This window comes from Mucilaginibacter arboris, from assembly GCF_009754915.1.
GTDB lineage: Bacteria > Bacteroidota > Bacteroidia > Sphingobacteriales > Sphingobacteriaceae > Mucilaginibacter_A > Mucilaginibacter_A arboris.
This window is the reverse complement of record NZ_WPIK01000005.1, coordinates 173,014-230,684: the sequence shown is the minus strand read 5'-3', so window position 1 is coordinate 230,684 and position 57,671 is coordinate 173,014. Positions and strand designations below refer to the sequence as shown.

The window sequence follows — 57,671 nt, the reverse complement described above, 5'->3', positions numbered from 1 at the left end:
AAACCCGAATTAATTAAATGTTCTGTAGCTTTAAAAGCACCTTCAAAGTTATTAGAAGCCACTTTATGCGTATTGATTTCTTTTGGGATACGGTCAAAAAAAACGATAGGCAAACCTTTATCATGCAGCTTTTTAAAATGGTCTAAATTAATGGTACCCGATGATAAAGAAACCAGCAAACCATCAACCGAACGCGAAGCCAGGTGGTTTACGTTTACAATTTCCCGTTCAAAAGATTCATGGGTTTGCGATAAAATAACATGATAACCACGGCTATAAGCAATAGATTCGATCCCGCTAATTGCCTGGCTGAAAAAGTTGTTGGCTACTTCGCAAACTACTACACCAATAGAATGGCTTTTTCTTTCTTTTAAACTTAAAGCAATGGGGTTAGGCTGATAATTAATTTTTTCGGCATATTCCAACACGATCCTTTTTGTTTCTGCACTAATTTCATGGCTGTCCCTTAAAGCACGCGATACTGTAGAGGTAGAAAAGCCGAGTGCCTTTGCAATATCTTTTATGGTGATTGATTCGTGCATTTAATAGTATAACAAATAATGTTAAACGTTAAATTTAAGGAAAACGATTCATATTAACATGTTATTATGTTTTTGAATTGTTGCTATCAATTTCTTTAAACCTTTTCAAAACAGAACGTCGGGAACGATTGCATAAATTTATACAAGGTTTTTGTATGATATTAGCTAAATACTATGTAATCTTGACCAATAAACCTAATAATATTTTTCCTGATCTAAGTAAGCTTATTGATGAGCCAAAGCTAATTATTTCAGACAGATATTTTATTTATTCTTATTCAAACCTATTACGCAGTATGAGAAAAATTTTACTTTTATGGGGAATCTTGCTTGTTACCGGGCTTTCTGCATGGAGCCAAAGCCGACAAATTACAGGTACAATAACAGAGAAGAGCACTAAAGAACCGCTTATTGGAGTAAGTGTGGTTGTTAAAGGGACTACAGTTGGTACTCAAACGGATGTTAATGGTAGGTTTAAGTTATCTGTTCCTGCAAATGCTGTTTTAACCATACGTTATGTTGGTTATAAACCTCAGGAAATTTCTGTTGGGTCCCGAAATGAAATTAATGCTGCATTAGAAAACGATGCCGTACAGCTTAATGAAGTAGTTGCAGTGGGGTTTGCAACGGTAAGAAGGAGGGACCTTACCGGCTCTGTTTCTTCCGTTACGGCAAAAGATTTAAAAGATATTCCATTGAATTCTGCCGGTGCAGCTTTAGCGGGACGCTTAGCAGGCGTGCAGGTCAACCAGTCAGAAGGTTCACCGGACGCCCAAATACAAATTAGGGTGCGTGGTGGCGGATCAATAACACAGGATAACTCTCCGCTTTATATTATTGATGGTATACAGGTAGAAAATGGCTTGTCCAACATTTCCCCGCAGGATATTGAATCAATTGATGTTTTAAAAGATGCAGCTTCAACAGCAATTTATGGTGCACGTGGCGCAAATGGTGTAGTTATCATTACTACAAAAGGCGGACATGAAATGAAAACTACGGTAAGTTACAATGCTTTTGTAGGCATCAATAAATTAGCAAAAGAGCTTGCTGTGATGAGTCCTTATGATTTTGTTGTTTATCAGTATGAAAGAAATCGTTTCACAGCAGACAGTACAAATTTTATAAATGATTATGGTTCAACTTTTGCCGGGCTTTCAACTTACAAAAATACTCCTGCTATTGATTGGCAAAAGCTGGCTTTAGGTCGAACAGGTTTTCAGCAAACACATAACTTAAGTATCACAGGAGGAACAAAAGTTACACAATTCAATTTCAGTTTTACAGATAACCAGCAGAATGGTACAGTGTTAAATTCTGATTATAATCGTAAACTAATCAGTTTCCGGTTTGACCATACTGCTTCCGATCATTTAAAAGTAGGGTTTAACGTTCGTTATAATACACAAGTTGTTGATGGTGCGGGAACGTCAAATTCTACAATAAGCTCTTCTGGTACATCAAACTCTGCCTCCAGTTCATCTTACAGTAACTTGCGTAACAGTGTTAAATATCGCCCGTTTAGTATCCCTGGTGTTGATGATTCTGCAGTTGACCCAGCTTATCTGGCAGAAACCAATGCTGCAGGAAACAATTATGGTATTATAAACCCTGTTGTTAATGCCAGCGCACAATACCGGAAAACCTTAACCAATGTTACTAATTTTAACGGTTATGGTAACTACACTTTTAATAAGTATTTATCTTTCCGTTCTACCTTAGGTGTTGATTATAATAATCAAAAGCAAAATTCTTTTGATGATGCTATAACGGCTAATGCAAGGGTTAATGGTGCCGGTCAGCCGCTTGCCGGTGTCATTTCGGTTAATACTAATACGCTTGACCTTTCCAATGTGCTTACTTTTTCAAATGCGGCTGCTAATCCTAAGCATGGCGACCTTAATTTAATTTTAGGAAATGAATTTTATAATACTCATGCTGAAAGTTTAAATAATCAGTTTAAATTATTTCCTACCGGTGTAGCTGCAACAGATGCATTAAACCAGTTAAACTTAGGAACTATTGTAACAACCTATCCGCAGGTTACTAATATAACCAGTCATTTATTATCATTTTTTACCCGTGCAAATTATAATTACGATAAAAAATATCTGCTTCAGGCTACTCTTCGTGCAGACGGTTCTTCGAAATTTGATCCGGGCCATCAATGGGGTTATTTTCCTTCCGGTTCAGCTGCATGGAGAATATCGGATGAAAATTTCATGAAAAACATAAAAGCTTTATCCAATCTTAAGCTTCGTTTAAGCTACGGTACTTCAGGTAATAACCGTATAAGTGATTACCTAACACAAACTACATTTAATGCCAATGCTTTGTATTCATTAAATGAAAGCACTACCAGTATTGGTTTTAGTACCCCTTACCTGGCTAACCCTAATTTAAAATGGGAGACAACTGTATCAAAAAATATTGGTTTAGACTTTGGTTTTTTGAATGACAGGATACAGGTATCATTTGATGCTTACCGAAACGTAACAAAAGACTTATTGCTTCTTGTTAATATCCCTGCAAGCTCTGGATATACTACACAGTATCAAAACGTAGGTAAAACACAAAACCAAGGTATCGAAGCACAGGTAAACGCCACAATCATCCAGAAAAAGAATTTTAGCTGGTCGGCTAATTTCAATGCCTCGTACAATGAAAATAAGGTATTAGCACTTGCATCAGGCCAAAATTATTATCTGCAATCGTCTGGGTACGGGCCTTCAGGAACCCCCGAAGATTTTATTGTACAAGTAGGTAAGCCCGTTGGAAGTGCTTATGGTTATGTAAACGATGGCTTTTATCAGGTATCTGATTTCAATTATAATACTACAACTAAACAATACACTTTAAAAGCAGGCGTGGTTGATCCTTCTAAAGTAATTGGAGTAGCAGAACCAGGATTAGTAAAATATAAAGATATAAATGGTGATGGTGTAATCACTACTGCTGACAGAACAGTTCTGGGCAATACAATTCCTAAAGTTACCGGCGGCTTAAACCAGCAGTTCACTTTTAAACATTTTGATTTTAGTGCATTTGTTAATTTTCAGGCCGGAAGCAAAGTGTTGAATGCAAATAAAATTGAATTCTCTAACGGCTATACTTCTAACACGAATTTATTAGCTGCTGAAGCCAATAGGTGGAGAACAATTGATGGTAACGGTAATCAGGTAGAATATATATCAGGTGGTTATGCAGTAGGTATTGCACCGGATGCTTTAGCTGCATTAAACGCAAATGCCAAAACATCCATACCAGTAACAGGCAGTTCGGCTTTTTATTCAACATCTAACAATTTGGAAGATGCTTCTTTTATCAGGATAAATAACCTGACTTTAGGATATACCATTAATCCAGCCTTTTTAAGAAGGATTAAAGTAAGTAAACTAAGGGTTTATGCTACCGCAAATAACGTTGCTATTATAACCAGCTATTCTGGTTATGATCCGGATGTAAGTACACGCCGGGCCACAGGTGTAACGCCTGGTGTAGATTATTCTGCCTATCCACGCAGTCGTACTTACCTGTTAGGCGTAAACTTATCATTGTAAATTTAAAAGTAAAAAGAGATGAAAAAGCGATTTTTATATAGTTCTTTTAGCATGATTATACTAACTGTAGTTAGTATGTCTGTCAGCTCCTGTAAAAAATACCTGACTGAAAAGCCTGTGGCTTCATTTTCTACAGACGCAGCATTTCAGAATGTTACAACAGCTACCGATGTAGTTTTAGGTGTGTATCAAAAACTGGCAGGTGATGCTGGTTACGGAATCAGGTTGAGTTTCTATTTTTCTGTAGATAATGACGAATTTTTAGGGCCAACAAACAACACATCTGCAGATGGGGACCGGAGGGATATTGCCAGATATGGTGCTAATGCATCGAATGCACAAATAGAAGCGCCATTAAACAATTTATACGCAGGTATAGAAAGGGCAAATATCTGTATCAAATATATTCCGCTAATGCCGCAATATACCTCCGGAAGCACGTCAGATCAGGCTGCATTAAAAAGGTTGTATGGGGAAGCACTTACTTTACGTGCACAATTCTATTTTGATTTGATTAAAAATTGGGGCGATGTACCTGCCCAGTTTGTACCATCCGCAGATATGCCCTCACTGGTTATTCCTAAAACCGATCGTGATGTAATTTATGATCATATTTTAAATGACTTAAAAACAGCGGAAGATATAGTGCCATGGCGCACCGATGTTGCTACACGTGATGAGCGCATAACAAAAGGGGCAGTTAAGGGCCTGCGTGCACGCATTGCTTTGTTTAGAGGAGGATATTCTTTGCGTACTACTTCTGGCATGATGGAACGCAAATCAGATTATTTAACTTATTACCAAATTGCAAAAGATGAGTGCAGCGATTTAATGAATCATAGAGAACAGCATACTTTAAATACAAGTTTTCAAAATTTGTTTAAAAATTATGTAGATGCACACACGTTGGACCCTACCTATGAAATCATGTTTGAAGTAGCTATGGGCGGCGGAAGCAGTGCCAGCGATAGTAAAATTGGTTATTATGATGGGCCGCGGTTGGTTGTAGGCTCTACCTCTTATGGTTCATCAAGTATATTACTTGTGCCAACTTATTTTTATGCTTTTGATCCAAATGATACACGCAGGGATGTAACCATTGCACCTTACTATGCTAACTTGGATGGTACAAAAGCAATACAAAAGCTAGTAAGTGCCTGCTTGGGCAAATTCAGAAGAGACTGGATTGCCAACCCTTCTTATATGTCAGCTTCAACTACCGGTACCCAGTATTTCGGTGTAAACTGGCCATTACTTCGTTTCTCAGATGTTTTATTGATGTACGCCGAAGCTGATAACGAAATAAACGGCAAACCATCCACCACAGCAATTGCTGCATTTAATGAAGTAAGAACAAGAGGTTTTGGTGGTAGTACTGCACTTATCGGAACAACCCCAACTACACATGACGACTTTTTTAATGCTATTGTAAATGAACGCTCTTTTGAACTCGGGGGCGAAGCAATCCGCAAATACGATCTGATCCGTTGGAATTTGCTTAATACAAAAATTACTTCTACGCGTGCAGGTTTAACAGCAATGCTCAACAAAACTGCTCCTTATGCTAATTTGCCACAGTCTATGTATGCTTTAAATAATTCGCAAACAGTATCTTATAGCAATTCATTATATGCAGCTACACCATCTGCAACACCAACAGGCTATTCTAAAATTGCCTGGATAAGTTCGCTTTCTGCTACTTACATTGCAAATGTGGCACAATTGTTCACACCAAATCATGGAGAACTGTTACCGTTTCCACAGGCAACATTATCAGCAAATCCTTTGTTAACACAAAACCCTGGATATTAACCTATGATTGTTCAATTAAAAAGGCTGCCATTAATGGCAGCCTTTTTAATTTATGGTTCATCTTAAAAACGTCGTTTGCCCTTATTTCAATAAGTAAAAAATAATTTTATCATGCTTCTTTTACCAGCAAAAAAAATTGCTAATGCCATTTTATTAATAGCAGTATTTGCGTTTTCTTTCACCCAGCAAAATAACATCAAAGTTTACCTCATCGGCGATTCTACCATGGCTAACAAGCAAGTAAAAGCTTACCCGGAAACCGGTTGGGGAATGCCTTTTGCTTACTTTTTTGATCAGACAGTTACTGTTGATAACCGTGCCCAAAACGGGAGAAGTACAAAATCTTTCATTGCTGAAAACCGTTGGCAGCCAGTAGTTAATGATTTAAAAGAAGGCGATTATGTGCTGATCCAATTTGGCCATAATGATGAAGTGCCAACAAAGGCAACTTATACAACAGAAGCCAATTTTCGAACTAACTTGATTCGGTTTGTTAATGAAACCAGAAGTAAAAAAGCAAATCCTGTTTTAATTACACCGGTTGCCCGCCGCAAATTTGATGCTGCCGGAAAAGTGGAAGAGACACATGCGGTTTATGCAGCAATTGTGCGAAAAGTGGCACAGGAAAATAAAGTTCCTTTAATTGATCTCGACAAAGAAAGTCAGGACTTGTTGCAGAAATTCGGGCCAGAAACTTCAAAATATTTGTATAATCATTTGCAGGCAGGAGAAAACCCAAATTATCCTGAAGGAAAAGAAGACGATACACATTTCAGCGAATTAGGCGCGCGAAAAATGGCCGAAATTGTTTTGGCAGATATTAGAACATTAAAACTGGATCTGGCTAACCGCATTGTTCAGCCGAAAAGTAAATAATGATTTATGCAAAGTAAGATTTATAGGGGTAAAAGAAGTATCCTCGTTTTAGGCGTTTTCCTGCTCTTGTCATTTGCCTGGTATCAGCCTAAAAAAATAAAGGTTTATTTAATTGGTGATTCTACGATGTGTTTGTACGATGCCAACAGGTTTCCGATAACCGGCTGGGGAATGCCCTTTGCCAATTATTTCAACTCAAACGTAACGATAGATAACCGGGCAAAAGGCGGCAGGAGCACACGTACTTTTTTAAGTGAAAACCGCTGGCAGCCAATTGCAGACAGCTTGCAGGAAGGCGATTATGTGCTGATGCAGTTTGGGCATAATGATGAGGCTAAAGAACCGAAATATGCCGATCGTTACACGCCTGTTCCGGATTATAAAAAAAACCTGATCAGGTTTATTACCGAAACCAGAAATAAAAAAGGCATTCCCGTTTTAATTACGCCGGTTTCCAGGCGCAGTTTTGATCAGGCCGGAAACATCAAGGAAACACATGTAGAATATTCTAAAGCAGTTTATGAAATTGGAGAGCAGTTAAAAGTACCGGTTATTGATCTGGATAAAAAAAGCCGGGAATTACTGCAAACTTACGGGCCGGAAAATTCAAAGCTGCTGTTTATGGAACTGCAGCCAGGCGAAGAACCAAACTATCCCGATGGGCAACATGACAATACACACTTTACCAATTATGGCGCAAGAAAATTAGCAGAAATTGTTTTAGCGGAGATCAAACGGCTGCATTTAGGTTTGGCCGATGATATCGTATCTCCTCCTGTTGCAACTAAAAAATAACCGGTAAAAGAAGCATTCCAGATGAAGAAAATAATTTGTTTTATCCTGATTTTAATGGGTACACATGCTGTTTTTAGTCAGCAAAAAATAGTGGTAGCAAAAGATGGCAGCGGCAATTACAAAACAGTTCAGGAAGCTTTAAATTCTGTTCCGCATAACAACAAAAAAGAAATTACCATTTTTATTAAAAACGGATTGTATCAGGAAAAACTCCGCCTCGATTCTACCAAAAACCATGTTACTTTAATTGGTGAAGACCGCTTTCAAACCATTCTTACTTTTGATGATCATCCCGGAAAAACCACTTCCACAGGTAAAAATATTGATACCCGTTCGTCTTACAGTTTTTTGGTTTTGGCAGATGATTTTAAAGCTGAAAATATCACTTTCCGAAACGATGCCGGTTTTACAGCCGGGCAAGCTGTAGCTTTAGAAGCAGATGGCGACCGGGCAATTTTTAAGAATTGCCGCATTATTGGCAACCAGGATATACTGTTTTTAAACAGTGAAAAAAGCCGTCAGTATTATCAAAACTGTTATATTGAAGGAACAACAGATTTTATCTTCGGCTCAGCAACTGCCTGGTTTGAGCAATGCCATATCCACAGCAAAAAAAACTCGCATATAACAGCAGCATCTACGCCTCAAAACCATCCTTTTGGGTTTGTTTTTAATGATTGTATTTTAACTGGCGACAGTACCATTCACAGCGCTTCTTTAGGCAGGCCTTGGCGGCCTTATGCTGATGTAATTTATTTGCACTGTTACATCGGGCAGCAAATCCGTCCGGAAGGCTGGTCTCAATGGAACAAGTTGGAAAATTTTCAACTGGCCCGTTTTTCCGAATATCAAAATTACGGGCCGGGCGCAAACCCTGCTACAAGGGTTTCCTGGTCAAAACAGTTAACAGATGAAGAAGCTAAAAAAGTTATGATAAAAACAGTATTGGGCAATTGGAACCCAAAGTCAGATTAACAGCAAAATGAAAATTTATAAGATCATTCTGTTCTATGCATTTTTTTTACTGGTAAAAACAGTATCAGCGCAGCCGGTGCCGTATCCATATCCAAAATCGCTTACGGTTGCGCAGGATGGCAGCGGTAATTACAAAACCATTCAGGAAGCGGTAAATGCAGTTCGGGATTTGTCGCAGGAAGAGGTCACCATCCACATAAAAAAAGGCATTTATCACGAAAAGCTAATTATCCCATCCTGGAAAACCAATATTACTTTGGTTGGCGAAGACAAAGAAAATACCATCATCAGCAATAATAATTACTCCGGACAAAGCTTTCCGGCTGGTAAAGATGCTTTTGGCAGAAATCAATATAGCACTTATACTTCGTACACGGTTTTGGTTCAGGGAAGGGATTTCTCCGCAGAAAACCTGACAATAGAAAATACGGCCGGAAGGGTAGGGCAGGCTGTTGCTTTGCATGTAGAAGGCGACCGTTGCATCATTAAAAATTGTAGGTTGCTGGGCAATCAGGATACATTATATACGGCCACAGAAACCAGCAGGCAGTATTACCAGGATTGTTATATTGAAGGTACAACTGATTTTATTTTTGGCGAAGCTACCTGTGTTTTTCAAAGTTGTACCATTAAAAACCTCACAAATTCTTACATCACGGCTGCATCAACTACGCCCCGGCAAAAGTTTGGTTATGTTTTTTTTGATTGTAAATTGATTGCTGATACATCTGTAAAAAAAGTTTTTTTAGGAAGGCCTTGGCGACCAAATGCAAAAACAGTTTTTATCCGGACAGAAATGGGAAGCCAAATAACGCCGCAAGGTTGGGACCCCTGGAAAAACCCTGCTAATGTTGACAATACCAAAACTGCTTTTTATGCAGAATATAAAAGCACAGGGCCAGGAGGGAAAGTAAGTGAAAGAGTAAAATGGTCGCATCAGTTAACAGCTTCGGAGGCTAAAACTTATACGCTTGCCAATATTTTTGCTTCAAAAGAAGCATGGAATCCACTTAAGAAATAAAATAATCTGTTTTTGCCTGAGCCTTTTAATCTAATGAAATATCCTTTCCTGCTTGCATTGCTACTTATTTCAAATGCTTCTTTTGCACAACAAAAATCAGCAAGAAAAGAAAAATCAATACCGGCTTATATTTCAAAAGTTTGGGTTTCTGATCAAGGAAATGGAACCTATAAAAACCCGGTTTTAAATGCTGATTATTCTGATCCGGATGCCATTCGTGTCGGCGATGATTTTTACCTGGTTTCTTCGAGTTTTGAAAATGTTCCGGGCCTGCCAATTCTTCATTCAAAAGATTTAGTGAATTGGGAATTGATCGGACATGCCTTAAAACGGCAGCCACCATTTGAACATTTTGCCAAGCCACAACATGGCAATGGTGTTTGGGCGCCTGCCATCCGCTACCATAACAACGAATTTTATATCTATTACCCTGATCCTGATTTTGGTATTTATCTTATTAAAGCAAAAAATATAACCGGCGAATGGAGCGGACCGGAACTGATTTTGCCCGGAAAAGGATTAATCGACCCTTGTCCGTTTTGGGACGAAAATGGAAAAGCTTACCTAATTCATGGTTGGGCAGGAAGCCGCGCAGGCATTAAAAGCATTTTAACGGTTAATGAAATGAATGCAGCCGGAAACAAGGTTTTGGATGAAGGTGTAATTGTTTATGATGGGCACGAAGCTGATCCGACTGTAGAAGGTCCGAAGTTTTACAAACGAAACGGGTATTATTATATTTTCGCTCCGGCAGGAGGAGTATCAACAGGCTGGCAATTAGTTTTACGATCAAAAAATGTGTATGGCCCTTACGAACGAAAGGTAGTGATGGATCAGGGAAAATCAACAGTAAATGGTCCGCATCAAGGCGCTTGGGTAACTACACAAACTGGTGAAGACTGGTTTCTGCATTTTCAGGATAAAGAAGCTTACGGCCGAGTTGTACATCTTCAACCAATGAAATGGGTAAACAACTGGCCGGTAATTGGTTTGGATAATGATGGCGATGGAAAAGGCGAGCCTGTTTTATCCTACAAAAAACCTAATGTTGGAGGCAAAAATTACCCAATACAAACGCCTGTAGAAAGTGATGAATTTGACGGAAACACTTTAGGCCTGCAATGGCAATGGATGGCTAACCCAAAAGGAACATGGGCATTTTTACAGCCAGCTAAAGGAATTTTGAGTATATATTCAGATATCATTCCGGATAGTGCTAATTTATGGAATACACCGAATGTATTGTTGCAAAAGTTGCCTGCCGATGAATTTATGGCAACCACTAAACTTACTTTTCATCCTAATGCAAAGCTGGAAAATGAGAAAACAGGTTTAACTATTATGGGACTAAGTTATGCAGATCTGGCTGTCAAAAGTAAAAAAGATGGCTTGTACTTAGTTTATTCCGTTTGTAAAAATGCCGGAAAAGGAAACGCAGAACAGGAAAAAACAATAGAAAAACTGAGCGCCAATACTGTTTTTATCAGGGTAAAATTAGTAAAGGGGGGCAAGTGTACTTTTAGCTATAGTTTAGACGGGCAAAAATTTACAGAGATAAACGAAGTATTTCAGGCGGAAGCCGGGCAATGGACCGGTGCTAAAATAGGAATCTTTTGTACGCGGGATTCGCAAACAAATGATTCCGGTTATGCTGATTTTGACTGGTTTCGGATAGAAGCCGTTAAGTAAAATTAAGGCATAAAAACAGTATGGTTATTCTGTTTTTCTAACTATCGTATTAATCGCTTCATCTAACTGGTCTGCGCTATCTGTCAGCATTTCACAAATATTACTCATGTTCTGGTCCAAGTCCATTTTATTCAAAATATTTACCAATCCGATAATATTAGCTACTGGCCGACGAATTACATGGGATTGCTCCCAACCAATCTGTTCTAAAATAGTCTTTTTTTCTTCGATTTCAGATTTTGCAACTTGTAAATTCTCATTTGCCCTTACGTATTCAGTAATATCGTAACCCATGCAAAATACACCGTCTGGTTCGTTTTGATCGTTAAAAATAGCGCGGTACTCCCATTGCGTAATGATATAACCGCCCTTGCCATCGTGCTTACGAATAGTAGCCGGAAAAGATTTATCTGGGTTTTGAAAGCACTTTATGGATGTTTCCTCGCATACTTTCCTATCATCCGGGTGCATAGTAATGTAATAAGGCTTGCCAACCATATTCTCAGAAATATAACCAAAAGCAGAAGCATAGTGAGAATTTACGTAACTGTAATTGCTATCCATTCCTGCAATAATTACATAGTAAAAGTTAGAGTTTTCTAACAGGTTTTTGGTTTCATTAAAATTAGTCATGCTGTTTTTATGATGATAATTAATACTTTTTACAATACTTTTTACGAATACAATTGTACTATTGATTCAATTTTTTTCTTTTAATACGAGAAAAATCAAAAACAATGAAATTTAATTATGCCGTTAAAAAAAGTTCCGTTCTAACTTCTGGTATCTGGCCTAATGCCAACGCTTTAGCAAACAGTATTTTAACCGCTTTCCGGCCTTCTTCACCTAACTCAACAGAATACTTGTTTACGTAAAGGCCGATGTGCCTGTACATCACATCTTCGCTCATTTCCTGAGAATGGGAACGGATAAACCCCAGTCCGGATTTTGGGTTTTCAAAAGCAAATTCAACAGATCTTTTTAAAACACGGTTAAGTTTATGCTGAATTTCTATCGGTAAATTCCTGTTTGCTACAATTCCGCCCAGCGGGATGGCACACTCGGTTTGCTGTTCCCAAAAATCGCCCAGATCAATAATTTTGTGTAAACCTTTGTCTTGATAAGTAAACCGGTTTTCGTGGATAATCAGACCCAAATCTGTTTCTCCGTTAAGCAACTGGTTTTCAATCTCCGAAAAAAGTACTTCATTTTTATTTTTCCCCTCGGGAAAAGCCAGGCTAAGTAAAAAATTTGCAGTAGTATATTTTCCCGGAATGGCAATTTTAAGGTTTTGGATATGAGATTTTAGATATTGCCGGTCCAAAAACTTTTCATCCTTGCAAATCAGCAGCGGGCCAACGCCGAAACCCAACGCACTGCCGGCATCCAGCAAAACATATTGTTCTGTTACATAAGCAAAAGCGTGATAGCTCAGTTTGGTAACATCCAGTTCTCCGCGGAAAGCTTTCTGGTTCAACGTTTCCACATCATCAAAAAACACTTCAAAATCTAAACCTTCGGTATCAATTTTATGGTGAATTAAAGCATCAAAAATAAAAGTATCGTTTGGGCAAGGCGAAAAGCCGAGGGTAAGTTTCATGTTGTTCGGTTGTGTGTTTTGGGTTATCTGTTTTTATGCTTTGTTCGGCGTTTTTGTCACCTCCGCAGGGAGATATCTTCTTTGAATAATACAAGCTAAACTGCTTTGATGAAGATCTCTCCCTGCGGATGCTTATTTGTTCTGCTAATCTAAAGGAGATGACAAGCCGCACTCACAACTTCTTAATTAATTCAATTGCAAAATCATTTAGGTTCTTAACGGCCAATCCAATTTTCCAGTTTTCGCGGTTTCGTTTTTCAACGTAATTTGACACCGACCTGATTTGTATGGATGGGACCATGCTTCTTTTACAGGCATAAAAAAAGGCCGCGCCTTCCATACTTTCTAATTGTGGGTTTAACCGTTCTGTTATTTTTTGGATGGAAGTTTCTTCGCCGTGAACTGTATTTACAGTAATGCCACGCACTTTTTTTATCGATAAAAGAAGCATTGAGTTGATGGGATAAAATTTACTTTCTCCAAAACCCATTGCATCAATTGATAAAAAACGATCATCATCTTCTGCTCCTAATTCGGCTAAAGTATCATCTTCAACTTCAACCACTTCCCCTAAATTTAGATCACGATCAAAACTTCCGGCAATGCCTAAGTGAATAGCCAAATTGTATTTTTTTTGAGCGAAGCGTTCACCTAAAGCAAAAGCGGTAGCAACCATTCCAACGCCGGTAATTAACACATCAAAAGGTTTTTCTTTTTTAAAATGGTCTAATAAAGGTTGTATTTCGGGCTGTGTGGCAGCTACCAGCAGAATATTCATTTGTAATATTTACGGCAAAGTTAAAAACAGCAGGCTACTTTTGTTTTAATATATTTGCAGCAGTTTATTTTATGATGATTTATATTACACGGAAAGAACATTTTAACGCGGCGCACAGGATGTACCGCGAAGAATGGAGCGCCGAGCAAAACCAGGAAATGTTTGGTAAATGTGCCAACCCTAACTGGCACGGCCATAATTACAATTTATTTGTAACGATTAAAGGTGAAGTTACGCAGGAAACGGGTTATTTAATGGATTTAAAAGACCTGAAAGTAATTATCAATAATTATGTAATTGAAAAGCTGGACCATAAAAACATCAACCTGGATGTAGATTTTATGAAAGGGAAAATGGCATCGACAGAATTGTTGACAATTGAAATTTTCAATCAGCTTAAAAAGCCGATTGAATTGCATGCCGGCGTTTTCCTGCATTCGGTAAAGCTGTACGAAACAGAAAATAATTCGGCCGAATATTTTGGTGATTAAAAGAAGTATTAAAAATAAATGAACAACAAAAACTACATTCCTGATACTGAAGAAGAACAGGATGGTTATGTAAAAATAGATCGGTACAATCCGGATACGATTAGTAAAATTGCGGAACATTATCAGGATATTTTAAACCTGTTAGGCGAAAACCCGCAGCGCGAAGGCGTGTTAAAAACGCCGGAACGTGTTGCTAAAGCTTTAACTTTTTTAACACATGGTTACGATTTAAGCCCGGCAGATATTTTAAAATCGGCTATGTTTAAAGAAGAATACAGCCAGATGGTGGTGGTAAAAGATATTGAAGTTTATTCCATGTGCGAGCACCACATGCTGCCGTTTTTTGGTAAGGCACACATTGCTTACATTCCAAACGGGCATATTGTAGGTTTAAGTAAAATACCGCGTGTGGTTGATGCTTTTGCACGCCGCTTACAGGTACAAGAACGTTTAACAAACGAAATTAGGGACTGCATACAGGAAACTTTAAAACCAATTGGTGTTGGCGTAGTAATCGAATGCCGGCATTTATGTATGAGCATGCGCGGCATCCAGAAGCAAAACTCGGTTACTACCACTTCTGCTTTTACGGGCGCATTTCTCCACGAAAAAACACGAAGCGAATTTTTACAGTTAATATCATCCAAATTAATCTAATTATTACAGAAGTTTATTCATTATGAAAGCATATATATTTCCCGGACAAGGTGCACAGTTTTCTGGTATGGGAACTGGTTTATATGAAAAGCACGAAGATGCCCGGGAACTATTTGAAAATGCTAACCAGATTTTAGGGTTCCGTATTACCGATATTATGTTTAACGGTACAGAGGAAGACCTGAAACAAACACGTGTAACACAACCAGCCATTTTTTTACACTCTGTTATCCTGGCTAAAACTTTAGGCGATGCTTTTAAGCCCGAAATGGTTGCCGGCCATTCTTTAGGAGAGTTTTCTGCCCTGGTTGCAGCAGGTTCAATTACTTTTGAAGACGGGCTGCGTTTGGTAACTGCACGTGCAAATGCCATGCAGCATGCCTGCGAAATTCAGCCTTCTACCATGGCTGCTGTTTTAGGCCTGGATGATTTTACGGTAGAAGATATTTGCCATCAGGTAACCCGTGTTGTTGTGCCTGCTAATTATAATTGCCCGGGGCAGTTGGTTATTTCAGGAACGATAGAAGGTGTACAGGAGGCCAGCGAAAAATTAAAAGCGGCCGGCGCCAAGCGGGTTTTACCGTTAAATGTTGGCGGCGCTTTCCACTCCCCTTTAATGGAGTTGGCACGGGTTGAGCTGGAAACAGCTATTTTAAATACAACTATAAAAGTACCTGTTTGTCCGGTTTACCAAAATGTAAACGCGCAGCCCACTATCGATCCGGATACCATAAAAATTAACCTGAACAAGCAGTTAACCGGAGCAGTGCGATGGACACAAACCATGCAGCGCATGTTGCAGGACGGCGCTACCTCTTTTATAGAAACCGGCCCGGGCAATGTTTTACAGGGACTGGTTAAAAAGGTTGACCGTAATGTGCTAACAGAACATGCCTGGATAGCATAATATTTTAACTTCTGGATAGAAATTTGTACTGCTTTTATGCAGATTGAATCATTGCTTTGAATACATCTGTTAAAGTCCGGTTACTATTGGTTGTGCTGTGTGTAAGCCTTTTTTTAACGGCTTTAACAGTAAAAATGTCTTATAATCCGGGCAATATTCTGGCAGGCTCTGCACTTACTTTGCAAAAAAACCTGAACGACCGGGAAGCTTTTGTTGAAGGTTTTTTAAAAGACCCCGTTAAGTTTAACAGCCTGAAAAATATAGGGCAGGATGAAAAGGAAGCTCTACAACTGATCGACCAGATTTCAAAAAGTAAAAAAATATATTTCTGCACTTATAAAAACGATCAGCTCAATTTCTGGAGCAGTATCCGTATCGTTCCAAATAGTTCTTCAGCGTATAAAACAGGTACTTCTTTTATACACGAAAAAAATGGTTATTACCAGGTGGTTAAAAAAACAGAAGGTAACTTTTCCGTTCTGTTTTTTATACCGGTAAAAGCAGCATACCGTTTTCAGAACCAATACCTCAGCAATGGTTTTTCGCAACAGCTTTTAGAAAATAACTATATTACTTTTGCACAGCCACAGGAAAAGCAATCGTTTGTAATAAAAAGCCTGCACCAGTTGCCTTTATTCTCAGTTAAACTTCAGCCAGGCCGCCCTTCCAGCTATCTTGCAGCTACCGAAGTTGTTTTATGGGTTTTAAGTATTTCGATCCTGTTTGTTCTGGTATATAACCTATGCACTTATATTGCTGATAAAGGCTATAGTAAGCTTGCTGTACTGCTGGCCGCCTTGTTTGTGCTGATTTGCATCGGCATAAATTTCTTTTTTGTTTGGTTAAAAAACCCAATTGGCAAAAAGCTTTTTCACCCGCTGCAGCTTACTCATATTAATGCCTCGCTTTTTTCTATGTGGGATCTTGCCCTGATCATTTTTTTTATAACCTGGCTTGCTGTTTTCATTTTTAGTAACCGCAACCGGCTTGTAAAACCTGTAATAAGTACCGTTAAAAGTTATAGTTTATTGCTGTTGATGGTTTTGTTGCTGCTTGCCTTATCTGTTGGTTTTTCCAATTTGTTTTATGAATTAATTATCGATTCAAAAGTTCAGTTTGATATTGATAACCTGTTAAGCCTTACCACTTACAATCTTTTAGGGGCAATTATGTTATGCCTGGCCTATCTTATTTTTTATTTAATTGCCGAGACTTGTATCAGTATATCTGCGCAGCTTAATATTAGGGATAAGGCTAAATTAATTTGTTTTTTAAGCGTAATAGTGCTGATAACTGCCTGGCACATTTTTCATTATCATTATTTTACCTGGTTTTACCTTTTATTAGCAGCAATTATCATTTGGCGTGCCTACAATGTTTTTTATGAACATGCTGATATCCCTGCAACTGCTTTTATTGTCCTCCTGGGCTTATCTTCGCTAATCGCAACTATCAAGCTTTCGCATATTCAGCATACTCTTGAACATAATAACAGGTTGCAACTGGTACAAAAATTAGTAACAACCACTGATTCTAATGCTGAATATATTTTTCAACAGGTTGAAAATAACATCAGGCAGGACCCGGCCTTGGTCCGTTATTTTTCTAAATCGGATAAAAATGAGGTTTATTTAAAAAACCATTTGCGTAAATTATATTTTGCCGATTACTTATCTAAGTACGATTTCAAAATGTATGCTTATGATATGCATCAGCATAACATTTCCGGGCAGCAGGATTACGACCTGGATGTTTTTCAGAACCTGGTTTTACTCGGCTCGCTTAAAGTACAGGGCACGCAATTTTTTTACCGTAAAACAGATGCTTTTGGTACCAGGCAATATTTTGCACTTATTCCATTGGTATCAAATCATGAATTACAGGGAACGCTGGTGGTTGACCTGAAGTCAAAATCCCTCGAAAATGATAATTCTTTCCCGCCGTTATTGGCAGATCAGAATGTAAAGCAGCAGGATGACTTTAAAAATTATTCGTATGCTTTTTATAGCGATAACAGGTTGCTTAACCAAAACGGGAAATTTGAATACAACTTAGTTAATACAGAGTTTAAGGGCAAGCTGAAAAGTTATACAGAACTGGAAACAACCAATCCGGGTTTTAGCCATTTAATTTACCAGCCAAATGAGCGGAAGCTTGTTGTGGTTAGTATCGAGAATAAAGATTTTGCAGATACCTTATCTGTATTTATCTTTTTCTTTGTGATGTTTTTGATTTTCACCCTGTTGGTAATAGCTGTTTACTGGTTCTGGAGCAAAATAAAAAGCCTGAACTTTAATCATTTTTTGTGGAGTTTACGTGTTGCCGCTAATAGTTTGCTTTATAAAACCCGTATCCAGATATCCATGGTAGCCTCTGTTGTTTTTACGCTGTTAATTATTGGTATCGTTACTTTTCTCACATTCCAAAGCCAGGACAGAAAGCAGCAGGACGACCTGAACCATGATAAAATAAAACGTATTGCTGCAGATTACGAAGGCCAGATGATGGATAGCAACATCAAAAACCAGGAAGAACTGGAGCTGAAGTTCAATGCTTTTGCCGAAACCTACTCTGTTGACCTGATGCTTTATGATACTTCCGGCGTTCCTTTGTTATATACCCAGCCTAAATTATACGATTATGGCTTGGTGGGCAGGCGGATGAACGCAACAGCATTTATTAAAATGAAACGCCTGCAAAAATCAGAACTTTTAAATGATGAGGAAATTGGAAAATTTAAATTTAAATCTGCTTATATACCTATTTATAATGCCGAAAATGAAGTGGTAAACTTTTTACAGCTTCCTTATTTTTCTAACGAAGCAGAATACAAGGCACGCGTTGGTTATTTTGTTAACTCTATGCTTAATGCGTATGCACTGGTACTGGTGGCCATTGGTTTATTTGCTGTTTTTATCGCCCAAAAAATCACAAGCCCGCTTAACTTAATACAACAAGGCTTAACCAATACCATGTATGGGCGAAAAACAGAGCCAATTAATTGGAAAAGGAATGATGAAATAGGATCGCTGATTAAAGAATACAACAAAATGATTGCATCCTTAGAGTTAAGCGCCAATAAATTAGCTAAATCTGAACGCGAAAACGCTTGGCGTGAAATGGCAAAACAAATAGCGCACGAAATTAAAAACCCGCTTACACCATTAAAATTAGGCTTGCAATTACTTCAAAAATCATGGAAGGATAAAGACCCTAAGTTTGATCAGAAATTTCAGAAATTCAGTTATTCTTTTGTTGAACAGATAGAAAGCCTATCACGTATTGCAACGGAGTTTTCTGATTTTGCCAAACTGCCAGACATTAAACCTGAAGTGGTCAATATTTTTGATATTATTTCCAGGGCTGCAAATGTTTTTAATCAAAGCGATAACATGCGCATAGATTATACTCCTTCAAAAGAACTATACTTAATCCGTGTTGATAAAGACCAGCTGCTACGCTGCTTTAACAACCTGCTTAAAAATGCGATAGAAGCGATGCCGCCAGACCGTACAGGTATCATCACCATTACTTATCAACTTACAAAAGAGCATATTTTAGTAGATATAAAAGATAACGGAAACGGCATTCCCGAAAATATCCGTGAAAACATCTTTCAGCCAAACTTTACTACAAAAAGTTCGGGCACAGGGCTTGGTTTAGCTTTTATTAAAAATGCAATTGAAAATACCGGGGGCAAAATTTGGTTTGATACAGAGATAGGCATAGGTACAACGTTTCACCTGCTTTTCCCATCGGCTTTTATGCCAACTGTAGTTTAATTACTTTCTTTAAAATCATTGTAATGCTTCTTTTACCGCATAAAAAAAGGGACTGGTCAAAGTCCCTTTTTTAAAAAAGCTAATGTGGTTTTTATCTTAAGTTGAAAGATGATTTGCCCATTTGGTAACCATCAGCATATAATAAAACCGAATAGGTCCCTTTTTGAAATGCTGCCGGGCTAACCCAGTCAATAGTATAGCCGCTCCCGTCATTCTTAAAATCAATAGAGCTTTTATAAGTATATTGTAAATCCTGGCCGTTAATGGTAAAATTGCCGGAATCCCCGGAAGTTACCAGGTTCCCTGTCGGGTCAATTATTCTTAAATAAATGTCGTGCAGGCCTTTTGTTGCCAGTTCATTAGTAGTAACGGTAAAGTTAACTTTGATTTTTTTAGCGGTAGATGCACGCGTAACATCCACTTCTTTTCCGCTATTCTTAATTTTATAAGCAGTAATAGCTACGGATGATGTTTTAATAGCTGCAGCCGTTTGCACTTTAGTGTTCAGCTCCTGGTTTTGCTGTTGCAAGGTTGTTGCTTTTTGGTTAACCGTAGCCAAATTGGTTTTAAGCGTATCACGTTCGGTAGTTAAAGACGCGTTTTGTTGTTTGAGTTCCTCAATATCTGCTGTATATTTTGTAACAAAGTAACGCAGTTGCTTAATATCTTCCTGGGCAGAACGCAACTCGCTGGCGGTAAGGTTTCCGCTGGCAAGCGCTTTTCTTAACTGCGTAATTTTAGCTTTTAACTCTTGATCTTTTGCTTGTAACTCCTGCGAAACCCGGTGCTTTCCGCTATTGGCAGAATCAAGCTGATTTGTTAAACTATCTAATGATGCTTTTAAAGTAGTTTGCGTTTTTACCAATGTTTTATTATCATCATTAATCTGGTAAACCAGTTTTTCATCTGATTTATTTTTTTGAAAATACAAATAAGCGTTCGTGCCAAGCAGTGCCAGTACAACAACAATTAAAAAATAAATTAAATTGGATTTTTTGGCAGGCGTTTGCGGGTTTTGATTGTCCATGTTTTAGGTTTAAATGAATAAAGAGTTTTTCAAAATGTAAGTTTTACTGGGTAAACCTTCGGTTTAAATTACAAATGCTACTTATTTAATTGGTTAATATTTTTGATAAAACTATGATTATACATTGAATATTGTACCAAAAGCAAAAAAATACATAACCGAAGATAGTATATTTACGTTTTAATCAATGAGGTTGTTTAAACTTTTTGGCACCAATTTAAATTTGGTCCTTCGGCAGGCCCAGGTTTGGTGCCCATGCTTCTTTTACCGGGTAAAATTGGTGTTTACATTTAATCACTAAAGACCTATAAGGTTTTCAAAACCTTATAGGTCTTTAATGGATCAAAAAAGCAATAGTTAACATTTTTTAGGTGATAAAAGAAGCACCGGCCTAAAAAATCAAAATTTAATGACCAGCATTTTTAGGTGATAAAAGAAGCATCGACCTTAAAAAAAAAGAGGGCCAGAAAAAAAAGTTCAAACAACTTCAATAAAAAATTAGGAAATCTCAAACAAAAAAAACGGCTTTGGTATACCGGATGGCAAGGTAAAAGCAATTTATTTAAGTTTTATTTTTTGTTGATTTTGTAGGAATTAAATTTTTTGTTCCAATAAAATTCATTGCATTGAGTTTAAGTATCTTTGCCGTTTTTAATAAGTAGATTAATGAATAATTGTATAAGGGCTTTACTGTTGCTGTTTTTAGTTTGTGTGATTGGGTTAGTGCATGGGCAACAAATTATGCCTCAGCCAAAAAGAGAACTTAGAGGAGTTTGGATTGCAACAGTAACTAATATTGACTGGCCAAGCAGCAGTAAAAGCAGTACGCAGCAGCAACAGCAGGAACTTTTAGAAATCCTCAGCGCCCATCATCAAACCGGAATCAACGCAGTAATGTTCCAGGTACGGCCAGCAGCAGATGCTTTATACGCGAAAAGCCGCGAGCCATGGTCGCAATGGTTAACCGGTAAACAAGGCAAGGCGCCAAACCCTGCTTACGATCCCTTAGAGTTTGCTATTACCGAAGCCCATCAGCGGGGTATGGAATTGCATGCTTGGTTTAACCCTTATCGGGCCACATTTTCGGCTAATGAAAGAGGTTTAAGTGATAGCCATATCACTAAACAAAAACCAGATTGGTTTTTTACTTATGCCGGCAGAAAGCTTTTTAATCCTGGTTTGCCGGAAGTGCGCGAATACATTATCAAAGTAATTTTAGACGTAGTGGATAATTATGATATTGATGGCGTGCACCTGGATGACTATTTCTACCCTTACCCGGTAGATGGACAACATATTGATGATGCACAAACTTTTAAAGACCATCCGGATGGTTTTACTGATATTAAAGACTGGCGCCGGCACAATGTAGATACCCTGATCCATGCTTTAAGCGATAGTATACATCATCATAAAAACTATATCAAGTTTGGGATTAGCCCGTTTGGTATCTGGGCAAACAAGCGCCAAAATATAGAAGGTTCTGAAACAGGTGGCGGTTCTTCTTATTATGAGCAATTTGCCGATTCAAGAAAATGGATAAAAGAAGGCTGGCTGGATTACATCAACCCGCAAATTTACTGGCCGTTTAACAATCGGGCTGCCGCTTTTGAGAAGTTAGTAGATTGGTGGAGCAACAACACTTACGGCAAACATTTATACATTGGCATGGCTACCTATCGCATTAATGAACGAATGAGTGCAAGTTGGAAAGAAGCTGATCAAATGCCAAAACAAATTCGGTACGAAAGGCAAAACCCGCGCGTACAAGGAAGCGTTTACTTTAGCTCCAAGTCTTTGCAACGTAATTTATTAGGTTTTACGGATAGCCTGAAAACAGATTTTTACCGTTATCCGGCATTGCCTCCGGTAATGTTGTGGCGCGATGGTGTAACGCCTAATATTCCGCGTGAATTAACGGCAAAAGCAACAGGAAAATTGGTTAACTTACAGTGGCAACTACCTCTGCCTGCTACGGATGGAGATACCGCTTTTGGTTATGTTGTTTACCGGTTTGACCAGCACGAACCGATCAACCTTACCGATCCGAAGCACATTCTTAACGTTACTTATAGCCAGCAGCGCACTTTTGAAGACCAGACCGCCGAAGTTGGAAAAACCTACCAATACGTGGTAACGGCGTTAGACCGGATAAAGAACGAGAGTTACCCCTCTAACACGGCGGTGGTTAACCTTTCTGCCAATAGTTTATAGCGATAAAAACAGCATCAGCTATTCATTACAGCGCCGAAGTCACTAACTGACCTATAAGGTTTTCAAAACCTTATAGGTCAGTTAGTGACCTGCCTGCCAATAATTTAAAGGCAGTAAAAACAGCTAATGCTTCTTTTACCACCTAATAATTGGTTAAGGGTTAGATTAATGCTGTATAACGATCTGTTTTTGTATTTCCTGTTTGCCAATAAGTACATGTAAAAAATAATTATCAGAAAGCAGGTCACGCGTATCTACCATAACATCTTCTCCTTTTGCCGAAGAACCTTGCTTTAAAACTTTACCGGTTTTGTTATAGATTTTATAACTGAAAGGCCATTGTTTGGTATTGCTTGTACTGCTGGTTGATGAAGTTGGTGTAACATCGGCAGAAGGGGTGCTGGCAGATGAAGTAGTGATAGTCATACTATTGCCTGCCGGGTTGGGATAATAGCTAAAGCTATCAGAACCGCCACCAGTATTGCAGTTTTTCATGGGGTCGTTCCTTATCACAGCAAAAGAATATTCATCCCCTACTGTACCACAAGGCGTTGTAATGGTTACCGTCATGGAATAACCTCCGGGGGAGGTCCAATTTGAAACATCAACATAAGAGCCTCCATTACCATTAATTGAAAAATTTTGTGGGTTAGGATAAATCGCCCATTGATAATCTGTAGCACCAGCAACAGGCGATATGGAAAATACGGCACCGGCAGAATTGGTACACATATCATGGCCTTGAATGTACCCACTGAGTTTTGAACCTACGGTTACCAGTTTAGAAGGCAAGGGAACATTACCGCAGGCAGAACTTACAGTAGCGGTAAGGCTAATAGTCCCATTATTTAACCTGTTAAGCGTTGCTACATTATTTGTGGTGCTAATGCTTACAATGTTTGGGTTCGCACTCCATGCTACAGTTGTACCGGCAGGTAAACCGGGGATGGAGTAAGTACCTGAAGTGCAGAATTGATCGGAACCGGAAATGGTATATTTAACGCCTACCGGGGCTTGAGGCTGATTATCAATTTCCTTTGTAAGCCATTTAGCACTGCAATCTGTAAGAGATACGTGGTCTTCGTTAGTATTTGGCGTAAAGTAACTGTCAAAAGGTGTTTCTGTAGTAGTTACTAAATTCCTGTTACTAAAATCTTCACCAAAATTTGAACCGTTCGTTACAGCAAGTGAACTTTTTGCTGGTATAAAAGAATGTGTAGGTAAAAGAGTAAAAATTGTAGGTTTAAAAAATGGTTTTATGTAACTAGGAAAGCCTTCTTTAAATCCATCCGCTATTTGTTGTTGTGCATTGTAATAGCCTCCCATGGAATTATCAAGTCCAATTGAATTACTAAATGTTGAAGCATAACGGGTTCTTTTTACAAGCCATCCAAGCAATTCACCATGAAAAACCTGGTTTCTTCCATTATACCCTGCTGTGTACCATGCTTGTGTGTCAATAGTTTTTGTTAACTCTATGTTTACTCCTGCCGCTTGTGCTATACTTTTAACAACCTTCATAACCAATGATTTAAAACCAATAAAATAAATACCTCCTAAAAGCACCCTGGTAAGAATTGTTGGCTGAACACCTAAGTGAAGATCCATAGCTCCAAAATTCCCCAATTGGGTACCAATGCCAGAACCATTTATCAAAGCAATTTTTCTTAACTGTGTTGGAAAACCCAAATTGTTCAACTCCTGCATAAAACTATCACGTGTCCAGTATGGCGTAGGAGATTCCGTATTAGTTAAATAATGGTGTAGTAACATTTCTTTTGCAGCAGCTGTGTTGATATTTAAATTTAGTTTATCTTTTGCAGGTGTTAAATGTAACGCATTCCCCAAATAATCCAGCACCCACTAATCTCCTATAGGAATGTTTGCACCTAAATGTGGAGAATCAAAAGAAACATAAAGCCGAGTGTTGTGCGGCATACTGTGATGTTCCATATAAGCTAAAGCATAACGGCTAATCAAACCACCCATACTTGGGCCAACTACAACAAGTTGTTCTGTACTTCCGTTATCTTGTAGCTTTTGGTTAACCATTTGAATAAGCTTAATCAGTGTAAAAGCATTCCGCTGAATATAATCTGAGCCACCATCAATGTGTATACCATTAAAATAATAATCTGGATAGTCCATAAATATAATATCATATCCTTTGGCTAACATCTCTTCTCCAAAGTTTTGTGTTCCGTTATACACAAGATGGTCTTGTAAATATTTAAGCTTGTGCTGACTTCCAGGATCAAAACCATCTAAAATGATAATCGGCTTTCTCAAAACGCGATCACAGGTATTTGTATGGTAAATAATAGTTGCCTGTCCTTGACCAATTATAGGAGAAGACTCATTTTCATAACCTTGATAAGATATATTTGAAACAATTGTAGGCAGCACTTCTGGTGCATCAAACCCATTACAAGGTGAAGGTGTGCCATTTGGTATACCTTGTACTTTTTGGGAAGAAGCAATAGAAGAAATAATTATATAAATAGAACTATAAGTTTCAACCTGTTGCCCGTTTGTATAGTTGATATAATAATGAATTGTTTTAAAGCCTCCGGATGAATAATTTATACTTATACCCTGACCTAAACCAAGTTGATGTAAACCAGTACCGTCTGCAAAATCAACGTTAACATTTGCTACAGCATTCCCTGTATTGTTTAAATATAGAGATGGCGACAATTCAAAATATGGTGTACCAGTCGTAATGCTATCAGCTAAAACAGCACCTAAACTTAATAACCTTTCAATGTACGGCGAACTCGTTCTATTGGGCACGTCATACAACAACAAGCCGCTATTGTATATTAGATTATGCTCTACAGCCATAGTATCCAGATAATTAAACCTATAGTTGAGAATACCTATCGGGTAGATACCGTTATTTATTTTATCTAAAATTTGCTGATTGAAATTCTCAGGTGTAATCATTCCTCCATTCGAGTAAGCTGCATCATAAAGCTCGTTATATCCTTGTTTAAAATGGGTAAAGGAGGAAGTGTCTGCATAATTTTGGTTAAAAATTGCCAATCCTGCAAATGGAAAAACACGGTCATATAAAATACCGGTAGTAACACCAGATTTATCTAAATTAAATAAACAACTATCAGCGGTTTGTGTAAAGTTTTTAGGTGTTTGTGCTTTAACGGTTAAGCTGGCAAAAACAATTAGAAAAAGTAGTAATTTTTTCATATCCAGTAGTTTTTAGTTTTTCATATCAAACCGGCCATCGGTAATAGCTATCACATCGTTGGCATCTTTTGTATTTACAGCAGTAAAAGAAAAAGTCCCAGATATTATATGTTGTGCATAATCAATGTGGGTAAAATTTATAGTCGCATTATTTGGATTATATCTTATGTAGTAACCAGTATTAGGGTCAACATAACCAGAACTTATAGGGTAGACTCCTTCAGATATACCAGGACCGGAAGACAATCCTATAGTATAATTATCATTATTTCCACTGCTATAAACCACAGCTTCAACTTCAAATTCATATCTTCCTGGCGCACCACGAAGGCCACCAGTAAGGCCAGGAGAAAGAAGGCTTGTTTTTGCAACATAAACCTTACCATTTATTTTGCAAGAAAAAGTATTGGCACCAGTTTGGGTGGCTTTAGTTAGTTTCTCTTTTGCACAGGAAACCAAGAATGGTAAAAAAAACAGCAATAAGGATAAGGTTTTAAGTGTTTTCATAAACAGGCAGGTTAGTGTTTTCATAAGCATTTTTAATTAAAGAATTAGCAAAAAGAAAATACGTTTTTATACAGCAAGAGCAACAGGTGCTTTAGTTATAGTATTACGAAAGCTTATTAGGTAACAAATTGGATACAATAAACCTACGTGCTTATTTTGATAAAAGCAAATTTAGGTTAGGGAAATATAAAATAAGTAGTGTGTTTATATTGAACCTAGGGTTGAATCCTTGCTTTACAATTAAAAACCTGGCTAAAAGAAGCATTGCAAGTATCTAATATTTTAACTTTGGGTTTGCGTTCCCTTGTTTATTTTATTTATAAAACAAGCGGCAGCTATACTTAAAAAGTTTAATATTGGGATTAAAAATCCTTAGTTCAAAAAGACCGGATTGCAAATCCGGACCAGTAGATTAAAAGAAGCATTGCAAGTATCCAATATTGTAACTTTGGGTTGTGTTCACTTGTTCATTTTATTTAAAAAAACAAGCGGTAGGTATCCGTAAAAAGTTTAATATTGGGATTAAAAATCCTTAGTTCAAAAAGACCGGATTGCAAATCCGAACCAGTAGATCGTATGTTTATGATGAACCTCGGATTGAATACTTGCTTTACAATTAAAAAACCTGGTTAAAAGAAGCATTGAAAGTATCCAATTTTGTAACCTTGCATTTGCGTTCTCTTGTTTATTTTATTTGTGAAACAAGCGGCAGGTATCCGTAAAAAGTTTAATATTGGATTAGAAATTACTGGCGTTCGAAGAATGTATTTGTTATGCAAAACCCAGCTTGACATCCCAATTAGAAAGTTCAAAATTATTATAATATTATCTTTTTGATGGGATGCCGCAGTCACTAACTGACCTATAAGGTTTTCAAAACCTTATAGGTCAGTTAGTGACTTTTTGTCTGATTTAAAGATAGATAATATCTAATAAAAAAACACCGGTAAAAGAAGCATCATCTCAACCTTCATCACAGCAAACTTTTCAAACTTTCCAAAGTATCCGCTTCCTCCATTTTCTTATCGTGCCGCCAGCGTAAAATCCGAGGAAAACGCAAGGCAATTCCTGATTTGTGCCGGGATGATTTATTAATCCCTTCAAAACCAATTTCAAAAACCAGTTCTGGTTTTACCGTTCGTACCGGTCCGAATTTTTCCAGCGTATTCCGTTTTACAAAAGAATCAACCTTGCCAATTTCCTGGTCAGTTAAACCGGAATAAGCTTTGGCAAAAGGAACCAAACGATCACCATCCCAAACGGCAAAAGTGTAATCGGTATAAAGATCAGCTCGGCGGCCATGGCCTTTTTGTGCATAGATCATTACGGCATCTACAGAAAGCGGATCGATTTTCCACTTCCACCAATCGCCGCGTTTGCGCCCAACCTGGTAAGTTGCGTTTTTTCGTTTCAGCATAATCCCTTCAGAAACCATTTCCCTGGATTGTTTCCTGATCTCTGCCAGTTCTTCCCAACTATTAAAATTAATGATGGGCGATACACGAAATATAGTGCTAAAAGAAGTATCGCGCTGTAATTGCTCCAATATTACGCGGCGTTCTGTTTGTGTTTTACTTCGGATGTCTTCGCCTGCAAATTCCAAACAATCATAAGCAATAAAAGCAACCGGGTTTTCTTCTAATATTTTTTTGGTAAGGTTTTTTCTTCCGATACGCGTTTGCAACAGACTAAAAGGCAGCGGCAGTTCATCTTTAAAAGTAAGCAGTTCTCCATCTAAAACCGTTCCGTCTGGCAAGGCCTGAATGAAAGGATGGAGTTCCGGAAATTTATCGGTTGCCAAATCTTCGCCCCGGCTCCAGATAAATATTTCTCCTTTTCGATGGATGATTTGTGCCCGGATGCCATCCCATTTCCATTCTGCCTGCCACTCGTCAGCATTTCCTAAAGCCGTTTGCATTTCCTCTGGTGATTTTTGCCTTTCGGAAGTTTCCTGTATCGGATAAGCTAAAAAGAAAGGATAAGGCCGGGAAAGATCATCCAATGCGCCTTGTTCTTCCATTAACTGCTCGAAAGTATAAACTTCTGGATCCCAATTTCCCATAATCCGATGCGTAAGTGTAGCAGCATCCAGTTTAGATATTTCGGCCAATGCTTTTACAACTAAATTTTGAGAAACGCCAACGCGAAAACTACTGGTCAGCAATTTATTAAAAACAAAACATTCCTGGCGCGACAAAGAAGCCCAGGATTCGGTCAGCCAAATTTTGCGTTCGGTTTCGTCGAGTTTGTTTAAATGGTTTATTTCTGCAATCCATTCCGTTAAACTTTTATCAGAAGATTTAGTGTTGATTGGAAGCAGCAAAGAAATAGTTTCGGCCAGATCTCCAACCACCTGGTAGCTTTCTTCAAATAACCAAACCGGAATATTAGCTAATTCAATCGCCCAGTTTTTAACTAATGTGGAATTGATATGGCGGCGCGGTTTTCTGCCGGTAAACAAAGCAAGCATGTGCATTTTATCCGAATCGTTTACCGTTAAAAAGTAAGCTTTAATGGCATTTACCTTTTCGTTGGTTTTGTTGGTTTCATCTAAAGCGGCAAATAAGGCGGCAAAGTGTTTCATGTTGATTGTTTTTTAAGCCTCACCCAAATCCTCTCCAGGAGAGAGGGCTTGCCTTTCTGGCAATGATGCTTCTTTTACACCTGTTTTTTCGTTATGCGTCTCCGCTTTTTCTCCCTTCTCCTCTGGAGAAGGGTTGGGGATGAGGCTTTTTTCTCCTTCGGGGATGGAGCTATCCTCATCATCACCATATAAAGTATGAACCTCATGCGCATCAAACCCAATCTCTCTTAAATAACGAGAAAAAGTAGCTGTATAACCATGGGTTAAATAAACAGATTCGCAACCCGTAGCATCAATTGCTGAGATCAAGCCATCCCAATCGGCATGATCTGAAAGTACAAAGCCACGATCAGCAGCACGTCGTTTTTTGGCGCCGCGCACGTTCATCCATCCCGAACAAAAACCAAATTCAAAAGGTGCGAGCTTTCTCATCCAATTACTTCCAACTGCCGATGGCGGCAACAGCACAATGCCTTTTTTTATTTCTTCTTTCGGAATTTCCGGCGTGATTCTTACTGTTTTTGGCAGATCAATTCCGTTTCTGCGTAAAGCATCATTGGTATTTTCGATAACACCATGCGTAAAAACAGTACCAAGCGAAAGATCAAGATTGCAAAGAATCCGCTGTGCTTTTCCCAGCGAATAACCTGCAATAATGGTTGCTTTTCCTTCTTCTATGTTTTTCTCCCACCAGCGGTTTATCTCGTTAAAAATCAATTGCTGCGGTTTCCATTGATAAACCGGCATACCAAAAGTACATTCTGAAATAAAATGATGACAGCGTACAGGTTCAAAAGGCGTAGAAATACCGTCGTCTTCCACTTTATAATCTCCGGAAACTACCCAAACTTCTCCCTTATATTCTACCCGGATTTGTGCCGAACCAATAATATGCCCGGCAGGGAAAAGCGAAATCTGAACACCGTTTTTATAAACCGTTTCTCCGTAAGGAATGGTTTGAAGTGAAATATCAGCGCCTAAACGATATTTTAAAATTTCTCTGGAAAGATCATGAGCTAAATATCTTTTACTTCCGGTTCGCGCATGATCTGCATGGGCGTGGGTAAGCACAGCATCATCTACCGGTTTCCACGGATCAATGTAAAAGTTTCCTTCGGCACAAAAAATACCATTATCAGTAAACTGGAGAAGTTGTTTTGCCATCGGTATGATAACCGGAGAAGCGGCAATTTAGTTTGAAACAAAAAACCTCCGGGGTTTAGCCGGAGGTTTTGTATCAGGATTGCGGTTTTAAACCAATATAATCTGTCAGGATTTGTCCGGCTTCTATTTTCAGGAAATCGGCATCCTTGTCTTTAGTCCGTGGTTCGCCTTTAATCAGAGGTTTTAAACCAAGCGCTGCCCTCCGGGCGTTATCATGTGCTAATGTTTTGGCATCGTCTTCTTCGTGCTGTTTTTTAAGCTCTGCTTCATTTAAGGTAACGGTTTTTTCGGCATCCCTCTTTTTATAGTCTGCAATATCTTCCAGCAGGTTTTTGTAATTTACATTAGTTTGCATCCGAGTATCGTGTAGCGTTTTAAGCTGAGGGATAACCGCAGCAAAATTGCCTACAGGTGTATAACTGCTTCTGGCGATCATATCGAACGGCAGGGCAGAAGGCTCCGTATCTTCGCCATACTTATCTAAAGGAATAGCTGATGGAAACTTGATATCCGGAATTACACCTTTATGCTGGGTAGAACTGCCGCTGATCCGGTAAAACTTAGCAATAGTGAGGTTAATCTGGCCAAAACTGGTTGGTGTACCTGTACTGGCAGGAGCTGATTTACCTTTTACGCTTGCTAATAACCTTGAAAAAGAATTTCCAATTACCTTATCCAAATCAATTGCTGATTGTACAGTTCCTTTACCATAAGTTTGAGTGCCAACAATTAATCCGCGACCGTAATCCTGAATGGCACCTGCAAAAATTTCGGAAGCTGAAGCACTGAAACGGTCAACCAGAACAGCCAAAGGCCCATTCCAGGCAATAGATGGGTCATCGTCATCATCCTGCTCAATTCGGTTTTTAACATCCCGGACTTGAACCACTGGACCGGTTTTGATAAATAATCCGGTTAATTGTATCGCTTCCGGTAAAGAACCGCCACCGTTCTGGCGTAAATCCATTACAATACCATCTACTTTTTGTGCTTTCAGGCTGTCAATAATCAGCTTTACATCGCGGCTAATGCTGCGGTAGTTTTTATCTCCGGCCTGGTAGGCTTTATAATCCAAATAAAACCCGGGGACATTGATGATCCCTATTTTAACGGTTTTACCATTTGAATTATAAGTTCTGATCTCTTTGCTGGCCAACTGGTCTTCTAAAACTATCTTTTCGCGTACCAGCTCCACAATTTTGGGGTTGGTAGTTGTTTTTCCTTTGGGAAGGATTTTCAAGCGTACAGTTGTCCCTTTCGGGCCTCGGATTAAGGTGATCGCATTATCTAAACGCCAGCCAATAATATCCTGAAATTCGCCGTTTTTACCTTGTGCTACGCCAATAATACGATCGTCTACCGTTAACAATTTGCTTCGCTCTGCCGGTCCGCCTTTTACAATAGTTTTGATAGTTACATATTCATTTTCGGATGATAATGATGCACCAATACCTTCCAATGACTTAGACATATCAATATTAAATTGAGCTGCGTTACTTTGGTTGAAGTAATTAGTATGGGGATCGATCGACTCGGTAAAGGCATCCATAAAAAGCTGGAAAACATCCTGGTTATTTAGCTTTGCCGATTGTATAATCAGGTTTTCATAACGTTTTTTAAGCGTTTCTTTATTTTTTGTTAGATCGGGCGTAGCCAGGTTTAGGTTTAATAAATCATACTTTACCCGTTTGTCCCAAAACTTATTTAAATCGCTAACCGTCGAAACCCAGGGCTGATCTTCCCGGTTAAACATAAACTCATCCTTTTGTGTAAAATCGTAAGTTTTGTTCAGTTGGTCCAGGGAGTATTTTATCCTTTCATTGTAGCGTTTCTGGTAAACGTTAAAAATGTAAAATACATGGTTCAGTTCGCCGTTTTGCAAATCATCATCCAGCTGCGTTTTGTACTGGTCAAAATCGTTTAAATCAGAAGCCAGAAAATAATTATGGTTTTCATCCAATGATTTAATGTAACGGTTAAAAATTACCGTTGAAATGGAATCGTTTAATTTTATTTTTTTGTAATTATAATTGGTAATCATTTCGGTTACTTCTTTACAAACAATTGCCTGTTGTTCGTCCGGTTCTAAATTTTTAGAGCCTGCAACTTTTATTGGCTGTCCGGGTGTAGCATGGCAAGCTACAGAAGCACCCAGAATAGCCATCATATATAACTTCTTGAACATATTTTTTATAAACATTAAATTAATCTCAATACCAAACATTCGTCTTTTTAGTAAATACAGTTTGCTAATCTAAAACAAAAAAAAGACAGTCAAAATGACTAACTCCGTCAATGATAACAATATTACAATCAATTGTTTTTTACAATAATATCCTTAAAACGCCGCATCTTGCCAATGCTGTTTTTATCGCCTATTTTTCTTTATCAACATTATAAGTGTAACGTTTAAAAAACTCTTGTGTCTTTTAATACGAAAGCAGATTGCAATTGGAAGCCGTTTTTACAGATAAACATTTTGACCTTGTTGCCAGGTGTAAGCAAGGCAACAAAACGGCTCATTTTGAGCTGTACAAACTTTATTCTAAATCTATGTATAATGTGGCATTGCGCATTGTAAATGATACGGATGAAGCAAACGATGTGTTACAAGAAGCTTTTGTAGATGCTTTTGGCAGGATTAAAGATTTTAGGCAGGAAACAACTTTTGGTGCCTGGATCAAACAGATTGTAATCCATCGGGCAATTAATTTTTTAAGGAAAAGAAAAGCAGAACTGGTTGGCCTGGATGAAACGGATGTTGATTGTTTAGCTAATGAAGAAGAAACGGACGATGAAGAAACAGAATGGAAAATTGAGCGGATAAAAGAAGCAATGCAATTATTGCCAGAAGCTTACCGTGTGATATTTTCGCTTTATCTGCTCGAAGGTTACGATCATGAGGAAATTGGACAAGTGCTTCATATCAGCGTAAATTCATCCAGAACGCAGTTTTTAAGGGCAAAAAGAAAGCTGATTGAAATTTTAAAACAAAAAGGACATTTAAAATGAGCAAGGGATTAGAGGATTTTATCAAGCAAAACAAAAATGAGTTTAACGATCAGGAACCGGAAGCTGATTTGTGGCCGAAAATAGAAAAACGTTTACCAGGACAAGCCATTGCAAATCAACCTAAAAAAACTTTTACGCTGGGTTTTGTATTACGCGTTGCCGCTTTGGTAATGCTGGTAATGGGCGCAGGCTTTATTTTTTACCTGCAAAAACAGCATCAGCAGCCAATTGATCTGGCCAGGATTAACCCGGAATATGCACGGCAGCAAATGCATTATGCCTCTGAAGTTGAAAGCAAGAGAGTTGAACTGAAAACGATTGCAAAGTCTGATCCTGAATTATATCAGGAGTTTAATTCAGAAATTATAAAGATGGATTCAACTTATAAAAAATTGAACAAAGAATTGGTTGCAAGCCCGAACCAGGAAAGGGTTTTGCGTGCGATGATCCGAAATTTGCAGATACAAACAGAGTTGCTAAATCAGCAACTGGAAGTAATTGAACAATATAATCAAACAAAAAAACAAGAAAACCATGGCACTAAAAATATATAAAACGGGCTTTCTGGCATTGCTTTTTGGAATGCTGTCCTTTTCAGAAGGATTTGCACAGCAGGCATCGCCTAAAAAACCGGAAACAGCAGAGCAGCAAAAGGATTATCAGCAGAAAATAAAGGATTTGCAGCAAAGCATGCGCGATTTGCAGAAGCAGGTGCTGGATCTGAGGCAACAGCACACCAAAGAGCTATTGAAGCAAAATGCTGAAAACCTGAAAGAACTTCGTTTTATGAGGTTAGATACGATCACTAATTTTATCAGGATTGACAGCCTTAAAAATTTTAGCCGGGCATTAGCCAATAACATCAATGGCTTAACCCACATCGAGATTTTGCACAATGGTTTCAGTTTTAACGATGCTGACGGTAATAAAGGAAAGCAACCGGGAAATTTAATCGAAAAAACAAAAACGTTTAGCAAAAGCTATCCGGTTAATAAAAACGATAAGCTGACTATCGATAACCAATACGGAAAAATAACGGTGAACACCTGGAATAAAAATGAATTTAAGGTTGATGTAGAAATCAAAGTAGGTACTACAGATGAAGCAGAAACACAGAAACTGCTGGATGGCATTAATATTGTTTCTGCACAGGACCAGGCTGGTGTTTCTTTTAAAACCAATATCGAAAAACAGGACAATAAAGGCACGTTTAGTATCAACCGGATCGTGAACAATTACAGGGGCAACCGCACTATTTCGGTTAACTATACTGTTTTTATGCCGGTAAAAAATGCATTGGATATTACCAACCGTTTTGGCGCCGTTGTTTTACCTGATCTGGAAGGGCGGGTTACCATCCACAACTCTTATGGAAAGTTTACCGCAAAAGAATTAAGCAATACGGCAAATAATATCCGTTTACAATTTATTGATGCTGATATTGAAGCCTTAAATGGCGGAAACTTAAATTTTGAATACGGAAACTTAAAAATAGGTACAGCAAGCAACATGAATGCCGTAATGGGATTTTCTCCGGTAAACATTGAAAGGCTTAAATCATCAGCCAATATTAAAGTTCAATATGGTTCTGGCTTAAAAATTAATAACCTGGACAAGAACCTTAAAAACCTGGATATTGATGCCAGTTTTGCCAATGTTTCTTTGGATTTGAACGGATCAGAAAACTTCCTTTTTGATGTAACGGTAAAACATACTCAGTTTACCTACAATGATAGCCGGATTAAATTACTAACCCAGCCAGACAGCGGCAGCGACCATAAAATTAACTTTATTAAAAATTATAAAGGTTATGTTGGTAAATCAGGATCAGACAATAAAGTAACCATCAAATCTAATTTTCAGCGCGTTACTTTTAACTAAGTTTAATAAAAGTTCGTCATAAAGCAACCCTGACCAAATTTTGGCAGGGTTTTTTGTTAGTTTCGCCATAAGAAATAGCTTTTATGGAATTTTTAACCCAACCCGAGGCCTGGATATCACTAATTACTTTAACCATCCTGGAAATTGTTTTGGGGATTGATAACATTGTATTTATTTCTATCCTTTCTGGAAAACTACCTGCCAATCAGCAAAATAAAGGCCGGAAGTTAGGCTTGTTCCTGGCCATGTTTACCCGGATTTTATTGTTGCTTTCGCTTACCTGGATCATGAGTTTAACCAAACCTATATTTAATCTTTCGCATTTTATAGGTATTACCGACCCGGATTGGGTAGAAAAACTGGCTATTTCCGGACACGATTTGATCCTGATTATTGGAGGGCTGTTCCTGATCTATAAAAGTACCAGCGAAATCCATGAGCGGTTTGAAGGCGGTGATGAAGACAAGGAAAATATAAAACCGCATTCTTTCTGGTCAACTATTATACAAATTGTGTTGCTGGATATTGTTTTCTCGCTCGATTCTGTTATCACTGCCGTTGGTATTGCAAGCCATCTGGAAGTGATGATTGCCGCTGTGGTTATTTCTGTTGGCATTATGATGTGGGCTTCGGGTACAGTCGCCCATTTTGTAAACGCACATCCAACCGTAAAAATGCTGGCATTATCATTTTTATTGTTGATTGGTTTTTCGCTGCTGGCAGAAGGCTTTGATCAGCATATTCCAAAAGGTTACTTATATTTTGCCATGGGTTTTTCTATTATGGTAGAAACGCTGAATTTAAAGCTACGCGCCAAATCAAAAAAGAAATTGGGAAATGTAGTGTAAAAGAAGTGTTTTTTCGTTCTCATTTCGACCGCAGGGAGAAACCTTCTTCAAATCATTCTTGCTTACCATACTTCTTTTACCATACAAAACTTTATGCATTCCCTTTCGATGAAGATTCCTCCTTTATCGGAATGACAGCAGCGTATAAATCAGTAGCTCAATTCACCCTGCATAACAAACCTTTCAAATACTCTCCTTCGGGGAAGGAAGAACGGATCGGATGATCTTCCGGCTGCACCAACTGACCGATAAACTGTACTTCTTTACCAGCATCTAATGCTGCCCATGCCAGAATTTGTTTAAAAGTAGGCATATCCATCGCACCAGAACAAGAATACGTAGCAAGCAAACCACCTTTATTCAGCAGCAACATAGCCAAGCGGTTTAAATCTTTATAAGCGCGGGAAGCACGGTCTAAAGCCGAACGCGAAGGTGCATATTTTGGCGGATCGAGAATGATGAGATCAAACTTTTCCTCTTCGTCCCTAAACTTCCGCAACTGTTTATTCACGTCAGATTGAATAGCAATGCTTCTTTTAGCATCAAAATTATTGAGCCGGATATTTTTCTGCAAAGTTTCAATTGCAAGTGCAGAACTATCTACGCTGGTAACCAATTTGGCGCCTTGTTGCAGGCAATTTAAACTAAAACCGCCGGTGTAAGCAAAGCAATCCAACACTTTTTTGCCGGCAGCATGAAGTGCAACTAATCTTCTGTTATCACGCTGATCGCAGTAAAAACCTGATTTTTGTCCTTCGGAGATGCTTACTTCATATCGGATCCCGTTTTCTTTCACCTCCACAAAATCCGGCGGGTTACTGCCGTAAAGCAAGCCAAAAGAAGCTTCCAATCCTTCGTGCGAACGCGAAGCAGTATCACTTCTGTCGAAAATGCTTTCCGGCTGAAGCAGTTTTTGCAGTTCATCGATCCAAACCTCCTTTACCTTTTCTATACCGAGATTGAGGACCTGTACCGAAAGATGGCCGGCGTATTTATCAACGATCAGGCCCGGTAAAAAATCAGCTTCACTAAAAATTAACCGGCAAGTATTGGTTTGCTCATTTAAAACTGTTTTCCGGTTATTTACAGCAGTTTGAATCCTGGTACGCCACCATTTTTCATCGATAAAAACAGCATCGTCCCATTCGAGCAAACGCACGGCCACGCGTGATTGGTTGTTGTAAAAGCCATAAGCCAGAAAATCGCCTTTGCTGTTTAGCGTTTTTACGATTTCACCGTTTTCGGGTTTCCCTTTTACAGTTTCAATTGCTCCCGAAAAAACCCAGGGATGGCGTTGTAATACTGCTTTTTCTTTGCCTTTTTTTAGAAATACTTCGTTCATTAAAAACAAAGGTAGGATTTGGGGCGGAAAGGCGGAGGGTTGGGAAGGGAGAAAAGTGCTGGAAGGGTTTGCTTTAAATTTCCTTACATTGAAATCTCTTTCAATAACTCCTGTAATTCTTTGGTAGTGAGATTTTCTTTTTCTGACTTGTCATAAATGTTCAACAGATAAACAATTTCGGCTGTAATTACAACATTGATGATTACTCTTGCGCCGCCAGATTTTCCTTTACCTTTCGAGAAAATAGATAATCGTATTTTGTAACAATTATCACCAATCGACGTGCCTTGTTTAGGGTTTTCTTTTAAATTTTTAACAAGCTCAAGTAGTTCGTTTTTTAACGAAAAGTATTTTTTTGTCAGTCGTTTTACTTGCTTTTCGAAAGTTTTAATGGTTATGACACTATAGCTCATTAAGAAAATCTTCAGCATTACGGCCTTGTTTTTTCCCGGCCTTGATTAGTTTCATTTCTTCTACGGCTTCTTTAATTTCTTTAATAAGCAAAGCCTTGCTATCAGTAATAGGAATTGTTTTTACATAATGTAGGCCTTTCAATACTTCAAGTAATGAACTTGCTTTATCGTCTTTGATATCTAATAATACTTTCATTTAATATAAGTTAACAAGTTAAAAAAGCTTGCATTAAAGATTTCCTTTCTGCTTTTCCTTCGATAATATCAAAAGCTTCATTCAAACCTTTTTCCAATTCTTCAAGTGTTTGCTGCCGCAATTCTTCTTTAGATAATTCCGCAGCAACCACTTCTCCGCCCAGGCCTTCAATAAAGCTGGATACTTTTTGTGTCGATCCTTCCGGGATCCGTATGGTTAAAGTTGTCATTGCAATTGATTTAATAGTTAAAGATATAAATAAGAAACGGTTAAAACTCCTGATAGCTTCACCTTCAATACTGTTTTTACCCTATAAAAATTAAGATGGGATATGATAAGTTTTACAGATGGCCCCGGTTATTTATCCGGATAATTTTTTATGTAAATAATCATGCTAATATACCCTATTTGTATCATACGTATATCGTGCTTATATTTGTACGTATTAGAAATTTTATGGATACAAAACTCACTTTAAAGCTGGATACAGCTATTATCGAAAGGGCAAAATCTTATGCCAAAACAAAAAATATGAGTTTGTCTAAATTGATCGAAAATCATTTAGATTTTTTGACAGATAATAAAGAAAAAGTTGCTGTTACACCTTTTGTAAAAAGCCTTTCAGGTACAATCCCACTAAATTCAGATTACGATTATAAGGAAAGTTATAAAGATCATCTTTCCAAAAAGTACATGAAGTAAAGTATAATGGAAAGAGTTTTTGTGGATACAGATATTTGCCTGGATTTACTTTCTGGCAGAAAACCATTTAACAGTTTTGCTGAGCAATTATTTTCTTTAGCTGACAAAAAAGAAATTGAAATTTGTGTATCTGCACTATCTTTTTCAACCATTGATTACATTTTGCATGCGCAGTACGCTGTAAAAAATCCACGGCAATTGATCGCTAAATTTAAAACCCTTGTTACAACTTTATCAGTGGAAAGCAGGACCATTGATCTGGCGATTGCTTCCGATTTTGATGATTTTGAAGATGCTATTCAATATAATACAGCAATCGAAAATGAAATTACTGTTTTAATCACCAGGAATATTAAAGATTATAAAGCGGCACAAATTAAAGTGATAACTTCTGAAAGTTATCTGGTCAAAAATTTATAAAAAGCAGGTTTTATTATTCCTTTAGCTGCGATAAATACTGTTTTTAACACAATAAAATCAACATGAGATATTACAGTTTTACAGATGATCCGGTAGTTTCGCCGGATGATTTTTTTATGAAATTGGCTTTGAAAGAAGCAGAAGCGGCGTTGCAGGAAGATGAAATCCCGATTGGGGCTTTGGTGGTTTGCAACGGACAAATTATTGGTCGCGGACATAACTTAACAGAGCGGTTAAATGATGTTTCTGCACATGCAGAAATGCAGGCATTAACTGCAGCAGCAAATGCAATGGGAGGGAAGTATTTGCAAAATTGTACGCTTTACGTAACTATGGAACCTTGTGTAATGTGTGCCGGTGCAAGCTATTGGTTCCAGATTGGTAAAATTGTTTTTGGTGCCCATGATCCTAAACTTGGCTTTGGCCGTATCAACCAGCGTATCACACACCCTAAAACTTTAATTACCGGCGGCATTATGGAAAATGAATGTGCAGAACTGGTACGCTCGTTTTTTAGGAAAAAGCGAATTAAAAATTAGTCTTTACAGAACAAATTTTCTTTTTGTGTCTTTATATTTTAGTACAAAAATCTCACATTAAATTCATTTATTACCGGTAAAAACAGCACGGGTAAAAATTTTATGTAGGTTTGTATCAGTCACAATTTATTAACCATTAAATAAAATCGTATGGCATTTGTATTACCGGCGTTACCTTACGCCACAGACGCATTAGAACCGCATATTGATAAGATGACGATGGAAATCCACCATGGCAAACATCATCAGGCTTATGTTACCAACTTAAACAAAGCTTTGGAAGGTAAACCAGAAGCGAACAGTCCTATCGAAGATATCATCAAAAACATTTCTAAATTTCCGCCTGCTGTTCGTAACAATGGTGGTGGCCACTATAACCACACCATGTTTTGGACTTTATTATCTCCAAATGGCGGCGGCGAACCTTCCGGCGAATTAGCTTCTGCAATTACCAGTGCTTTTGGTTCTTTTGCAGATTTTAAAACCAAATTTGCAGAAGCTGGTGCAACCCGTTTTGGTTCTGGCTGGGCTTGGTTAACTGTTGGTGCTGATAAAAAATTACAAGTTAGCTCCACGCCAAACCAGGATAACCCATTAATGGATATTGCTGAAGTGAAAGGCACGCCAATTTTAGGAATGGATGTTTGGGAACACGCTTACTACCTGAAATATCAGAACAGAAGGCCGGATTACATAACCGCTTTTTGGAATGTAGTAAACTGGAACCAAGTAAACGAGTTGTATAAAAAAGCTACCGCTTAATACTTCTTTTATTACATAATTTCAGCCGGCACGGATAAACATTCATGCCGGTTTTTTTATTTCATTAATTATGAAAGCTATTGTTTTAGAAGCTGCGGATAAGCCGCTTATATTAAAAGATGTGGAAAAACCTAAGGCTGAGCTTGGCGAAGTCCTGGTACAAGTAAAAGCTGCGGCATTAAACCGCCGCGATTGGTGGATAACCAAAGGGCAGTATGCGGGTATTAAATATCCTTCTATTTTAGGTTCTGATGGTTCTGGTATTGTTGCAGAAGTTGGGCCAGGTGTAGATCAGAGTTGGATTGGTAAAGAAGTGATTATCAATCCGGGAAATAACTGGGGCGAACATCAGGATTATCAAAGCAAAGAGTTTAAAATTTTAGGTTTGCCTGATAGTGGGACCTTTGCAGAATATGTAAAAACCGGTGCAGAATATCTCTACCCAAAACCCGCCCATTTAACCTGGGAACAAGCTGCAGCCATTCCGCTTGCCGGTTTAACCGCTTACCGTGCTTTGTTTACCAAGGGAAAAGCTAAAAAAGGCGATAAAGTATTAATTGTTGGCGTTGGTGCCGGAACAGGTTCTTTTGCATTGCAATGGGCTGTTGCTGCAGGATGCCAGGTTTTTGTTACTTCCGGTACAAGCGAGAAAATTGAAGCAGCACGAAAATTAGGCGCTGCCGCAGGCGTAAATTACAAAGCGCAGGATTGGGCCGAACAGTTGAAGCAATTGGCCGCGGGTTTTGATGTCATTATTGACAGTGCTTTGGGTGAAAGCTTTGCAAAATTGCCCGATTTGTGCAACCCTGGGGCAAGGATTGTTTTCTTTGGAGGAACAGCAGGGAATTTACCGGCACTAAATGCACGTAAGATTTTTTGGAAGCAATTGCAACTTTTAGGAACGACGATGGGAACGCAGGAAGACTTTAAGGCGATGCTGGAATTAATTAATGAACACAAAATTGTTCCGGTTGTGGATGAAGTTTTTGATTTGGCCGATGCAGAAAAAGCAGTTCGTAAAATGGATAATTCTGCACAATTTGGTAAAATCGTGTTGCGGAACTGATGCTTCTTTTATCGCATAAAAAAAGGCGTATTAGATTTCTACTACGTCTTTTTTCTTTTTGCTGCGCATTCGTTTCGGAATAAAGTCTATTATTTCATTTTTTAAAGCATCAATCATTTTACGTTTTAAAAAACTTTTCTGTATCACTAAACTAACTTCGCGTGCCGGTTCCGGCGATTTAAAATACCGTACTTTATCTAACTGCTTTACGGTCATCTCTTCCAAAGCCAGTTCCGGTAAAATTGTTGCGCCGTTGTTTTGGTCAACCATGCGTTTCAATGTTTCTACGCTTCCGGTGTTGTATTCAAAATGCTGAAAACTTTTGGTGCTGCTTTTACGCTGGCAAATATTTAAAACCTGGTCGCGCATGCAATGGCCTTCATTCAAAATCCATACTTCTTCCAGGTTAATATCATTAGGTAAAATGCTTTTCTTTTTAAATAAGGAACTGTTTTTAGAAACGTAAGCTACAAAATTTTCATAAAAAACAGGGATCTCTACTAAGTTATTTTCGTGTAATGGGGTAGAAAGCAACCCGCAATCCAACATGCCTGTTTTAAGCTGTTGTATAATTTCTTCTGTGGTTTTTTCCCATACAATTAATTTAACTAAAGGATACTTCTCTACAAAACCATTGATAATTTTAGGAAGCAAATAAGGTGCAACCGTTGGAATAATGCCAATTTTCAATTCGCCGAAAAGCTCCTTTTGCCGGTCGCTCACAAGTTCTTTAATCTTCTGGTTTTCGATAAGAACAGTTCTGGCCTGATTGATAATTTCTATGCCAATATCTGTAGGGACAACAGGTTGTTTGCTGCGGTCGAATAATTTTACGCCCAGTGTTTCTTCCAGTTTTTGTACCTGCATGCTTAAAGTTGGTTGTGTAACAAAGCATTTTTGTGCAGCTACTACAAAACTACGGTAAGTATCTACAGCAATAATATACTCTAATTGAACTAAAGTCATAGCAATAATTTTATATCAAATATACTAATTATCAATTTTATCTATTGTTTTTATTACTTGAATAAAGTATCAATAAAATTGATAGTAACACCAATAAGAAATAAAAAAGCATTTAGTGTAAAATAGCATGCTTCTTTTAGCACACAAAAAAGCGCCTTGATTTTAATGCCAACGCGCTCCTTGTTATAGTGTTATGTAGTTTATCTGATGCTTCTTTTATCGGTTAAAAATTTAAATACAACCGATTTTAAAAAAAAATTTCAAAAGTATTTTTTGCTATTCCACTGTTACTGATTTTGCCAGGTTTCGGGGCTGATCGACATTACAACCGCGCATTAGGGCTATATGATAGGCCAGCAGTTGCAATGGAATAGTGGCCAGTAGCGGTAAAAAAGCTTCATCTGTTTGCGGAATTTCGATCACATAATCTGCCATTTTTTTCACTTCTGTATCGCCTTCGGTAACAATTGCAATCACTTGTCCGCGACGTGCTTTCACTTCCTGAATGTTGCTGATTACTTTTTCGTAGGAAGAATGTTTGGTAGCGATAAAAACGACTGGCATTTCTTCGTCGATCAAAGCAATCGGGCCATGTTTCATCTCGGCAGCAGGATAACCTTCGGCATGGATGTAAGAAATTTCTTTTAGTTTAAGCGCACCTTCCAGTGCAACCGGAAAAGCACTTCCTCTCCCTAAAAATAAAAAATTCCGCGCATCTTTAAATTTCGCTGCAATGGTTTTAATTTCCTCGTTGTGCTTTAAAGCCTGCTCAATTAAATCTGGTATTTCATTAAGTTCTGTTAACAAAGTAATCAGTTTGCTTTGGCTAACCGTTCCTTTTATTTGTGCAATGTATAAAGCAATAAGGGTTAATACCGTAACTTGTGCTGTAAATGCTTTGGTTGAAGCTACACCAATTTCCGGGCCGGCATGTGTGTAAACGCCGGCATCCGTAATGCGGGGAATAGATGCGCCAACAACATTACAAATACCAAAAATGGTTGCACCTTTATCTTTTGCCAGTTCTAATGCAGCCATTGTATCGGCTGTTTCCCCGGATTGCGAAATGGCAATTACCAGGTCTTTTTCGGAGATGATCGGATTGCGGTAACGAAACTCTGAAGCATATTCAACTTCTACCGGTACACGTCCGTATTCTTCAATCAGGTATTCGCCAACTAAACCTGCATGCCAGGAAGTACCGCAAGCCACAATAATAATCCGGTCGATGTTTTTAAGCTTTTCGGCATATTCTTTTAAGCCGCCCAATTGTACCCGGCCTTGCTGCGGATAAATACGGCCGCGCATACAATCGCGGATGGAACGCGGCTGCTCATAGATCTCCTTCATCATAAAGTGGTCGAAACCACCTTTTTCCAGCATTTCAAGCTTCAGCTCCAGCTCATGCACATACGGAGTTTGTACAACATTGTCGATGCTTTTAATCAGTAAGTTATTCCTGCTAATAATAGCAATCTCGTTATCATTTAAGTAGATAACGTTTTTGGTATATTCAACAATTGGCGTGGCATCAGAAGCAATAAAATATTCTCCTTTACCAACTCCAATTACCATTGGGCTGCCTTTACGTGCTGCAATTAGCAGATCGGGTTCCTCACTGCTCATAATTACAATGGCATAAGCACCAATCACCTGTGTTAAAGCTATACGTACGGCTTCTTTTAGGCCTAATTTTGTTTCTTCCTGAATGTTTTCAACCAAATGGATCAAAACTTCAGTATCGGTATCACTTTTAAATTCGTGGCCTTTTTCGATCAATGCTTCTTTTAAGGTAGCATAATTCTCGATGATGCCATTATGAATGATAGTCAGTTTTCTATTACCGGATGAATGCGGGTGAGAGTTACGATCGCTGGGTGCGCCATGCGTGGCCCAACGCGTATGCCCCATTCCGGCAGTACCTTTTAAAGGAATATCTTTGACGAAATTCTCCAGGCCGCTTACTTTTCCCGCCTTTTTATAAACTTTAAGGTCCTGGTCTAACAAGGCAACACCTGCACTGTCGTAACCGCGGTATTCTAAGCGGTGTAAACCTTTTATAAGAATAGGATAAGCGTCCCTATTGCCTATGTATCCAACAATTCCACACATAAATGTATCGTTAAAAAGAGTATGCTAAATATGGATATTACTTAATTAATGCGGGCGTATAAATAATATTCAGCTTCATTTTATAAGCAGAAGTTTTATCATTTCCTGCAACCAATCTTCCTGCACTGTAAACAGAACCGGTGCTATATTCTATGGATGTTGTATTATCGTAATCTGCTGCAGCAAGAAAAGTTCCGTAATCAATCGTTTTGCCTGAAATTAAATCACCAATATAACTTGTTATTACAAAATGATATTCATTTTTTTTGCTATCATAAAATCCTCCGAAACCGGTTAAGTAATTAGATATCGTAGATAAAGAATAAGTCCTTACATCACTGGTACTGGCATCGGGTATGTAAGTTCGTTGTTTAGCAACATTATAACGGTACATGGTTAACCTTGGCACAGGTAAAAAAGGATAAAGTTGTGTGCCTGCTACCGGTGTTATAATTAACTCTGCCCGGTTTAAGGCCGCATTCCCTATAATCTGTTTTACATTAGTTGCGAGGGAAGGAAAGCTGATTTTAGTTCTTAAGCCTGCTAAGCCCTGTATGTAAACTGTACCTGATGACTTGCCTGCTGCACCATTGATTAAAGCATCCGGGATAACCGTACCCGTATAGTCATGTTTAATTTGCGAAGCAAAATTACCTGATGCCGGAAAAGAAGCCATTACTGTATCAATTACACCTGCAGTGCTTGTGTTTTTATAATAAACATCCAGGCTACATGAATCTGTTAACAAATAAAAATTACCGCCAGGCCCACCTGTAGTTTGTGCTTTGTCAAAAGTTAGGTATAAGCCTTTAAAATACCTTTTAAAAGCTTCGGTGCCAATTAATTTTAAAGAATCGGCACTTAAAATACTACTTTTAACAAAAGCGGTATTTACCGGGATCCGGATTTGCGGCGGCAATTTTTTCAGTGTATCTTTTGCACCGGTAACAATTTGTAAAACATTTACACTGTCGCTTGGGCGTGCATGAAAACTCCCTGTGCCAATTAAAGCACTGTTGTAAGCCCAGGCTTTGGTATTATAATAGGTTTGGTTTAAAGGCTGTTCTGCCAGTTGATAAACGTTTAGTTTATAATTAGTTGAAGTAGTATCGCCATAAAAGCCTTTTGCATAACGCAATACCAAAACTGCCGAGTCTACAGTAACTGTTCCGGTAGGTTTGGTAAAAGCAACACTGCCGGGCGTACCCATAGACAATGCTACGTTGGCTTCTGTAATACCAAAAACGGGGTCTTTATAATAAGCTAAAGGTGCTATATAATAAGTGCCTCCTTCCCTTGAAGCGATAAGGTTACTGGTAACAACACTATCATCTTTTAAGGTGCTTGTTTTGATAGAAACGGTATCCAGTAAAGTACCGTTAATAACTTCGGAAGGATCAATAGCTAAACCAACAGCATCAGGTTTTTTACAACCACTTAAAATAAAAAGACTTATTAACAATGTCAATAAGTCTGTTTTAACAAATTTCATATACGATTCAAATCTTATGCAACATGTACCAATTCGTCGTTGGTAATTTCTTCGTAAAAGTTGTAAAAATTTTCCGGATCAAGTGTTAAATCGTAATCCAAAACAGGTTTACCTGCCTTTTTAACATTATTTAACAGTTCCGGGCCAACTTCGCTGCTGCCAATAACAATTCCGTCTGCATACTGCAAAGCACCGTTATCTAAAGCTAAATTAGTGCCTTCTTTATAAGTTTCGATGTTTTTTTCAGTCATACCGTTCATTACTGCTTTTTGTGCAAAGCCGGCATTCAGTGTTTCACTAAAATCATTGTTATACAGAGAATAGATTACTTTAGAATTTTTAAAAGTAGGGTCATCTTTATAACTGGTTTTAACATAAGCAGGAACTAAAGAGGTTAACCAGCCATGGCAATGGATAATATCCGGCGCCCAGCCTAATTTTTTTACCGTTTCTAACGCACCCTTGCAAAAGAAGATCATGCGCTCATCGTTATCGGCATAAAACTTGTTTTCTTTATCCCTTAAAACATATTTACGCTGAAAGTATTCTTCATTATCCAAAAAGTAAACCTGCATGCGTGCAGCGGGTATAGAAGCTACTTTAATAATCAGCGGGTTATCATTATCATCAATAATGATGTTCATGCCCGAAAGGCGGATCACTTCATGTAAACGGTTCCTTCGTTCATTAATGTTTCCAAACCGCGGCATCAGGATCCTGATTTCAAATCCTTTCTCCTGCATAGCCTGCGGAAGCTGACGGGTGATTTCGGAAATTTTAGAAAGTTCAAGAAAAGGCGACATTTCTTGTGTAATAAACAAAAGCTTCGATTTACTCATCTTTTATTGTTGTTAATTATATGTAAAGAAATTTACAATTAAGGGTACAAAGATAAACATTATCTTATGATTAATCAATCAATTGTGCAAGTGGATAGTAGTATATTTTAATCAAATGTTCAAATTTGAACTCAATTTAATTTATACGCTTGGAAATCTTTAAAACAATTGCAGCACTGCAAGGTCATCTGCAAAACCCGGATCGTAAAAAACCGGTAGGGCTGGTGCCAACAATGGGCGCTTTGCATAGCGGACACCTGACATTAATAGAAACAGCAAAAGCACAAACGGCAACAGTAGTCTGTAGTATTTTTGTAAACCCTACGCAGTTTACAGATACCACCGACCTGGACAAATATCCGAGGCCAATTGAAGCCGACATTGAAAAACTGAAACAAGCCAAATGTGATATTTTATTTATGCCTGATGTGCAGGAAATGTACCCGCAAAAAGAGTATTGGCATTTAGATATTGGGGAGATAGAACACCGGTTAGAAGGTCGGTTTCGCCCCGGGCATTACCAAGGCGTAATGCAGATTGTTTATAAGCTTTTTATAGCTGTAAAACCTGATTTTGCTTTTTTTGGCCAAAAAGATTTTCAGCAGGTCAAGGTGGTTGAAAAAATGGTTGAACTGAAAAGCCTTCCGGTAAAATTGGTAATGTGCCCGATTATCCGCGAAGCAGACGGACTGGCTATGAGTTCCAGGAATATCCATTTAAGCACTGAAGAAAGAAAACATGCGCTGGTCCTGTCGTATGCTTTGCATCAACTTAAAAAAAGTTATGTAAAAGAAGCATCAGCTGAATTGGTTAAAGAAGCAGCAGAAATGATTAGTATTGAGCCACAGGTTCAATTAGAATACCTTGAAATAGTAAATGCAAATAATCTGGATAATGATTTAAGCGATGACAGTAAAGGCGTTATTGCTTTGGTTGCTGCAAAGGTTGGAAAAACCCGGCTGATCGATAATATGATGCTAAGTTGAAAAACCTTTTTTATATTAATATTACCTTTGTTTATGGTTATTCAGATTTTAAAATCTAAAATTCATCGTGCAAAAGTAACGCAAGCCGAACTTAACTATGTCGGAAGCATTACTATTGATGAAGATTTAATGGATGCGGCAAATATTATTGCAAACGAGCGTGTGCAGGTGGTAAACAATAATAATGGTGCACGTTTTGAAACTTATGCGATAAAAGGAGCACGCGGATCAGGAACGGTTTGTTTAAATGGTGCAGCTGCTCGTTTGGCACAGGTTGGCGATATTGTGATCATCATGTCATACGGATTTTTGCCGATGGAAGAAGCAAAAGTTTACGAACCAATTTTAGTATTTCCGGATAACGACAACAAACTCATTTAATTTATGCTTGATAAATTAGCAGTAGTAAAAAGTAAAATAGTTAGTGCCGAACAAGCAAAACACATTGTTGCTGCCTGGCGCTTAACCAATCAAAAAATTGCTTTTACCAATGGCTGTTTTGATATTTTACATGCCGGCCATGTTATCAGCCTGGCTGGCGCAGCTTCTTTTGGCAACCGTTTAATTGTAGGCGTAAATGCCGATGCTTCTGTTAAGCGTTTAAAATCTGCCGGAAGGCCAATTCAAAAAGAAGCAGACCGCGCACTGTTGATCGCCGCCATGCACTTTGTAGATCTCGTGGTTGTTTTTGAGGAAGATACACCAGAAAAACTGATACAATTAATTAGTCCGGATGTGCTGGTAAAAGGCGGCGATTATAAAGTAGAAGAAATTGCAGGTGCACAATGGGTTTTAGATCACGGCGGAAAAGTAGAACTGATCAATTATCTGGATAACAGTTCCAGCACCAACATTATCCGGAAAATTAGGGAAGGCTTGTAGTTTTTTACCTGATAAAAGAAGCATCATTATCTCCGAAACATATTGATCCAGAAATTTTCAAAATGAAAATCAAAATATATTATTCTTTTATAATTGGGGCTTTAGCTGTTCTTTTAAGTTCGTTTAATTATGTTTCGGCATTAAAAAATGGCATATGGCTGGCTAAACTAAAAACAACTTCCGGCAATTATATTCCTTTCAATTTTGAATTGAAAGACAGCGCTGGTAAAAAGCTGATGACGATTATCAACGGAAAAGAAAGGTTTAAAGTAACTGATATTACCGTTAAAGGCGATTCTGTTTTGATTAAAATGCCTTTGTTTGATTCGGAAATCAGGGCTGCTTTAAGTTCAGGTTTTCTTCGCGGAAACTGGGTAAGGCATTTAGGTAACCGCAATGTACTGGTTCCTTTTTCTGCTGAGCCGGATGTTTCCTGGCGTTTCTTTTCGTCTCCCGCAAAACCAAAATATACTATTTCCGGCCGTTGGTCTGCTACTTTTACCGACGAAGATTTGCAAAATAAAGATGTTACCGTTGGCGAATTTAAACAAACCGGAAACGATATTACCGGTACATTTTTAACCACAACCGGCGATTATCGCTTTTTACAGGGAACAGTTTCGGGAGATGAATTGTACTTGTCGTGCTTTGATGGTTCGCATGCTTTTTTGTTTACGGGGAAAATCAGTAATAGCCAAACAATTACCAACGGAAAGTTTTATTCGGGCGCTTCTTCTGTTCAGTTATGGAATGCTGTTAAAAATGAAAATGCTAAACTGCCTGATGCTTATTCGCTTACCGTTTTAAAGCCAGGGTATAAAAAAATTGATTTTACTTTTCCTGATCTCAACAAAAAACCGGTTTCTCTAACTGACGATCAGTTTAAAAACAAAGTAGTTATTTTACAAATAATGGGTTCCTGGTGCCCAAACTGTATGGACGAAACTGCTTATCTGGTTGATTTCTACAAAAAATACCATGTAAAAGGAGTAGCTGTTTTAGGATTGGCTTACGAGCGGACAACTGATTTTGCTACCTCGAAAAAGAATATTGAGCAGTTGAAAAACCGGTTTAATGTTCCATACGATTTGCTGGTTACCGGATACACGAACAATAAAAACGAAGCTGCCAAAAGCCTCCCTGCACTATCGGGCATTGTTGGTTTTCCAACCACTATTATTATCGATAAAAAAGGCGATGTACGTAAAATTCATACTGGTTTTAGCGGGCCCGGAACCGGAGATCATTATACCGAATTTACCCATGAGTTTGAAACTTTGATTAACCAGTTGCTGGCAGAAAAGTAAGTATTATCTTGTTTCAAAAGCGCCAAAAATCATTTTTAATACTGCCAATACAATTGCAAACAGGGCTGCGGTAAAAAAACCATCAACACTAAAACCGCTTAACATACTGGAAACCAGTAATACCATACAAACAGTGATGATAAATGAAAGCAGCCCTAATGTTAAAATATTAATCGGGAAGGTAAGTATCCGCAAAATAAAACCAATTGTTGCATTAACTACCGCTAATAAAACGCCGGTAAGTACGGCTGTAAAATAACCGTTTACATGTACGCCCGGTATTACATGCGCGGCTATAAAAACAGCCAATCCGGTTAATAAAATTTCAATTATAAATCTCATAGCAATATAATAACAAGTGCAAATCTATATTTTTTTAAATGCCTGCTCTTTTTTATGCGGTAAAAACAGCATAATGATTTATTAAGTTTGCTGTAATAAAAAGATTAAGAGCTTGACTGTTAAATAATTTATTTATATTTGTAACCATTAAAGAAAGAGGGGCATCGTTCCCTCTTTTCTTTTAACCGTTAATTTTGAAATATGACTATTGAACAGCAGGTAAAAAACCTGGTAGAAGAAAAGATTAGCGACCGGCCGGATTTGTTTTTAGTTGATGTAAAAATGCACGTTAACGGTAAACTGATTGTACTGGTAGATGGAGACCAGGGAATCGGGATTGCAGATTGTGCAGCAATCAGCAGGCATGTTGGCTTTCATCTCGAAGAAAACAATGTAATTGAACAAGCGTATAACCTGGAAGTTTCTTCGCCGGGAATAGATTATCCTTTAAAATCTGTAAGGCAATATCAAAAAAATATTGGCCGAAACTTACATTTAAAATTAACAGATGGCAGCCAGAAAGAAGGTAAACTAATAGCTGCTGATGATGAAGGCATATTGATAGAAGAAAAAATAACCGTAAAAGGTAAAAAAGCTACGTTTGCAGAAACAAAGCTGCCTTATACACAAATAAATGAAGCAACCGTTTTAATATCGTTCAAATAAAAAGGTGCTAAAAGAAGCAACAAAAAATTGGAACATTGTTTGAATAGATAATTTTTGATGAAAAAATGAGCAACATAAATTTAATTGATTCTTTTCAGGAATTTAAAGATTTCAAAAACATCGACCGGCCAACCATGATGAGTGTGATGGAAGATGTTTTGAGAAGTATGATCAGAAAAAAATACGGCACAGATGAAAATTGCGATATTATCGTAAATACAGATAATGGGGATTTGGAAATCTGGCGTACGCGGATAGTAATGGAAGATGGTTTTTCTGAGGATGATGACCTGGAAATAGAACTGGCCGAAGCAAAAACCTACGATCCGGACCTGGAAGTAGGCGATGAACATATTGAACTCATTACACTGGAAAGTTTCGGCCGGCGTGCAATTTTAGCTGCCCGCCAGACTTTGGTTTCCAAAGTTTTAGAGCTGGAGAAAGATGAGATCTACAAAAAATACAAAGACCGCGTTGGCGAAATTGTAACGGGGGAAGTTTATCAGGTTTGGAAAAAAGAAACGCTGATCCTGGATGATGAAGGCAATGAACTGTTGCTTCCAAAAACAGAACAAATTCCGGCAGATTACTTTAAAAAAGGTGATTCCGTTCGTGCTGTTATCTATAAAGTTGATATGATGAACAGCAACCCTAAAATTATCATCTCTCGTACCGCTCCAGAATTTTTACAACGTTTGTTTGAAATGGAGGTACCGGAAATATTTGATGGGCTGATCACCATTAAAAAAATTGTACGCGAACCAGGCGAAAGGGCAAAAGTAGCGGTAGAATCTTATGATGACCGTATTGATCCGGTTGGTGCTTGTGTTGGTATGAAAGGTTCCCGGATCCACGGCATTGTCCGAGAGTTAAAGAATGAAAATATCGACGTTATCAATTTTACAAATAACGCGTCTTTATACGTTCAGCGGGCACTTTCTCCTGCTAAAATTACTTCTATTAAACTGGATGATGACAAGAAGACAGCTGCGGTTTATTTAAAACCAGACCAGGTATCATTAGCGATTGGCCGTGGCGGGCATAATATAAAACTGGCAGGTAAATTGACAGGTTATGAAATAGATGTTTACCGTGAAGTAGATGAGCATGAAGAAGATGTGGACATCGAAGAATTTTCTGATGAGATTGATGGCTGGATCCTGGATGAGTTTAAACGTATCGGTTTAGATACTGCAAAATCAATTTTAAACCTAAGTGTTGACGAATTAGTTAAACGTACTGACCTGGAAGAAGAAACCGTTAAAGAAGTGCTGTCAATTTTACACTCAGAATTTGAATAAAATGAAATAACAAATTAAAAAAATGTACTTTTGTATAAAAAGCGCAGAAAGCAATATAAATGTCAGAAGACAAATCTATAAAATTATTTAAAGCAGCAAAAGAGCTGAACATAGGCACTGGTACTATAGTTAGTTTCCTGGGAGGGAAAGGCTATAAGGTAGAAAACAAACCGACTACTAAACTGGAGCCTGATATGTATGAGGCTCTTTTGAAAGAATTTCAGGGTGATAAAAATATAAAAGAGGAAGCCAAGCAAATCAGCATTGGAAAAATCAGAAAAGAAGAAGCAGTCCATGTTGCAGAGCGGCCGGCTGCTTTTTCTGGTAAAGATAAAGATATAGAGCACCACGAAGTTTTAATAAAAAATTCCACTAATTACCCTGATACTGCAAGGCCTGCTGCACATAACCAGGGCACAAAAGATGATTCTTCTTTACCGGGCGTAAAAGTAGTAGGCAAAATAAATTTAGATGACTTGAATGGCAAGGGCCGCCAAGAAAAAGAGGTGGTAAAAGAAGCACCGAAGGCTGATGTTAAACCGGTTGAAACAATAAAACCTGTAGAAGTTAAGCCGGAAATGGTTAAGCCCGAAGCAGCAAAACCAGTTGCAACCGTTGAGCCTGTTCAACAAAAACAACCTGAGCCGGCAGCAACAACAACACCTCCTGCTCCGGTACAAAAGACACAGGAAACAGAAAAAGAGGTGATAAAAGAAGCACCCAGAACAGAAGTGCCGCAGCAAGCACCTGCACAAATACCGGTTGCTGCTAAAGCACCGGAGGCAAAGGCACCAGAAATAGTTGCGGTGCAGCCAATACCAACACCCGTTGTTGCATCTGCTCCGGCAGAAGAAGCAGTACCTGAATCTGAAGTGATCAGGGCACGTGCAGACCGTTTAACCGGTCCGAATGTAATTGGCAGGATGACTTTGCCTGTTACACCGCCAAAACGGAAAGACCAGCCTGTAGCATCTTCTAACGTAGGCAATAACAGCACTGCCGATCAGAAACGAAAACGCAAACGTAAAGAAAACGGTCCGGGACAGCCGCCCCATACGGGTCAGGCACCTAATAATCAGGGTTCACATCCGCAAGGCAATGCAGGTTCTCATGCCCCTGGCCAAAACCAGCGTCCGCCTGCAAGTGGCGCAGGTAACCGTCCGCCTTTTAACAGAAACACAAACAATAATAACCGGCCAGACAATAGAAATGCGCATGGCAATAACCGGCCTGCACCTTCATCTGGTCCGAAAGAAGAACCAACAGAAAAGGAAATCCAGGATCAGATTAAAGCTACTTTAGCTCGTTTAAGCGGTGCTGGTAAATCCGGTAAATTTGCTCAGCGTGCTAAACTTCGCCGTCAAAAACGCGATGATTATGCTTCTTCGGCAGAAGATGCAGCAATGGAACAACAGTTACAATCCAAAGTACTTAAAGTTACCGAATTTGTTACGGCAAATGAGTTGGCTTCCATGATGGATGTATCTGTCACTCAGATTATTTCTACCTGTATGAGCCTCGGCTTGTTCGTTTCTATTAACCAGCGCCTGGATGCAGAAACATTGACCATTGTAGCCGATGAGTTTGGTTATGAGGTAGAGTTTGTTAAACCGCAAGATGAAGAAGGTAGTTTAGATGAAGCAGATGCTGCGGATACTTTGGTCCCGCGTGCACCAATTGTAACCATTATGGGCCACGTAGATCATGGTAAAACATCGTTACTGGATTTTATCCGCAAAACCAATGTAATAGCTGGTGAAGCAGGTGGAATTACACAGCATATTGGTGCTTACGAAGTTACCTTAGAAAATAAAAAGAAAATCACCTTCCTGGATACACCTGGCCACGAAGCTTTTACAGCGATGCGTGCAAGGGGTGCACAGGTAACAGATATTGTAATTATTGTGATTGCTGCCGATGACAGCATTATGCCTCAAACCCGGGAAGCAATTAATCACGCCCAGGCAGCAGGTGCCCCAATTATTTTTGCCTTTAATAAAATTGACCGTCCCGGCGCTAATGCAAACAAAATACGCGAGCAGTTAGCAGGGATGAATATTTTGGTTGAAGATTGGGGTGGAAAATACCAGGCACAGGAAATATCTGCTAAAACCGGTTTAAATATTGATTTGTTACTTGAAAAGATATTGCTGGAAGCGGAATTATTGGAACTAACAGCCAATCCAAATAAACGTGCCGTTGGAACAGTGATAGAAGCTGCATTAGATAAAGGCCGTGGTATTGTAACAACAGTTTTAGTACAGTCCGGAAAATTACGTGTAGGCGATCCAATATTAGCAGGTTGTTATAGCGGACGTGTTAAAGCATTGACCAACGAACGCGGACAAAGAGTTGAAGAAGCCGGCCCGTCAACACCAGTACAAGTATTGGGTATGCAAGGTGCTCCAACAGCAGGCGACAAGTTTAATGCGATGGAAAGCGAAGTTGAAGCCCGGGAAATTGCGAACAAACGCTTACAACTGCAACGCGAACAAGGTTTAAGAACGCAAAAACATATTACGCTTGATGAGATTGGCCGTCGTTTAGCAATTGGAAACTTCAGGGAACTAAACATTATTGTAAAAGGTGATGTGGATGGTTCTATCGAAGCGCTTTCTGATTCCTTGTTAAAACTGTCAACCGAGCAAATCCAGGTAAATATTATTGGAAAAGCAGTTGGGCAGATTTCAGAATCTGATGTATTGCTTGCTTCTGCTTCTGATGCCATTATTATCGGTTTCCAGGTTCGCCCTTCCGGAAGTGCACGTAAATTAGCAGAGCAGGAACAAATAGATATTCGTTTATATTCTATCATTTACGATGCTATCAACGAAATTAAAGCAGCCATGGAAGGTATGTTGGCACCAACATTCGAAGAGAAAATTGTTGCCAACGTAGAAATTCGTGAAACATTTAAAATCAGTAAAGTTGGTACAATTGCAGGTTGTATGGTACTGGATGGAAAAATTAGCCGTAACAGTAAAATCAGGATTGTACGTGATGGCGTAGTGATTTATACAGGAGAATTAGCTTCTTTAAAACGTTATAAAGACGATGTAAAAGAAGTAGCAACAGGTTATGAGTGCGGTTTAAACATCAACAACTTTAATAACATTGAAGTAGGCGATATTGTAGAAGCTTACGAAAATGTAGAGGTGAAAAGGAAACTGGCTTAAAATTAAAAGAGGTGCAAACTTATATCACGACTTCATTTAAAGATTATAAAAGTGCCGTTCGTGAAGATATTCTGAAACTTGAAATGACTTTACGAGGAGAAATTAAAGACAGCAAATTAGATGTTTACAAAGCAATATTTATCACCAGTGTTGTACAACTTATTGCAATTTTAGTTGGTGTATTGGCAATTGTTAAGTTTATGCAATAAGTTTGTTCATTTAAAAAGTTTGAAAATATTGAGCCTTACTATTTAAAAAATAGCAAGGCTCTTTTTTTGTAATGCTTCTTTTACCTATATAAAAACAGTATTTGTAAAATAGTAATTAAATTGTAAAGTGCAAATGCAAAACCTGGTAAACGATACGCCAACCCCAAAAAGGAATTACGAATTTGTAGATGCTATCCGCTGCATTGCAATGATTAGTATCGTTGCCGAACATTCTATCTCTTTTGATGAACATGTTTATCATCCTACAGATACTTTAAGTAAAGTTGTTTTTGCAACATTCATGCAATTGGTAAAATTTGGTACGATCAACTTTTTCTTATTAGCAGGTTTTCTTATTGGCGAAAAATTTACTGATTATTCTCCTTTGGAATATTTAAACAGACGGGTGAAAAATACATTTATGCCCTGGGTTTTTTGGTCGTTATTTTTCCTGACAATTATGATCGTTACAGATTTTATTTCGGCCTACCGTTTTAATAACGGACACTTAGATAAAAATTATAGTGATGATTTAATTGATCATTTAAAAGCCATTTATTTATATAGCAACTATTGGTTTATTCCTAATTTTCTCTGTTGTATCACCGTTCTTTTAATATTTAGAAAGTATTTGTACTCTTATCTTTTTGGGGCAATACTACTTATTTTTACTTCGGTTTATGTCATTAATATATACGGACAATGGGTAGATGCAAGACATTCAACAGCAATTTTAGGCTTTGTTTTTTTTCTGTGGTTGGGAGCACAATTTAACAGGAATCTTACAAGCATAGAAGCTTGGTTAGGAAAAACGCCTGTTTTAATTTGGGTCTTAGCAGCAATAATTGCTTTAGTATGCGGTGTTAGGGAAAGCCTGTTTTTAAAAAGCATATATAGCATTGATCCTTACAATAGTTTGCGGATCAGTAATATTTTCTATTCACTGATTTGCTTTTTTTTATTACTTAAAATCAAAAGCTTCAAACTTGTAACTTGTCTAAAACCAAGAGAAACAACTTACGGTATCTATCTCATACATTACATATTAATTGCCATGGTTTTGACAGAAATTTTTAGACCTTTAAAATTTGATGTTACAAATTTACCATTGATAAAGCTTGTTGGTTACCAGATACTGCGTTTTATAATAGTATATACAACAACATTTGTTATAGTAACTCTAATAAACAGAACCCGGTTTAAGTGGTCAATTGGAAGATAATTAAGACATTTATGTAGATAAAAACAGTATAAGTATTTATTTACTTTTTGTAGATATTAGCTTCACCAACGTTTCAAAGTGTTCCTGGAAATAAAAATCATAACTGTTTTCCCCTTCGGGGATAACATTTGGCGTATCAAAAAAGGTTTCTAAAATCCGAGGAACTTTTAAACCTTCGGCAATTGAAAAAGGGAAAGATTGATTTCCGATAAAAAATTTACATCCTGCAATAATTTCTGCGAGTTGTAAAAAATCAGTTGCTTCAAAGTATCGGATGTTCGGTATTTCTAATTTCATTTCTTCAAACTCAGCCTTTACACCTACAAAAACTAAATTTGAATAATTGCGGAGGAAAGAATAATCAACAAAAGGACTGCGATAACGCTGACTTCTGGCAATAATAATTGTATCAGAATAATTTAAATTGGGCTTTACTTCCAGCCAGCTTTTGTACAGATCTGCATTAATGCCAAAAATATATCCATACCACCTGGCGATACTTCCTCGATCAAGCATTAGCCCAGCCCTTCTTATTTGATCCAAATCAATATCTATTCTTTGATCAGAATAAATTTCGCAAATGTTTATATAAGTTTGTGAGGATAGCAAGGGAAGCAACATTTGCGCCATTCGCTCATTAAGCATCACACTACCTAAAGGATGTTTAAAATGTAAGGCTAAGTTATGCGGCTGCTCTAATTTAAGGTATAAGTTAACTGGCTTTTGTACAAGTTGCCAGATTTTTTTGATAGTTGGCAATGCGTAAACAATATCTCCGGCATTTCCACTATGAATAAAATTT

General features: G+C 38.2%; 51 protein-coding genes (2 of these 51 only partly in view). 30 read left to right on the top strand and 21 right to left on the bottom strand.

What is annotated here, in order from left to right:
• Positions 1–542, bottom strand: the 5' portion of a protein-coding gene (locus GO621_RS07315; RefSeq protein WP_157565588.1) for a LacI family DNA-binding transcriptional regulator. The gene continues 514 nt to the left of window position 1, outside the view; only the first 542 of its 1,056 coding nucleotides appear in the window; it begins with the start codon at positions 540–542; the stop codon falls past the left edge of the window.
• A 296-nt stretch (positions 543–838) separates the two neighbouring features.
• Here GO621_RS07315 and GO621_RS07310 point away from each other — a divergent pair, with 296 nt between their 5' ends.
• The 7 genes from GO621_RS07310 (at position 839) to GO621_RS07280 (ending at position 11,270) form a co-directional block, all read left to right on the top strand.
• The gene (locus tag GO621_RS07310; RefSeq protein ID WP_157565587.1) at positions 839–4,102 is read left to right on the top strand and encodes a SusC/RagA family TonB-linked outer membrane protein; all 3,264 of its coding nucleotides are present in this window, start codon (positions 839–841) and stop codon (positions 4,100–4,102) included.
• Positions 4,103–4,120: 18 nt separating this feature from the next.
• Positions 4,121–5,914, top strand: coding sequence for a RagB/SusD family nutrient uptake outer membrane protein (locus GO621_RS07305; protein ID WP_157565585.1), 1,794 nt, complete (start codon positions 4,121–4,123; stop codon positions 5,912–5,914).
• A 111-nt stretch (positions 5,915–6,025) separates the two neighbouring features.
• The gene (locus GO621_RS07300; protein ID WP_157565584.1) at positions 6,026–6,790 is read left to right on the top strand and encodes a rhamnogalacturonan acetylesterase; all 765 of its coding nucleotides are present in this window, start codon (positions 6,026–6,028) and stop codon (positions 6,788–6,790) included.
• Positions 6,791–6,796: 6 nt separating this feature from the next.
• On the top strand, positions 6,797–7,585 hold the full coding sequence (locus GO621_RS07295) for a rhamnogalacturonan acetylesterase (protein ID WP_157565582.1): 789 nt from the start codon (positions 6,797–6,799) through the stop codon (positions 7,583–7,585).
• A gap of 21 nt (positions 7,586–7,606) precedes the next feature.
• On the top strand, positions 7,607–8,560 hold the full coding sequence (locus GO621_RS07290; protein ID WP_157565581.1) for a pectinesterase family protein: 954 nt from the start codon (positions 7,607–7,609) through the stop codon (positions 8,558–8,560).
• 7 nt (positions 8,561–8,567) lie between these two features.
• Complete coding sequence (locus GO621_RS07285; protein ID WP_157565579.1) at positions 8,568–9,581, top strand: pectinesterase family protein; 1,014 nt, start codon at positions 8,568–8,570, stop codon at positions 9,579–9,581.
• A 33-nt stretch (positions 9,582–9,614) separates the two neighbouring features.
• Positions 9,615–11,270, top strand: a complete 1,656-nt coding sequence (locus GO621_RS07280; RefSeq protein ID WP_157565578.1) for a glycoside hydrolase family 43 protein — start codon at positions 9,615–9,617, stop codon at positions 11,268–11,270.
• A 24-nt stretch (positions 11,271–11,294) separates the two neighbouring features.
• Here the strand turns inward: GO621_RS07280 and GO621_RS07275 are convergent, their stop codons facing one another.
• The 3 genes from GO621_RS07275 to mqnB form a co-directional block, all read right to left on the bottom strand.
• Positions 11,295–11,903 carry a PAS domain S-box protein gene (locus GO621_RS07275; RefSeq protein ID WP_157565576.1) on the bottom strand — a complete coding sequence of 203 codons (609 nt, stop codon included), beginning with the start codon at positions 11,901–11,903 and terminating at the stop codon, positions 11,295–11,297.
• Positions 11,904–12,018: 115 nt separating this feature from the next.
• A complete protein-coding gene (locus GO621_RS07270) occupies positions 12,019–12,870 on the bottom strand; it encodes a menaquinone biosynthesis family protein (protein WP_157565574.1) in 852 nt (283 codons plus the stop codon).
• Positions 12,871–13,042: 172 nt separating this feature from the next.
• Positions 13,043–13,648, bottom strand: coding sequence for a futalosine hydrolase (mqnB, locus tag GO621_RS07265; protein ID WP_157565573.1), 606 nt, complete (start codon positions 13,646–13,648; stop codon positions 13,043–13,045).
• A gap of 74 nt (positions 13,649–13,722) precedes the next feature.
• Here mqnB and GO621_RS07260 point away from each other — a divergent pair, with 74 nt between their 5' ends.
• The 4 genes from GO621_RS07260 (at position 13,723) to GO621_RS07245 (ending at position 19,485) form a co-directional block, all read left to right on the top strand.
• Positions 13,723–14,139 (top strand): 6-pyruvoyl trahydropterin synthase family protein, encoded by a 417-nt coding sequence (locus GO621_RS07260; RefSeq protein ID WP_157565694.1) that lies wholly within the window; start codon positions 13,723–13,725, stop codon positions 14,137–14,139.
• An 18-nt stretch (positions 14,140–14,157) separates the two neighbouring features.
• Positions 14,158–14,796, top strand: a complete 639-nt coding sequence (gene folE, locus GO621_RS07255; protein WP_157565571.1) for a GTP cyclohydrolase I FolE — start codon at positions 14,158–14,160, stop codon at positions 14,794–14,796.
• Between the two features lie 22 nt (positions 14,797–14,818).
• Positions 14,819–15,703, top strand: coding sequence for an ACP S-malonyltransferase (gene fabD / locus GO621_RS07250; RefSeq protein ID WP_157565569.1), 885 nt, complete (start codon positions 14,819–14,821; stop codon positions 15,701–15,703).
• Between the two features lie 134 nt (positions 15,704–15,837).
• Complete coding sequence (locus GO621_RS07245; protein WP_157565568.1) at positions 15,838–19,485, top strand: sensor histidine kinase; 3,648 nt, start codon at positions 15,838–15,840, stop codon at positions 19,483–19,485.
• Between the two features lie 91 nt (positions 19,486–19,576).
• Here the strand turns inward: GO621_RS07245 and GO621_RS07240 are convergent, their stop codons facing one another.
• Positions 19,577–20,512 carry a hypothetical protein gene (locus GO621_RS07240; protein ID WP_157565566.1) on the bottom strand — a complete coding sequence of 312 codons (936 nt, stop codon included), beginning with the start codon at positions 20,510–20,512 and terminating at the stop codon, positions 19,577–19,579.
• 666 nt (positions 20,513–21,178) lie between these two features.
• Here GO621_RS07240 and GO621_RS07235 point away from each other — a divergent pair.
• Positions 21,179–22,726, top strand: a complete 1,548-nt coding sequence (locus GO621_RS07235; RefSeq protein WP_157565565.1) for a glycoside hydrolase family 10 protein — start codon at positions 21,179–21,181, stop codon at positions 22,724–22,726.
• A 165-nt stretch (positions 22,727–22,891) separates the two neighbouring features.
• On the opposite strand, the gene GO621_RS07230 is transcribed toward GO621_RS07235, so the two are convergent.
• The 6 genes from GO621_RS07230 to GO621_RS07205 form a co-directional block, all read right to left on the bottom strand.
• Positions 22,892–24,586, bottom strand: a complete 1,695-nt coding sequence (locus GO621_RS07230) for a T9SS type A sorting domain-containing protein (protein WP_198170165.1) — start codon at positions 24,584–24,586, stop codon at positions 22,892–22,894.
• Between the two features lie 3 nt (positions 24,587–24,589).
• Positions 24,590–25,933 carry an esterase/lipase family protein gene (locus tag GO621_RS07225; protein WP_157565562.1) on the bottom strand — a complete coding sequence of 448 codons (1,344 nt, stop codon included), beginning with the start codon at positions 25,931–25,933 and terminating at the stop codon, positions 24,590–24,592.
• Positions 25,934–25,945: 12 nt separating this feature from the next.
• A complete protein-coding gene (locus GO621_RS07220; protein ID WP_157565560.1) occupies positions 25,946–26,440 on the bottom strand; it encodes a hypothetical protein in 495 nt (164 codons plus the stop codon).
• A gap of 973 nt (positions 26,441–27,413) precedes the next feature.
• Positions 27,414–29,024, bottom strand: a complete 1,611-nt coding sequence (locus GO621_RS07215) for an ATP-dependent DNA ligase (protein ID WP_157565558.1) — start codon at positions 29,022–29,024, stop codon at positions 27,414–27,416.
• A 12-nt stretch (positions 29,025–29,036) separates the two neighbouring features.
• Complete coding sequence (locus GO621_RS07210) at positions 29,037–30,188, bottom strand: ligase-associated DNA damage response exonuclease (RefSeq protein ID WP_157565556.1); 1,152 nt, start codon at positions 30,186–30,188, stop codon at positions 29,037–29,039.
• Positions 30,189–30,261: 73 nt separating this feature from the next.
• Positions 30,262–32,373: a carboxy terminal-processing peptidase gene (locus GO621_RS07205; RefSeq protein WP_198170164.1), complete on the bottom strand. Its 2,112-nt coding sequence runs from the start codon at positions 32,371–32,373 to the stop codon at positions 30,262–30,264.
• A 266-nt stretch (positions 32,374–32,639) separates the two neighbouring features.
• On the opposite strand from GO621_RS07205, the gene GO621_RS07200 reads away from it, so the two are divergent.
• The 4 genes from GO621_RS07200 (at position 32,640) to GO621_RS07185 (ending at position 35,929) form a co-directional block, all read left to right on the top strand.
• On the top strand, positions 32,640–33,200 hold the full coding sequence (locus GO621_RS07200) for an RNA polymerase sigma factor (RefSeq protein WP_157565692.1): 561 nt from the start codon (positions 32,640–32,642) through the stop codon (positions 33,198–33,200).
• On the top strand, positions 33,197–33,754 hold the full coding sequence (locus tag GO621_RS07195) for a hypothetical protein (protein ID WP_157565552.1): 558 nt from the start codon (positions 33,197–33,199) through the stop codon (positions 33,752–33,754). The genes GO621_RS07200 and GO621_RS07195 overlap by 4 nt, the downstream gene beginning before the upstream one ends.
• Positions 33,735–35,081, top strand: coding sequence for a coiled-coil domain-containing protein (locus GO621_RS07190; protein ID WP_157565550.1), 1,347 nt, complete (start codon positions 33,735–33,737; stop codon positions 35,079–35,081). The genes GO621_RS07195 and GO621_RS07190 overlap by 20 nt, the downstream gene beginning before the upstream one ends.
• Before the next feature lie 83 nt (positions 35,082–35,164).
• Positions 35,165–35,929, top strand: a complete 765-nt coding sequence (locus GO621_RS07185) for a TerC family protein (protein WP_157565548.1) — start codon at positions 35,165–35,167, stop codon at positions 35,927–35,929.
• Positions 35,930–36,086: 157 nt separating this feature from the next.
• Here GO621_RS07185 and GO621_RS07180 read toward each other — a convergent pair whose 3' ends face one another.
• From GO621_RS07180 to GO621_RS07165, 4 genes are all read right to left on the bottom strand, one after another.
• The gene (locus GO621_RS07180) at positions 36,087–37,271 is read right to left on the bottom strand and encodes a class I SAM-dependent rRNA methyltransferase (protein WP_157565546.1); all 1,185 of its coding nucleotides are present in this window, start codon (positions 37,269–37,271) and stop codon (positions 36,087–36,089) included.
• Positions 37,272–37,354: 83 nt separating this feature from the next.
• The gene (locus GO621_RS07175; protein ID WP_232335604.1) at positions 37,355–37,702 is read right to left on the bottom strand and encodes a type II toxin-antitoxin system RelE/ParE family toxin; all 348 of its coding nucleotides are present in this window, start codon (positions 37,700–37,702) and stop codon (positions 37,355–37,357) included.
• Complete coding sequence (locus GO621_RS07170; protein WP_157565544.1) at positions 37,674–37,880, bottom strand: hypothetical protein; 207 nt, start codon at positions 37,878–37,880, stop codon at positions 37,674–37,676. The genes GO621_RS07175 and GO621_RS07170 overlap by 29 nt, the downstream gene beginning before the upstream one ends.
• Before the next feature lie 10 nt (positions 37,881–37,890).
• Positions 37,891–38,109 (bottom strand): hypothetical protein, encoded by a 219-nt coding sequence (locus tag GO621_RS07165; RefSeq protein ID WP_157565542.1) that lies wholly within the window; start codon positions 38,107–38,109, stop codon positions 37,891–37,893.
• Positions 38,110–38,336: 227 nt separating this feature from the next.
• On the opposite strand from GO621_RS07165, the gene GO621_RS07160 reads away from it, so the two are divergent.
• From GO621_RS07160 to GO621_RS07140, 5 genes are all read left to right on the top strand, one after another.
• On the top strand, positions 38,337–38,582 hold the full coding sequence (locus tag GO621_RS07160; protein ID WP_157565540.1) for a DUF6364 family protein: 246 nt from the start codon (positions 38,337–38,339) through the stop codon (positions 38,580–38,582).
• A gap of 6 nt (positions 38,583–38,588) precedes the next feature.
• Entirely contained in the window at positions 38,589–39,002 is a 414-nt protein-coding gene (locus GO621_RS07155) for a type II toxin-antitoxin system VapC family toxin (RefSeq protein ID WP_157565538.1), read from the top strand.
• A 62-nt stretch (positions 39,003–39,064) separates the two neighbouring features.
• Positions 39,065–39,541: a nucleoside deaminase gene (locus tag GO621_RS07150; protein ID WP_157565536.1), complete on the top strand. Its 477-nt coding sequence runs from the start codon at positions 39,065–39,067 to the stop codon at positions 39,539–39,541.
• Between the two features lie 150 nt (positions 39,542–39,691).
• On the top strand, positions 39,692–40,303 hold the full coding sequence (locus GO621_RS07145) for a superoxide dismutase (protein WP_157565534.1): 612 nt from the start codon (positions 39,692–39,694) through the stop codon (positions 40,301–40,303).
• Between the two features lie 70 nt (positions 40,304–40,373).
• Positions 40,374–41,369: a quinone oxidoreductase family protein gene (locus GO621_RS07140; RefSeq protein WP_157565532.1), complete on the top strand. Its 996-nt coding sequence runs from the start codon at positions 40,374–40,376 to the stop codon at positions 41,367–41,369.
• Positions 41,370–41,399: 30 nt separating this feature from the next.
• Here GO621_RS07140 and GO621_RS07135 read toward each other — a convergent pair whose 3' ends face one another.
• The 4 genes from GO621_RS07135 to GO621_RS07120 form a co-directional block, all read right to left on the bottom strand.
• Complete coding sequence (locus GO621_RS07135; protein ID WP_157565530.1) at positions 41,400–42,335, bottom strand: hydrogen peroxide-inducible genes activator; 936 nt, start codon at positions 42,333–42,335, stop codon at positions 41,400–41,402.
• Positions 42,336–42,611: 276 nt separating this feature from the next.
• Positions 42,612–44,447, bottom strand: coding sequence for a glutamine--fructose-6-phosphate transaminase (isomerizing) (glmS, locus tag GO621_RS07130; protein ID WP_157565528.1), 1,836 nt, complete (start codon positions 44,445–44,447; stop codon positions 42,612–42,614).
• Positions 44,448–44,484: 37 nt separating this feature from the next.
• On the bottom strand, positions 44,485–45,939 hold the full coding sequence (locus GO621_RS07125) for a DUF4270 domain-containing protein (protein WP_157565526.1): 1,455 nt from the start codon (positions 45,937–45,939) through the stop codon (positions 44,485–44,487).
• Positions 45,940–45,953: 14 nt separating this feature from the next.
• Complete coding sequence (locus GO621_RS07120; RefSeq protein WP_157565524.1) at positions 45,954–46,778, bottom strand: glycogen/starch synthase; 825 nt, start codon at positions 46,776–46,778, stop codon at positions 45,954–45,956.
• A 149-nt stretch (positions 46,779–46,927) separates the two neighbouring features.
• On the opposite strand from GO621_RS07120, the gene panC reads away from it, so the two are divergent.
• The 4 genes from panC to GO621_RS07100 all read left to right on the top strand — a co-directional run bounded on the left by panC (position 46,928) and on the right by GO621_RS07100 (position 49,953).
• Positions 46,928–47,764, top strand: a complete 837-nt coding sequence (gene panC, locus GO621_RS07115) for a pantoate--beta-alanine ligase (RefSeq protein ID WP_157565522.1) — start codon at positions 46,928–46,930, stop codon at positions 47,762–47,764.
• 33 nt (positions 47,765–47,797) lie between these two features.
• Positions 47,798–48,145: an aspartate 1-decarboxylase gene (gene panD / locus GO621_RS07110; protein WP_157565520.1), complete on the top strand. Its 348-nt coding sequence runs from the start codon at positions 47,798–47,800 to the stop codon at positions 48,143–48,145.
• Positions 48,146–48,148: 3 nt separating this feature from the next.
• The gene (gene rfaE2 / locus GO621_RS07105) at positions 48,149–48,646 is read left to right on the top strand and encodes a D-glycero-beta-D-manno-heptose 1-phosphate adenylyltransferase (RefSeq protein ID WP_157565518.1); all 498 of its coding nucleotides are present in this window, start codon (positions 48,149–48,151) and stop codon (positions 48,644–48,646) included.
• A 62-nt stretch (positions 48,647–48,708) separates the two neighbouring features.
• Entirely contained in the window at positions 48,709–49,953 is a 1,245-nt protein-coding gene (locus GO621_RS07100; RefSeq protein ID WP_157565516.1) for a peroxiredoxin family protein, read from the top strand.
• 3 nt (positions 49,954–49,956) lie between these two features.
• On the opposite strand, the gene GO621_RS07095 is transcribed toward GO621_RS07100, so the two are convergent.
• The gene (locus GO621_RS07095; protein WP_157565514.1) at positions 49,957–50,295 is read right to left on the bottom strand and encodes a phage holin family protein; all 339 of its coding nucleotides are present in this window, start codon (positions 50,293–50,295) and stop codon (positions 49,957–49,959) included.
• A 201-nt stretch (positions 50,296–50,496) separates the two neighbouring features.
• On the opposite strand from GO621_RS07095, the gene rimP reads away from it, so the two are divergent.
• The 5 genes from rimP to GO621_RS07070 all read left to right on the top strand — a co-directional run bounded on the left by rimP (position 50,497) and on the right by GO621_RS07070 (position 56,869).
• Positions 50,497–50,961, top strand: a complete 465-nt coding sequence (gene rimP / locus GO621_RS07090; RefSeq protein WP_157565512.1) for a ribosome assembly cofactor RimP — start codon at positions 50,497–50,499, stop codon at positions 50,959–50,961.
• A 65-nt stretch (positions 50,962–51,026) separates the two neighbouring features.
• Positions 51,027–52,262 (top strand): transcription termination factor NusA, encoded by a 1,236-nt coding sequence (gene nusA, locus GO621_RS07085; protein WP_157565511.1) that lies wholly within the window; start codon positions 51,027–51,029, stop codon positions 52,260–52,262.
• A 59-nt stretch (positions 52,263–52,321) separates the two neighbouring features.
• Positions 52,322–55,438, top strand: coding sequence for a translation initiation factor IF-2 (gene infB / locus GO621_RS07080; protein ID WP_157565509.1), 3,117 nt, complete (start codon positions 52,322–52,324; stop codon positions 55,436–55,438).
• Between the two features lie 11 nt (positions 55,439–55,449).
• The gene (locus GO621_RS07075) at positions 55,450–55,647 is read left to right on the top strand and encodes a hypothetical protein (protein WP_157565508.1); all 198 of its coding nucleotides are present in this window, start codon (positions 55,450–55,452) and stop codon (positions 55,645–55,647) included.
• A 133-nt stretch (positions 55,648–55,780) separates the two neighbouring features.
• The gene (locus tag GO621_RS07070; RefSeq protein WP_157565506.1) at positions 55,781–56,869 is read left to right on the top strand and encodes an acyltransferase family protein; all 1,089 of its coding nucleotides are present in this window, start codon (positions 55,781–55,783) and stop codon (positions 56,867–56,869) included.
• A 36-nt stretch (positions 56,870–56,905) separates the two neighbouring features.
• Here the strand turns inward: GO621_RS07070 and GO621_RS07065 are convergent, their stop codons facing one another.
• Positions 56,906–57,671 carry the 3' portion of a hypothetical protein gene (locus GO621_RS07065; RefSeq protein WP_157565504.1) on the bottom strand. 200 nt of this gene lie beyond the right edge of the window, so only the last 766 of its 966 coding nucleotides appear in the window; its start codon lies beyond the right edge, outside the window; the stop codon is at positions 56,906–56,908.

What these genes read in the sequence shown, in the direction of transcription:
- GO621_RS07310 (WP_157565587.1), top strand. Translation starts at nt 839, where the DNA reads ATGAGAAAAATTTTACTTTTATGGGGAATCTTGCTTGTTACCGGGCTT.
- GO621_RS07305 (WP_157565585.1), top strand. Translation starts at nt 4,121, where the DNA reads ATGAAAAAGCGATTTTTATATAGTTCTTTTAGCATGATTATACTAACT.
- GO621_RS07300 (WP_157565584.1), top strand. Translation starts at nt 6,026, where the DNA reads ATGCTTCTTTTACCAGCAAAAAAAATTGCTAATGCCATTTTATTAATA.
- GO621_RS07295 (WP_157565582.1), top strand. Translation starts at nt 6,797, where the DNA reads ATGCAAAGTAAGATTTATAGGGGTAAAAGAAGTATCCTCGTTTTAGGC.
- GO621_RS07290 (WP_157565581.1), top strand. Translation starts at nt 7,607, where the DNA reads ATGAAGAAAATAATTTGTTTTATCCTGATTTTAATGGGTACACATGCT.
- GO621_RS07285 (WP_157565579.1), top strand. Translation starts at nt 8,568, where the DNA reads ATGAAAATTTATAAGATCATTCTGTTCTATGCATTTTTTTTACTGGTA.
- GO621_RS07280 (WP_157565578.1), top strand. Translation starts at nt 9,615, where the DNA reads ATGAAATATCCTTTCCTGCTTGCATTGCTACTTATTTCAAATGCTTCT.
- GO621_RS07275 (WP_157565576.1), bottom strand. Translation starts at nt 11,903, where the DNA reads ATGACTAATTTTAATGAAACCAAAAACCTGTTAGAAAACTCTAACTTT.
- GO621_RS07270 (WP_157565574.1), bottom strand. Translation starts at nt 12,870, where the DNA reads ATGAAACTTACCCTCGGCTTTTCGCCTTGCCCAAACGATACTTTTATT.
- mqnB (WP_157565573.1), bottom strand. Translation starts at nt 13,648, where the DNA reads ATGAATATTCTGCTGGTAGCTGCCACACAGCCCGAAATACAACCTTTA.
- GO621_RS07260 (WP_157565694.1), top strand. Translation starts at nt 13,723, where the DNA reads ATGATTTATATTACACGGAAAGAACATTTTAACGCGGCGCACAGGATG.
- folE (WP_157565571.1), top strand. Translation starts at nt 14,158, where the DNA reads ATGAACAACAAAAACTACATTCCTGATACTGAAGAAGAACAGGATGGT.
- fabD (WP_157565569.1), top strand. Translation starts at nt 14,819, where the DNA reads ATGAAAGCATATATATTTCCCGGACAAGGTGCACAGTTTTCTGGTATG.
- GO621_RS07245 (WP_157565568.1), top strand. Translation starts at nt 15,838, where the DNA reads ATGTCTTATAATCCGGGCAATATTCTGGCAGGCTCTGCACTTACTTTG.
- GO621_RS07240 (WP_157565566.1), bottom strand. Translation starts at nt 20,512, where the DNA reads ATGGACAATCAAAACCCGCAAACGCCTGCCAAAAAATCCAATTTAATT.
- GO621_RS07235 (WP_157565565.1), top strand. Translation starts at nt 21,179, where the DNA reads ATGAATAATTGTATAAGGGCTTTACTGTTGCTGTTTTTAGTTTGTGTG.
- GO621_RS07225 (WP_157565562.1), bottom strand. Translation starts at nt 25,933, where the DNA reads ATGAAAAAATTACTACTTTTTCTAATTGTTTTTGCCAGCTTAACCGTT.
- GO621_RS07220 (WP_157565560.1), bottom strand. Translation starts at nt 26,440, where the DNA reads ATGAAAACACTTAAAACCTTATCCTTATTGCTGTTTTTTTTACCATTC.
- GO621_RS07215 (WP_157565558.1), bottom strand. Translation starts at nt 29,024, where the DNA reads ATGAAACACTTTGCCGCCTTATTTGCCGCTTTAGATGAAACCAACAAA.
- GO621_RS07210 (WP_157565556.1), bottom strand. Translation starts at nt 30,188, where the DNA reads ATGGCAAAACAACTTCTCCAGTTTACTGATAATGGTATTTTTTGTGCC.
- GO621_RS07205 (WP_198170164.1), bottom strand. Translation starts at nt 32,373, where the DNA reads ATGTTCAAGAAGTTATATATGATGGCTATTCTGGGTGCTTCTGTAGCT.
- GO621_RS07195 (WP_157565552.1), top strand. Translation starts at nt 33,197, where the DNA reads ATGAGCAAGGGATTAGAGGATTTTATCAAGCAAAACAAAAATGAGTTT.
- GO621_RS07190 (WP_157565550.1), top strand. Translation starts at nt 33,735, where the DNA reads ATGGCACTAAAAATATATAAAACGGGCTTTCTGGCATTGCTTTTTGGA.
- GO621_RS07185 (WP_157565548.1), top strand. Translation starts at nt 35,165, where the DNA reads ATGGAATTTTTAACCCAACCCGAGGCCTGGATATCACTAATTACTTTA.
- GO621_RS07180 (WP_157565546.1), bottom strand. Translation starts at nt 37,271, where the DNA reads ATGAACGAAGTATTTCTAAAAAAAGGCAAAGAAAAAGCAGTATTACAA.
- GO621_RS07175 (WP_232335604.1), bottom strand. Translation starts at nt 37,702, where the DNA reads ATGCTGAAGATTTTCTTAATGAGCTATAGTGTCATAACCATTAAAACT.
- GO621_RS07170 (WP_157565544.1), bottom strand. Translation starts at nt 37,880, where the DNA reads ATGAAAGTATTATTAGATATCAAAGACGATAAAGCAAGTTCATTACTT.
- GO621_RS07165 (WP_157565542.1), bottom strand. Translation starts at nt 38,109, where the DNA reads ATGACAACTTTAACCATACGGATCCCGGAAGGATCGACACAAAAAGTA.
- GO621_RS07160 (WP_157565540.1), top strand. Translation starts at nt 38,337, where the DNA reads ATGGATACAAAACTCACTTTAAAGCTGGATACAGCTATTATCGAAAGG.
- GO621_RS07155 (WP_157565538.1), top strand. Translation starts at nt 38,589, where the DNA reads ATGGAAAGAGTTTTTGTGGATACAGATATTTGCCTGGATTTACTTTCT.
- GO621_RS07150 (WP_157565536.1), top strand. Translation starts at nt 39,065, where the DNA reads ATGAGATATTACAGTTTTACAGATGATCCGGTAGTTTCGCCGGATGAT.
- GO621_RS07145 (WP_157565534.1), top strand. Translation starts at nt 39,692, where the DNA reads ATGGCATTTGTATTACCGGCGTTACCTTACGCCACAGACGCATTAGAA.
- GO621_RS07140 (WP_157565532.1), top strand. Translation starts at nt 40,374, where the DNA reads ATGAAAGCTATTGTTTTAGAAGCTGCGGATAAGCCGCTTATATTAAAA.
- GO621_RS07135 (WP_157565530.1), bottom strand. Translation starts at nt 42,335, where the DNA reads ATGACTTTAGTTCAATTAGAGTATATTATTGCTGTAGATACTTACCGT.
- glmS (WP_157565528.1), bottom strand. Translation starts at nt 44,447, where the DNA reads ATGTGTGGAATTGTTGGATACATAGGCAATAGGGACGCTTATCCTATT.
- GO621_RS07125 (WP_157565526.1), bottom strand. Translation starts at nt 45,939, where the DNA reads ATGAAATTTGTTAAAACAGACTTATTGACATTGTTAATAAGTCTTTTT.
- GO621_RS07120 (WP_157565524.1), bottom strand. Translation starts at nt 46,778, where the DNA reads ATGAGTAAATCGAAGCTTTTGTTTATTACACAAGAAATGTCGCCTTTT.
- panD (WP_157565520.1), top strand. Translation starts at nt 47,798, where the DNA reads ATGGTTATTCAGATTTTAAAATCTAAAATTCATCGTGCAAAAGTAACG.
- rfaE2 (WP_157565518.1), top strand. Translation starts at nt 48,149, where the DNA reads ATGCTTGATAAATTAGCAGTAGTAAAAAGTAAAATAGTTAGTGCCGAA.
- GO621_RS07100 (WP_157565516.1), top strand. Translation starts at nt 48,709, where the DNA reads ATGAAAATCAAAATATATTATTCTTTTATAATTGGGGCTTTAGCTGTT.
- GO621_RS07095 (WP_157565514.1), bottom strand. Translation starts at nt 50,295, where the DNA reads ATGAGATTTATAATTGAAATTTTATTAACCGGATTGGCTGTTTTTATA.
- rimP (WP_157565512.1), top strand. Translation starts at nt 50,497, where the DNA reads ATGACTATTGAACAGCAGGTAAAAAACCTGGTAGAAGAAAAGATTAGC.
- nusA (WP_157565511.1), top strand. Translation starts at nt 51,027, where the DNA reads ATGAGCAACATAAATTTAATTGATTCTTTTCAGGAATTTAAAGATTTC.
- infB (WP_157565509.1), top strand. Translation starts at nt 52,322, where the DNA reads ATGTCAGAAGACAAATCTATAAAATTATTTAAAGCAGCAAAAGAGCTG.
- GO621_RS07070 (WP_157565506.1), top strand. Translation starts at nt 55,781, where the DNA reads ATGCAAAACCTGGTAAACGATACGCCAACCCCAAAAAGGAATTACGAA.